Origin of the sequence: Nostoc sp. DedQUE09, from assembly GCF_034530915.1 — a bacterium.
Taxonomy (GTDB): Bacteria; Cyanobacteriota; Cyanobacteriia; order Cyanobacteriales; family Nostocaceae; genus Nostoc.
This window is the reverse complement of sequence record NZ_JAVRCE010000027.1, coordinates 1-57,671: the sequence shown is the minus strand read 5'-3', so window position 1 is coordinate 57,671 and position 57,671 is coordinate 1. Positions and strand designations below refer to the sequence as shown.

The 57,671-nt window shown below is 41.7% G+C and carries 53 protein-coding genes and 1 pseudogene (1 of these 54 running past the window's edge); 20 read left to right on the top strand and 34 right to left on the bottom strand.

What is annotated here, in order from left to right; translation table 11 throughout:
* Together RMY27_RS18280 and RMY27_RS18275 are read right to left on the bottom strand one after the other, a co-directional pair.
* Nucleotides 1–927, bottom strand: partial view of a protein kinase domain-containing protein gene (locus RMY27_RS18280; RefSeq protein WP_322665563.1) — the start only. 930 nt of this gene lie to the left of the window's left edge; 927 of the gene's 1,857 nt are visible here — the first part of the coding sequence; its start codon is at nucleotides 925–927; the stop codon falls past the left edge of the window.
* Between the two features lie 370 nt (nucleotides 928–1,297).
* A complete protein-coding gene (locus RMY27_RS18275; RefSeq protein ID WP_322665561.1) occupies nucleotides 1,298–2,347 on the bottom strand; it encodes a hypothetical protein in 1,050 nt (349 codons plus the stop codon).
* 478 nt (nucleotides 2,348–2,825) lie between these two features.
* Between RMY27_RS18275 and RMY27_RS18270 the strand changes: the two genes are divergently transcribed.
* From RMY27_RS18270 to RMY27_RS18235, 8 genes are all read left to right on the top strand, one after another.
* Nucleotides 2,826–4,754 carry an alpha-amylase family glycosyl hydrolase gene (locus RMY27_RS18270; RefSeq protein ID WP_322665559.1) on the top strand — a complete coding sequence of 643 codons (1,929 nt, stop codon included), beginning with the start codon at nucleotides 2,826–2,828 and terminating at the stop codon, nucleotides 4,752–4,754.
* A 158-nt stretch (nucleotides 4,755–4,912) separates the two neighbouring features.
* The gene (locus RMY27_RS18265) at nucleotides 4,913–5,599 is read left to right on the top strand and encodes a hypothetical protein (protein WP_322665558.1); all 687 of its coding nucleotides are present in this window, start codon (nucleotides 4,913–4,915) and stop codon (nucleotides 5,597–5,599) included.
* Nucleotides 5,600–5,749: 150 nt separating this feature from the next.
* Complete coding sequence (locus RMY27_RS18260) at nucleotides 5,750–6,193, top strand: DUF29 domain-containing protein (RefSeq protein ID WP_322665556.1); 444 nt, start codon at nucleotides 5,750–5,752, stop codon at nucleotides 6,191–6,193.
* 265 nt (nucleotides 6,194–6,458) lie between these two features.
* A complete protein-coding gene (locus RMY27_RS18255) occupies nucleotides 6,459–8,033 on the top strand; it encodes a type II CAAX endopeptidase family protein (RefSeq protein WP_322665554.1) in 1,575 nt (524 codons plus the stop codon).
* Nucleotides 8,034–8,809: 776 nt separating this feature from the next.
* On the top strand, nucleotides 8,810–9,085 hold the full coding sequence (locus RMY27_RS18250; RefSeq protein ID WP_322665552.1) for a TM2 domain-containing protein: 276 nt from the start codon (nucleotides 8,810–8,812) through the stop codon (nucleotides 9,083–9,085).
* 181 nt (nucleotides 9,086–9,266) lie between these two features.
* Complete coding sequence (locus RMY27_RS18245) at nucleotides 9,267–9,476, top strand: hypothetical protein (protein ID WP_322665550.1); 210 nt, start codon at nucleotides 9,267–9,269, stop codon at nucleotides 9,474–9,476.
* 203 nt (nucleotides 9,477–9,679) lie between these two features.
* Nucleotides 9,680–12,274, top strand: a complete 2,595-nt coding sequence (locus tag RMY27_RS18240; protein WP_322665548.1) for a heavy metal translocating P-type ATPase — start codon at nucleotides 9,680–9,682, stop codon at nucleotides 12,272–12,274.
* 197 nt (nucleotides 12,275–12,471) lie between these two features.
* The gene (locus RMY27_RS18235; protein ID WP_322665546.1) at nucleotides 12,472–12,960 is read left to right on the top strand and encodes an FHA domain-containing protein; all 489 of its coding nucleotides are present in this window, start codon (nucleotides 12,472–12,474) and stop codon (nucleotides 12,958–12,960) included.
* A gap of 80 nt (nucleotides 12,961–13,040) precedes the next feature.
* Here the strand turns inward: RMY27_RS18235 and RMY27_RS18230 are convergent, their stop codons facing one another.
* Complete coding sequence (locus RMY27_RS18230) at nucleotides 13,041–13,388, bottom strand: hypothetical protein (protein WP_322665545.1); 348 nt, start codon at nucleotides 13,386–13,388, stop codon at nucleotides 13,041–13,043.
* A 250-nt stretch (nucleotides 13,389–13,638) separates the two neighbouring features.
* On the opposite strand from RMY27_RS18230, the gene RMY27_RS18225 reads away from it, so the two are divergent.
* The gene (locus RMY27_RS18225) at nucleotides 13,639–14,559 is read left to right on the top strand and encodes a TIGR01777 family oxidoreductase (protein WP_322665544.1); all 921 of its coding nucleotides are present in this window, start codon (nucleotides 13,639–13,641) and stop codon (nucleotides 14,557–14,559) included.
* A 99-nt stretch (nucleotides 14,560–14,658) separates the two neighbouring features.
* On the opposite strand, the gene RMY27_RS18220 is transcribed toward RMY27_RS18225, so the two are convergent.
* The 3 genes from RMY27_RS18220 to RMY27_RS18210 form a co-directional block, all read right to left on the bottom strand.
* Entirely contained in the window at nucleotides 14,659–14,904 is a 246-nt protein-coding gene (locus RMY27_RS18220; RefSeq protein WP_322665542.1) for a hypothetical protein, read from the bottom strand.
* A 156-nt stretch (nucleotides 14,905–15,060) separates the two neighbouring features.
* Nucleotides 15,061–15,483 carry a tetratricopeptide repeat protein gene (locus RMY27_RS18215; protein ID WP_194045447.1) on the bottom strand — a complete coding sequence of 141 codons (423 nt, stop codon included), beginning with the start codon at nucleotides 15,481–15,483 and terminating at the stop codon, nucleotides 15,061–15,063.
* Between the two features lie 99 nt (nucleotides 15,484–15,582).
* On the bottom strand, nucleotides 15,583–15,939 hold the full coding sequence (locus RMY27_RS18210; RefSeq protein WP_322665540.1) for an iron-sulfur cluster assembly accessory protein: 357 nt from the start codon (nucleotides 15,937–15,939) through the stop codon (nucleotides 15,583–15,585).
* A gap of 318 nt (nucleotides 15,940–16,257) precedes the next feature.
* Between RMY27_RS18210 and RMY27_RS18205 the strand changes: the two genes are divergently transcribed.
* The 4 genes from RMY27_RS18205 to RMY27_RS18190 all read left to right on the top strand — a co-directional run bounded on the left by RMY27_RS18205 (nucleotide 16,258) and on the right by RMY27_RS18190 (nucleotide 22,353).
* Nucleotides 16,258–17,889: a DUF6930 domain-containing protein gene (locus RMY27_RS18205; RefSeq protein WP_322665539.1), complete on the top strand. Its 1,632-nt coding sequence runs from the start codon at nucleotides 16,258–16,260 to the stop codon at nucleotides 17,887–17,889.
* A 2,036-nt stretch (nucleotides 17,890–19,925) separates the two neighbouring features.
* A complete protein-coding gene (locus RMY27_RS18200) occupies nucleotides 19,926–20,105 on the top strand; it encodes a CopG family transcriptional regulator (protein WP_322665538.1) in 180 nt (59 codons plus the stop codon).
* A 276-nt stretch (nucleotides 20,106–20,381) separates the two neighbouring features.
* Nucleotides 20,382–21,821, top strand: coding sequence for a 9,9'-di-cis-zeta-carotene desaturase (zds, locus tag RMY27_RS18195; RefSeq protein ID WP_322665537.1), 1,440 nt, complete (start codon nucleotides 20,382–20,384; stop codon nucleotides 21,819–21,821).
* 88 nt (nucleotides 21,822–21,909) lie between these two features.
* Nucleotides 21,910–22,353 (top strand): SRPBCC family protein, encoded by a 444-nt coding sequence (locus RMY27_RS18190; protein WP_322665535.1) that lies wholly within the window; start codon nucleotides 21,910–21,912, stop codon nucleotides 22,351–22,353.
* A 130-nt stretch (nucleotides 22,354–22,483) separates the two neighbouring features.
* On the opposite strand, the gene RMY27_RS18185 is transcribed toward RMY27_RS18190, so the two are convergent.
* The 5 genes from RMY27_RS18185 to RMY27_RS18165 all read right to left on the bottom strand — a co-directional run bounded on the left by RMY27_RS18185 (nucleotide 22,484) and on the right by RMY27_RS18165 (nucleotide 25,948).
* Nucleotides 22,484–22,846 (bottom strand): hypothetical protein, encoded by a 363-nt coding sequence (locus RMY27_RS18185; protein WP_322665533.1) that lies wholly within the window; start codon nucleotides 22,844–22,846, stop codon nucleotides 22,484–22,486.
* A gap of 85 nt (nucleotides 22,847–22,931) precedes the next feature.
* The gene (locus RMY27_RS18180; RefSeq protein ID WP_322665531.1) at nucleotides 22,932–23,141 is read right to left on the bottom strand and encodes a hypothetical protein; all 210 of its coding nucleotides are present in this window, start codon (nucleotides 23,139–23,141) and stop codon (nucleotides 22,932–22,934) included.
* 244 nt (nucleotides 23,142–23,385) lie between these two features.
* Nucleotides 23,386–23,622: a 2Fe-2S iron-sulfur cluster-binding protein gene (locus tag RMY27_RS18175; RefSeq protein ID WP_322665529.1), complete on the bottom strand. Its 237-nt coding sequence runs from the start codon at nucleotides 23,620–23,622 to the stop codon at nucleotides 23,386–23,388.
* Between the two features lie 107 nt (nucleotides 23,623–23,729).
* Nucleotides 23,730–25,214 (bottom strand): cobyric acid synthase CobQ, encoded by a 1,485-nt coding sequence (gene cobQ, locus RMY27_RS18170; protein WP_322665527.1) that lies wholly within the window; start codon nucleotides 25,212–25,214, stop codon nucleotides 23,730–23,732.
* A 329-nt stretch (nucleotides 25,215–25,543) separates the two neighbouring features.
* On the bottom strand, nucleotides 25,544–25,948 hold the full coding sequence (locus RMY27_RS18165; RefSeq protein WP_322665525.1) for an Npun_F0494 family protein: 405 nt from the start codon (nucleotides 25,946–25,948) through the stop codon (nucleotides 25,544–25,546).
* 193 nt (nucleotides 25,949–26,141) lie between these two features.
* Here RMY27_RS18165 and RMY27_RS18160 point away from each other — a divergent pair, with 193 nt between their 5' ends.
* Nucleotides 26,142–26,579: a peroxiredoxin gene (locus RMY27_RS18160; RefSeq protein WP_289798885.1), complete on the top strand. Its 438-nt coding sequence runs from the start codon at nucleotides 26,142–26,144 to the stop codon at nucleotides 26,577–26,579.
* 77 nt (nucleotides 26,580–26,656) lie between these two features.
* Here the strand turns inward: RMY27_RS18160 and RMY27_RS18155 are convergent, their stop codons facing one another.
* The 9 genes from RMY27_RS18155 to RMY27_RS18115 all read right to left on the bottom strand — a co-directional run bounded on the left by RMY27_RS18155 (nucleotide 26,657) and on the right by RMY27_RS18115 (nucleotide 37,899).
* The gene (locus RMY27_RS18155) at nucleotides 26,657–27,052 is read right to left on the bottom strand and encodes a hypothetical protein (RefSeq protein ID WP_322665523.1); all 396 of its coding nucleotides are present in this window, start codon (nucleotides 27,050–27,052) and stop codon (nucleotides 26,657–26,659) included.
* Nucleotides 27,053–27,091: 39 nt separating this feature from the next.
* Nucleotides 27,092–27,979 (bottom strand): ABC transporter permease, encoded by an 888-nt coding sequence (locus tag RMY27_RS18150; protein ID WP_322665521.1) that lies wholly within the window; start codon nucleotides 27,977–27,979, stop codon nucleotides 27,092–27,094.
* Nucleotides 27,980–28,089: 110 nt separating this feature from the next.
* A complete protein-coding gene (locus RMY27_RS18145) occupies nucleotides 28,090–29,109 on the bottom strand; it encodes an ABC transporter ATP-binding protein (protein WP_322665519.1) in 1,020 nt (339 codons plus the stop codon).
* 153 nt (nucleotides 29,110–29,262) lie between these two features.
* Nucleotides 29,263–30,228, bottom strand: a complete 966-nt coding sequence (locus tag RMY27_RS18140; protein ID WP_322665517.1) for a choice-of-anchor A family protein — start codon at nucleotides 30,226–30,228, stop codon at nucleotides 29,263–29,265.
* A 545-nt stretch (nucleotides 30,229–30,773) separates the two neighbouring features.
* Nucleotides 30,774–31,277, bottom strand: coding sequence for a DUF2059 domain-containing protein (locus RMY27_RS18135; protein WP_322665515.1), 504 nt, complete (start codon nucleotides 31,275–31,277; stop codon nucleotides 30,774–30,776).
* 106 nt (nucleotides 31,278–31,383) lie between these two features.
* Nucleotides 31,384–32,865, bottom strand: coding sequence for an aminotransferase class I/II-fold pyridoxal phosphate-dependent enzyme (locus tag RMY27_RS18130; RefSeq protein ID WP_322665513.1), 1,482 nt, complete (start codon nucleotides 32,863–32,865; stop codon nucleotides 31,384–31,386).
* Nucleotides 32,866–32,927: 62 nt separating this feature from the next.
* On the bottom strand, nucleotides 32,928–35,906 hold the full coding sequence (locus RMY27_RS18125; RefSeq protein ID WP_322665511.1) for an AAA family ATPase: 2,979 nt from the start codon (nucleotides 35,904–35,906) through the stop codon (nucleotides 32,928–32,930).
* A gap of 37 nt (nucleotides 35,907–35,943) precedes the next feature.
* Nucleotides 35,944–37,527, bottom strand: coding sequence for a trypsin-like peptidase domain-containing protein (locus RMY27_RS18120; RefSeq protein WP_322665510.1), 1,584 nt, complete (start codon nucleotides 37,525–37,527; stop codon nucleotides 35,944–35,946).
* Nucleotides 37,528–37,587: 60 nt separating this feature from the next.
* The gene (locus RMY27_RS18115) at nucleotides 37,588–37,899 is read right to left on the bottom strand and encodes a CU044_2847 family protein (RefSeq protein ID WP_322665508.1); all 312 of its coding nucleotides are present in this window, start codon (nucleotides 37,897–37,899) and stop codon (nucleotides 37,588–37,590) included.
* 599 nt (nucleotides 37,900–38,498) lie between these two features.
* Between RMY27_RS18115 and RMY27_RS18110 the strand changes: the two genes are divergently transcribed.
* The gene (locus RMY27_RS18110; protein WP_322665507.1) at nucleotides 38,499–39,206 is read left to right on the top strand and encodes a M15 family metallopeptidase; all 708 of its coding nucleotides are present in this window, start codon (nucleotides 38,499–38,501) and stop codon (nucleotides 39,204–39,206) included.
* Nucleotides 39,207–39,211: 5 nt separating this feature from the next.
* Here RMY27_RS18110 and RMY27_RS18105 read toward each other — a convergent pair whose 3' ends face one another.
* Both RMY27_RS18105 and RMY27_RS18100 read right to left on the bottom strand, forming a co-directional pair.
* Complete coding sequence (locus RMY27_RS18105; RefSeq protein ID WP_322665505.1) at nucleotides 39,212–39,685, bottom strand: TspO/MBR family protein; 474 nt, start codon at nucleotides 39,683–39,685, stop codon at nucleotides 39,212–39,214.
* An 89-nt stretch (nucleotides 39,686–39,774) separates the two neighbouring features.
* Nucleotides 39,775–40,248: a TspO/MBR family protein gene (locus RMY27_RS18100; protein WP_322665503.1), complete on the bottom strand. Its 474-nt coding sequence runs from the start codon at nucleotides 40,246–40,248 to the stop codon at nucleotides 39,775–39,777.
* Nucleotides 40,249–40,516: 268 nt separating this feature from the next.
* Between RMY27_RS18100 and RMY27_RS18095 the strand changes: the two genes are divergently transcribed.
* Entirely contained in the window at nucleotides 40,517–40,720 is a 204-nt protein-coding gene (locus tag RMY27_RS18095) for a hypothetical protein (protein ID WP_322665501.1), read from the top strand.
* A gap of 85 nt (nucleotides 40,721–40,805) precedes the next feature.
* Here RMY27_RS18095 and RMY27_RS18090 read toward each other — a convergent pair whose 3' ends face one another.
* Both RMY27_RS18090 and RMY27_RS18085 read right to left on the bottom strand, forming a co-directional pair.
* Entirely contained in the window at nucleotides 40,806–41,171 is a 366-nt protein-coding gene (locus RMY27_RS18090) for a type II toxin-antitoxin system PemK/MazF family toxin (RefSeq protein WP_322665499.1), read from the bottom strand.
* Complete coding sequence (locus tag RMY27_RS18085; protein WP_322665497.1) at nucleotides 41,152–41,337, bottom strand: hypothetical protein; 186 nt, start codon at nucleotides 41,335–41,337, stop codon at nucleotides 41,152–41,154. The genes RMY27_RS18090 and RMY27_RS18085 overlap by 20 nt, the downstream gene beginning before the upstream one ends.
* 264 nt (nucleotides 41,338–41,601) lie before the next feature.
* Here RMY27_RS18085 and RMY27_RS18080 point away from each other — a divergent pair, with 264 nt between their 5' ends.
* Nucleotides 41,602–41,739: a DUF433 domain-containing protein gene (locus RMY27_RS18080; protein WP_322665495.1), complete on the top strand. Its 138-nt coding sequence runs from the start codon at nucleotides 41,602–41,604 to the stop codon at nucleotides 41,737–41,739.
* Here RMY27_RS18080 and crtR read toward each other — a convergent pair.
* Nucleotides 41,714–42,604: a beta-carotene hydroxylase gene (gene crtR / locus RMY27_RS18075; RefSeq protein WP_322665611.1), complete on the bottom strand. Its 891-nt coding sequence runs from the start codon at nucleotides 42,602–42,604 to the stop codon at nucleotides 41,714–41,716. The two genes, RMY27_RS18080 and crtR, sit on opposite strands and share 26 nt — an antisense overlap.
* 381 nt (nucleotides 42,605–42,985) lie before the next feature.
* On the opposite strand from crtR, the gene pyk reads away from it, so the two are divergent.
* Entirely contained in the window at nucleotides 42,986–44,755 is a 1,770-nt protein-coding gene (gene pyk, locus RMY27_RS18070; RefSeq protein WP_322665494.1) for a pyruvate kinase, read from the top strand.
* An 88-nt stretch (nucleotides 44,756–44,843) separates the two neighbouring features.
* Here pyk and RMY27_RS18065 read toward each other — a convergent pair whose 3' ends face one another.
* The 6 genes and pseudogenes from RMY27_RS18065 to RMY27_RS18040 form a co-directional block, all read right to left on the bottom strand.
* Nucleotides 44,844–46,625, bottom strand: coding sequence for a M61 family metallopeptidase (locus RMY27_RS18065; RefSeq protein WP_322665492.1), 1,782 nt, complete (start codon nucleotides 46,623–46,625; stop codon nucleotides 44,844–44,846).
* A 145-nt stretch (nucleotides 46,626–46,770) separates the two neighbouring features.
* Complete coding sequence (locus RMY27_RS18060; protein ID WP_099101639.1) at nucleotides 46,771–47,454, bottom strand: Crp/Fnr family transcriptional regulator; 684 nt, start codon at nucleotides 47,452–47,454, stop codon at nucleotides 46,771–46,773.
* Between the two features lie 188 nt (nucleotides 47,455–47,642).
* Nucleotides 47,643–48,203, bottom strand: a pseudogene (locus RMY27_RS35530) (pilus assembly protein PilB); the annotation flags it as partial.
* Nucleotides 48,204–49,430: 1,227 nt separating this feature from the next.
* Nucleotides 49,431–50,618: a HetZ-related protein 2 gene (locus RMY27_RS18050; RefSeq protein WP_322665487.1), complete on the bottom strand. Its 1,188-nt coding sequence runs from the start codon at nucleotides 50,616–50,618 to the stop codon at nucleotides 49,431–49,433.
* Nucleotides 50,619–51,915: 1,297 nt separating this feature from the next.
* Nucleotides 51,916–52,263: a carbon dioxide-concentrating mechanism protein CcmK gene (locus RMY27_RS18045; RefSeq protein WP_012409276.1), complete on the bottom strand. Its 348-nt coding sequence runs from the start codon at nucleotides 52,261–52,263 to the stop codon at nucleotides 51,916–51,918.
* Between the two features lie 81 nt (nucleotides 52,264–52,344).
* Entirely contained in the window at nucleotides 52,345–52,656 is a 312-nt protein-coding gene (locus tag RMY27_RS18040; RefSeq protein WP_322665486.1) for a BMC domain-containing protein, read from the bottom strand.
* 302 nt (nucleotides 52,657–52,958) lie between these two features.
* Between RMY27_RS18040 and RMY27_RS18035 the strand changes: the two genes are divergently transcribed.
* Nucleotides 52,959–53,852 carry an alpha/beta hydrolase gene (locus tag RMY27_RS18035; protein WP_322665485.1) on the top strand — a complete coding sequence of 298 codons (894 nt, stop codon included), beginning with the start codon at nucleotides 52,959–52,961 and terminating at the stop codon, nucleotides 53,850–53,852.
* A 261-nt stretch (nucleotides 53,853–54,113) separates the two neighbouring features.
* Here the strand turns inward: RMY27_RS18035 and RMY27_RS18030 are convergent, their stop codons facing one another.
* From RMY27_RS18030 to RMY27_RS18020, 3 genes are read right to left on the bottom strand one after another with little or no spacing between them, the layout of a single operon-like run.
* Entirely contained in the window at nucleotides 54,114–54,497 is a 384-nt protein-coding gene (locus tag RMY27_RS18030) for a tautomerase family protein (protein ID WP_322665484.1), read from the bottom strand.
* Between the two features lie 16 nt (nucleotides 54,498–54,513).
* The gene (locus RMY27_RS18025; RefSeq protein WP_322665482.1) at nucleotides 54,514–55,143 is read right to left on the bottom strand and encodes a hypothetical protein; all 630 of its coding nucleotides are present in this window, start codon (nucleotides 55,141–55,143) and stop codon (nucleotides 54,514–54,516) included.
* Nucleotides 55,144–55,145: 2 nt separating this feature from the next.
* Nucleotides 55,146–55,778, bottom strand: coding sequence for a ParA family protein (locus tag RMY27_RS18020; protein ID WP_099102086.1), 633 nt, complete (start codon nucleotides 55,776–55,778; stop codon nucleotides 55,146–55,148).
* Between the two features lie 235 nt (nucleotides 55,779–56,013).
* Between RMY27_RS18020 and RMY27_RS18015 the strand changes: the two genes are divergently transcribed.
* A complete protein-coding gene (locus RMY27_RS18015; protein WP_322665479.1) occupies nucleotides 56,014–57,396 on the top strand; it encodes a cytochrome P450 in 1,383 nt (460 codons plus the stop codon).
* Nucleotides 57,397–57,671: the final 275 nt, after the last annotated feature.

Sequence of the window (57,671 nt, the reverse complement as noted above, 5' to 3'; positions counted from 1 at the left end):
ATTGTTTTGCGGAGAATATAATGGCTGAGTTTGTCGAGTCGATGCATTGGGAGAAAAACTAACTGTGGGAGTATTTGTAGTTAACTCAGTAGGTATATTACTAGCAGACTGCAAGGCATATAGCATTTTACTGGCAGTACTGTAGCGATCGCCAGCATGAGGCTTAATTGCCTGATTGAGTACTGCCGCCAATTGCGAAGAAACATTAGGGGCGTGCTGCTGCCAAAGTATTTCCCCAGTTTTTAGATCGGTTACTAGTTCTTGCGGGTGTTTCCCAGTCAGCAGATAAATTGCCGTTAAACCTAAGCTGTAGATATCAGTGGCGTAAACTGGGCGGCCAACGGCTTGTTCGCTAGGCATATATCCCGGCGTACCAATAACAAGCGATCGCGTGGGGTATCCTGGAGAATTCACTACTGAACGGATTGTTTCTTTGACTGCACCAAAATCAATCAAAACTGGCTCGTTATCAACAGAACGCAGAATAATGTTATCTGGCTTGATATCCCGGTGAATAATTCCCTTACTGTGAACATAATCTAAAACTGAAAGCAGACTCAAAAGAATTTGCCGAACAGCAGTTTCACTCTCAAATCCTTTAGCTTCGACAATTTTCGTCAGGGTTTGGCCGTAAATCCATTCTTGGACGAGGTAAAACTGCCCGTTCTCAGAAAAGTAGGCGTAGAGTTTGGGAATTTGGTGACTGCTTTCACCCAAATACTCCAAGGTTGCGGCTTCCCGTTCAAACCGTTGTTGGATAAGTTGGTAGGTTTGCGGGTCATTATTGGTTATTGGTTTTAGTTGCTTGATTACACAGCGACGGCGAGAAGGCATGTGGACATCTTCTGCTAGAAAGGTTTCGCCAAACCCACCAGCGCCGATTACCTGGATAATTTGATAGCGATTGTTTAGCAGGGTTATTGTCATGAAAAATTATAAGCGTAGACACCCAGTGCAGAGCCGGAGACTTTTTGTCTTCTCCCAACTTGTCGTCAGACTTCGCCCTTTCCAAATGTACATCACATGAGCGAAGCCAGGGCGAATATACTCTGGTGAAATTAAATATGTGTTATCCAGAACCCTTGTAGAGACGTAGCAGTGCTACGTCTCTTCATTCTTTTTCAGCACATACAGCGGATTTCAAGTTAATGAAGTACACAAACTAAGTCTCAAAGCCAGGTACAAAGCCTGTTTGACTTCTGAATTCTGAGTTCTGCTGTATCTAATGCAAGCCGATGCATTGGTATCGCAGAATCATTGCCAAATTTAATTCGTTACGAATGAATAAAATACTGTACTAAGTGAACTCTATAGTCTCAACAAACTCTAAAATACTTTCCTTGATGTCTTCAGCCTCTTCTTCAACAGAATCAGGAATTTCACCGTTAATAAAGCTGTGCTGACTGCTAACTATATACAAAAATTCCCCACTGATAAACGTGAGCAATCCCCGGTACGCATCTAATCTGATCGCCGTTCCATTATTTTCTTGCTTAGAAATTGTGGAACCTTTGGGCATATCGATTAACACGTAGTAAGCGCCTCGCAAAGTATTTTCTAGATATTCAGTATATTCGACAGAAGCATCTGGTACATTAGCGAAAATCGCTTGGGGTACATACTTATCCACTAAAATTGTTTGTAAATATTCTTCTTGTCCAACAGACTCCAATTCCTCTAACTGTTCTAAAGGGAAAGGATAATAATCGATTCTCAGCAAAGTACCGATGTCATCAGAAAAGCCAACTACTCCTTCCTGACTCTGAATTCTACCGCCCTGCTGCGGATCAACCGGAATTGGCACGGTAAAATTACCTAAAGGAGATTGATAGGTCTGTTCGCTAAAATCTTCGATGACTACTGTCTCATCTTCATCGTCTGTATATTCTTCATCTTCTGCTTCTTTAAAGGCTGCGATTACCTCCTTGATGATTTCCTCTGCTTCTTCATCTTCAAGTTCTAAAGCTGCTTGTAGCTTTTTGAGGTAGGCTTGTTTCGGTTTGGGGATGGCGAGGTCATCGTCTAAAAGCACTATTACCCCAGCGGCAAAACCATCTAGCACTAATTCATCTGAGAGAGATACTTTGGCGGCATTAAACAGGGGCCCAATTCCCTCTTCTTCTGCAATGGAGATGAGTCTATCAACTATTTCTGCAATTTCATCTTCTGAGTATTCTTCGAAAACCTCGAATTCCCAAAGGATACCCGCTAAACTTTCTGCATCTACCTCTTCAATAAATGAATCTGCGATCGCAGTCACAGTTGCGATCGCCGCCACCGCTTCCTCTGGACTTAGTGATTCCTCTGATGTCTTTGGTGAGTTAAAAACCTTGTCATATTTGGTCATAATTGCTACCTAAATTAATTCCTTGATAGTAATAACAGATTGAAAGTGACAATGGTCAGTTTACCAATGGAGCGAATCTTCTAGAGAAAAAGTTGGCTTATACGTGGTTGGCTCAGTATTGCTCAGGTGTAACAAAACCTTCTTGACAACCGATCTCCAACGAGTTGAAGTATTCTCATATCTATTGTCGAATATACACTTAAACCCCAACTATGCTCAGTATTTACCACAAGTTAACTTAATAAAATATTGTAAATTTTTGTGACCGAGCAATTATCGTTAATAACTGCTATATTCCTTTGTTTTTATCCTCTAGCAAATGAATTATATCTATCGATAGAATTATAAACTAGCTAGCGATAGATACCTACACCGTAGGCAGGATGTCACAATACCGAAGTTTGTAGTGACACACAATACTCGAAACGTTGTACTGTTGGTTCTGCAAGTGTGAATTAGATGAAATTTTGAGTTTTTTATGGTACAAACCCCACCATCCCAGTTTTCACCAGATCAATATAAAGTAGATCCTGCAAAGGAAAATGTAGAAGCTCTTATACAAGAACCGCAATTAGATATTGAGATTGCTCTAGAGTTCCTTTACACCAGAGATATTGAATTTCGTCAGGAAACAATTTATTTTCTTGTAGTCGATCGCTTTTATGATGGCGATCCAGATAACAGCGAAGGTGCAAACTCAGAACTGTACGATCCAACTAGACAGGATTGGGGTAAGTACTGGGGTGGCGACTTGCAAGGTGTCATCGATAAATTAGATTATCTCAAAAATATGGGAGTTACCGCTCTTTGGTTAACTCCCCTGTTCGAGCAGGTTGAAGAGTTATTTGTTGGCAATGCAGCAATACATGGCTATTGGACAAAAGACTTTAAACGGCTTAATCCTCGATACATTGCTAACGGGGAGAACCCTTCTTTAAACGCAACTCAAGAAGAAAAAAATACAACCTTTGATCGGTTAATTACAGAAATGCACAAGCGCAATATGAAGCTAGTGCTGGATATTGTCTGCAACCATAGCACACCTGATACTAGCGGTAGTAAAGGTGAATTGTATGATGATGGTGTCAAAATTGCTGATTTCAATAATGATGTCAATCATTGGTATCACCACTATGGCGAAGTGCAAGATTGGGAAGACGATTGGCAAGTACAAAACTGTGAACTATCTGGTCTAGCAACCTTCAATGAAAATAATACGGAATATCGGGAGTATATTAAGTCAGCAATTAAACAATGGCTAGACCGGGGTGTGGATGCACTGCGGGTGGATACTGTCAAGCATATGCCGATCTGGTTTTGGCAAGAATTCACTGGCGAGATGACGAATCACAAACCAGATGTATTCATTTTTGGTGAATGGATTTATAGTAATCCAACTGACGATCGCTCAGTGGAATTTGCCAATCACTCAGGCATGACACTTCTAGACTTTGGCTTGTGTGTGGCAATTCGCGCCGCACTAGGGCAAGGTTCAGAAATGGGATTTGAAACAATTCAATACATTTTTGACCAAGATTATCGCTATAAAGGGGCAACAGAGCTAGTTACCTTCATCGATAACCATGATATGTCCCGTTTCCAATCGCTGAATCCCGATCCAGCGATGCTGAAGGTTGCGATCGCCTTAATTATGACCTGTCGCGGCATTCCCTGCATATATTACGGCACAGAACAGTATTTGCATAATGACACTGATGGCGGCAACGACCCGTACAACCGCCCAATGATGGAAAATTGGGATACTGAGAGTGAGATTTATCGTTGCATCAGGCTACTGTCTGGCTTACGACGACTGAATCCAGCCGTGTCAATGGGTAGCCACTGGCAAAAATACTTAACACCGGATGTTTACTGCTATGTACGCCGCTATCGCGACTCCCTGTGTTTTGTAGCTTTAAACCGGGGAGGAGAAGTTACTTTACCAGAAGTAGAAACAGAATTGCCCGATGGCGAACATACCTGCGTGGTGACTCGCAACAAGTATGAGGTGAAAGATGGCAAGATTTATGACCTAGTACTAGAAGAAAGGGGAGTGCTGGTTTTCAGCCACGTTGGCGAACGGGTAAAAGCACAAACAATTATCCGCGTTCAACTCAATGGCGTAGAGACCCAACCTGGTGAAATCATTGTGGTGACAGGAGATTGCCCAGAGTTAGGTAACTGGGATATTGCCAAAGCGTATCCTTTAGAGTACATCAACACCAATACTTGGTTTGCTGAAATTCCCTTTAATGAGAGTGCCGGAAATCTCATAGCTTACAAATATGCCATGTGGCGGGAAGGGCGATCGCCTCTACGCGAAAATCTCGTAAATCGCCGCTGGGTGATTGCGAAAGAAGGTACTGTCAAATGGCGTGATACCTGGGCATCGGGAAGAGAATCTTAGAAATATAGAAGGAGTTATGAAGAGTGAAGGATTCAAATCTTGATTCTTCACTCTTCATTATTTATGAATTTTAAGTAACAAAAAATACACAAATATGCGTATTTAATCGCAGTGTACGCCATAGTGTAGTAGTTATACACTTTAGTAATTTTGTACTCATGAGACTCTTCTCCTACTGCCTAACTTGTGATAGTGGTGCTGCTCCTAACCCATTCTGGGAACTTTGCACTCTTGCAATTTGCAAGCCTGTAATCCGACGAGTAGCAAACATTGGAGATTGGGTTTTAGGATTTGGTTCTACACAGTCACCAATTGGAGATAGAGATATCGGCGACTGCGTTGTATATGCGATGAAGGTAACGGATAAGATGACATTGCAAGAATACGACAAGTTTTGCCGAGTTCATTGTCTTCATAAAATTCCAAAGTGGGACAGCGAAATATTCAAGTATCGTGTTGGTGATTGCATCTACGATTACAGTCAAGGAGAACAACCTGTATTGCGACCAAGTGTTCATGACAACACGAATCGAAAAGGAGATTTAAGCGGTGTGAGTGTTTTGATGTCACGGCACTTTTACTACTTCGGTGACAAACCGATTGATTTACCTGCTGAACTCGATGGACTTAAACTATCGTCATCACGAAATGGACAAAAATCGACAGCAAATGACCCATATAAAGATACATTTGTAAATTGGCTCGATAATTTAGGTTACACGCCTAACCAATTACATGGTGAACCCCAAGACAAAAAGAAATTTACCTTAGAACGAGATATCAGCAGTTGCCGTCCCCCATGCAAACGACAAAATAAAAAAATTAATAAAAGGAGTAATTGCTAGATTCCTTTTGAAAGATTAAAGAGGACAGCATAAATAATTAAAGGTTTGTAGTCAGCGCTTTCGCCCTACTTTGTTTGTAAAATGTCTAGTAAAGCACTACATTGAGCAAAAATAGGCAAAATGTTGCTGAAAACAAAGGGGTAACTGTTGATGAGTAAAACGACACTCTACAATCAGGACTTTCTAGTGTGGACACAGCAACAAGCTGAATGCCTGAAGAAAGGACGCTGGGCTGAATTAGATGTGGAACATTTGGTAGAGGAACTAGAGGCTTTGGGTCGGAGCGAACAAAAAGAACTTGGAAGTTATTTACAAGTGCTTTTAATGCACTTACTCAAATGCCAATATCAACCAGAGCGAAAAACTAAAAGTTGGATTAACACAATCTCAAACTGCCGAAACCAAATTCAAGATTGCTTGGAAGATACTCCCAGTTTGCAGCGCTTTCTAGAAGACAGGGAGTGGATACAGAAATATTATCGCCGCGCTCGTCGAGATGCCGCAAATGAGACTCAAAAACCAATAGAAACTTTTCCCCTTGAGTGTCCTTTTACTATGGAACAACTTCTCGATCCTGAAATTCCTCTAAGTTAGACTACTGAGATTCAGTAAGTAGGCATAATTAAACATAAAATAAAACTCTAGTTCGTAGTGAGTGATTCATCGCTCAAAACAAAGATTATCGGCTTCCTCAAGGTGGGGGAATACTACTGTAATTTAACATCGTGGGTGCACAGGCTAGCAAAAACCACAGGCATCGCAAACTTATAATATTGATGATATCTATCCACCTCTGACTTTTTATTGCGATAATTCCCAAGGGGGACGCGCTCTCCACTGGTCAGTTAAAGGGGGATAGATGACACTCAAGCGGTTAGTTTTATTTTTTGTGATGACGCCGATAGCAGTTCTGTTAGCAGTTTCGGCTTTATTCGGTAGTTGGCAAGAACCTCAATTTCAAAGTCGTTTGGAACTATACCAAACAAATATTGCTTTACAAGCTCAAGCTTGGCAATCAGAAGATAGCGGTGATGATAAACTCCAGACGATTCGAGAAGCAATACTTGGTGAGCAACCCCTAGAAAGCGCTACAAAGCAGTACCAGGAGGCGCGTCAATCAGTTCAAGCTAATTTAGACAAAGTTAACAATAAACTTGCACAATTACGCTCTCAAGCTGAAATAACTCCCACACCTCCGAAACCTCTACCGGACGCTCCTCCTACTATTAAAACCCCTAAACAGGGACAGCAACAGTTACAACAGTCTTTTAAACAATTACAAAAATTACTGGCTGAATTAGACCTGCGCTTGGGAATCTTACAGGCACAGCAAGGACAGACAGATACAGCCTTCAAGACTTGGAGCGAATTACAACAACGCTCAGATATTAATTCAGGGTTTTGGGAAACCGCCGCTGTATTGACTGGACTGTGGAGCAATCCTCCCCGTATCCTCCCAAATGCTCAAGAACCAATTCAAAAGAATTTAGAAGGTTGGTTTCGCTCTACTGCTTTGGTTAAGTTATACCAGCTCCAGCAACGACAAGATGCGTTATTAGCAATAAAAGCGGCACAACAAGAATATTCTGCTCAAGCAGTGGCGAAATTGGCAGTTATTGGCACTATTCCCACTTTGGCAGCTTTAATTGGTCTAATACTGCTGATTTTATTATTTGCTCAACGCTTGTTGAAAGGAAAAGCCTCGTTATTAGCTCAAAATGGTGATATTCCTTGGTCAACGCCTTGGGGTGGTGAAACGGTTTTGCAGGTTTTTATCGTCGGCTTTTTCTTCATGGGGCAAATTTTTGTGCCCTTAGTAATATCGTTGCTACCCATACCGCGTCCCATTGTGGATGTACGACTTCAGGCATTTTCTGTATTGGTTAGTTACTTCTTAGTAGCATTAGGTGCGCTGTTAGTACTGTATTTCTCTCTCAAGCGCTTTTTTCCACTACCAGAATTCTGGTTTCGCTTCCGTTTTCAAGATAACTGGTTTTTGTGGGGACTGGGAGGCTATTGCACGGCTTTACCTGTAGTTGTGGTAGTATCTTTGATTAATCAGCAGCTATGGCAAGGACAAGGTGGGAGTAATCCTTTGTTGCAACTAGCCCTAGAAAGCCAAGATGGTATCGCACTTGGTATATTTTTCTCCACTGCTGCGATCGCAGCTCCATTTTTTGAAGAAATCCTATTTCGCGGTTTTTTGCTACCCTCTCTAACTCGTTACTTACCCGTGTGGGGAGCAATTTTTATCAGTAGTTTGTTGTTTGCGATCGCTCATCTCAGCTTATCGGAAATTCTCCCCCTGACCGCATTGGGCATTGTGTTGGGAGTAGTTTACACGCGATCGCGCAATCTCCTCGCTCCTATGCTCCTCCACAGCCTTTGGAATAGTGGTACGCTATTAAGCTTATTTATTTTAGGTAGTAATTAATACTAGTAGACTACGGTTGCCAAAAATGAAAATATCTGATTTTATCACCATAGGTAGAGACAATTTACTAGTAATAATTGGTTACAAGCATAAAAACTAGCTGAAAACCCAATTACGATAATGGCAAAAGTAAATTAAAGAATGCTATTAACATAGACAACAAACTATCTAGTTAAGCATTTATTCTCATTCTGGTAGATTTTAGCCATTCTTCGAGATGTTAATTGTCTTCTTGAACCATTTTTAGCTGTCATGAATTGGAATACAATTCCGGTTTGCGCTCATGGAAGTGGGGATCGGTAACTAAAAAGTGGTTAGAAAGATATAGAAGATGCCTTTTGGGCTTCTAGATTCTCACTAGCCACGCAGTTGTCTTGCCATTGATGCGATGTCTACGAGGGCTACACCTACGTAAAAACATCCGGAAATAATACTGATGGACTTGTAAAAAGTGGTGTATGTAGCAGCTTTTGCTGATTATTTAAAATTTATTCTGCTCAAGATAAACGCCTGAGCTAAAAATCTGCAAAACTGCTGCACCAGGGTTTGCGATCATCAAATCCAGCAAAAGTCATCAAGGAGGGCCAGTTCGGCCTAAACTGCAAGGCATCTTGGCGTCTCCTCTAGAATAAAAGCGCGCTGATTTTAATTATTCATCTTGAGACTTACTCGGACTGAAAAAATTAAAAATCTATTTATTAAGCAAGTAAATGTATTTGCTTCCCTTACAATAAAGACTTTATTTTTATACTCACTTATCAAGGAGCAGCACTTATATGGCAAATCTCAACCCCAGTCACCCTACCAAACAACTTCTAGCTGGTTACTGTGGCATTATCCTGGGAGCGTTTGGGGTTCATAAGTTTATTCTAGGATACGCTTCGGAAGGCTTTATCATGTTAGTGATTTCTGTAGTTGGGGGTTCTTTTACCTACGGCATTGCTTTGTTAGTTATGCAACTTGTAGGTCTAATTGAAGGCATGATTTACTTAAATAAATCCCCAGAAGGATTTGTAAATACCTATTTTGTAAATAAGCAGGGCTGGTTCTAGTCCAAGAATAGCCTTCTTACTGGAAGCAGAGAATGATACCCGCTCCAAGCTTAGGATTGCAGCAAAAGCGCAGGGATAAAGGGTAGCAACCAAAGAAATATCCTTTTCCCTTTTTGCTTCACCCTTTACCTTTAGCAAAAGTTATATAGCACTTTTACCTTCTACATTTATTTTTATTAATATGCTCATTTTCAAACCTAAACAGCTTAACTGGGCAATGTTCTTCTTACTAGGCTTAGGATATTTCAATGTTATATCTCATTTAGAAATCAACTATTTCTTCAAAAACCTGATTGCGATCGCGCCAATACAGGTGGCAGCTATTATTTATGTCACTTATCGACGTTGGAACTGTCAACCCCCTGTAGGGGAATTAAAAATTAAAAATTAAAAATTAAAAACTCTATAGATAAATCTGGGGACTTGGAACGTTGAATTAAGTACAGCGATAGTCGTTCATGCTCAACGAAGTACGATAAATTAATAATTTTAATATGGTTGACATTGAGTCATAGTTCCATATTTAGCCTACGCTCGAATTAGAGACGCTTTTACTCAGGCGTTGAATTTCTGTAGCGAATCTAAACACAAGCCATGCAACTTGTCCCGAAAACTAAGCCAGCCCTAGAACTTGACCCAATCCTAGAGAAGATTATTCTAGATGTTGGGGGTATGAAGTGTGCTGGGTGTGTGAACGCAGTAGAGCGACAGCTGACCCAACATCCAGGTGTCAAGAATGCCTGTGTGAACCTAGCCACAGAGGTAGCAGTTGTAGAGTCAGAAATTGGTGCAATAGATGCAGATGAACTGGCACAGCGATTAACAGCCGTTGGATTCCCGACTCAACCCCGAAAAGCTAATGGCACACTAGGAGGCGAAATCTCGGCCTCACCAGATCCAGCAGAACGACAACGCCGAGAAATGCGTTCTTCTCTATGGCAGTTGGCGATCGCGGCGGTGTTGCTGATATTGTCAGGAAGTGGACATTTTGGTAATCTTGGTAGCTCAGTGCTGCCAGTTCTAAATAACATCTGGTTTCACTGTGGACTGGCGACAGTAGCGTTGTTAATTCCTGGTCGCCCGATTTTAGTAGATGGCTGGCTGGGCTGGCGGCGAAATGCGCCTAATATGAACACCTTGGTGGGATTGGGAACGCTGACAGCCTACATTGCTAGTTTAGTAGCGTTGCTTTTTCCCCAATTGGGTTGGGAATGCTTCTTTGACGAGCCAGTAATGATGCTGGGCTTTATTCTCTTAGGAAGGACATTAGAGCAACAAGCTAGAGGTCGCGCGGCGGCTGCATTTAGAAAATTACTAGCACTCCAGCCACTCTTAGCGCGATTAATTCCCAACCCAGAGAAAGCCGGAATGGGTTCTTCTAGTGTTGAGATTCCTGCTGAACAGGTGCGTGTCGGTGAATGCTTACAAGTGCTACCAGGCGATAAAATCCCCGTTGATGGTGAAGTGGTAGTTGGTCAAACAACGGTCGATGAGTCAATGCTAACTGGGGAAGCAGTGCCAGTAATCAAAAAACCAGGAGATATGGTGACAGGGGGGACGCTAAACCAGTCAGGAGTGATCGCTATTCGGGCAACCCGGATTGGAAGTGATACAACTCTAGCTCAAATTGTCGCCCTAGTAGAAGCCGCCCAAACCCGGAAAGCACCAGTACAAAAATTAGCAGATACGGTAGCTGGTTACTTTACCTATGGGGTACTGACAGCATCTGTTTTAACATTTGGATTTTGGTACTTTTTCGGTACTCACATTTGGACTGATATCACCATGTCTGGTGGCATGGAAATGATGAGCCACGCTCACCACTCTTCACTTCCAACTCCTCACTCAGCACTCCTAATCAGCTTAAAACTAGCGATCGCAGTTATGGTAGTCGCCTGTCCGTGTGCTTTGGGACTTGCCACACCAACAGCGATTCTGGTTGGAACTGCTATGGGCGCAGAAAGAGGTTTGTTAATTAAAGGTGGCGATGTTTTAGAAAAAGTACACCAGTTAAATACCGTAGTATTTGATAAAACTGGCACTCTCACCACAGGTAATCCCATAGTCACAGATTGTCTGCTAATTGAGGAAATGGGGAATGGTGAGTGGGGAATAGGGAGTAGTCAACCTCACTCACTACTCCCTACTCCCTACTCCTTAATCCAACTAGCAGCAGCTGTAGAAAGCGGTACTCACCATCCCCTAGCAAAAGCGATTCAACAAGAAGCACAGCGGCAACAGTTATCGATTCCAAAGGCTGTAGACTTTCACACGGAACCAGGACTAGGGGTATCTGCTGTGGTAGAGGGCACAGTTGTATTGTTGGGTAACTGGGAATGGTTAAGTTGGCACGGCATTGCCATTAACCAAACCGCACAACAGTTAGCACAGGATTTGGCAACAGATGGTAAAACAGTCGTTTGCGTCGCGATTGGGGGAACTTTAGCCGGACTAATTGGTGTTTCTGATACCCTTAGATCGGATGCTCGATCCACCGTAGATAAGTTGCGTCAGATGGGCTTACGGGTAATGTTGCTCAGTGGCGATCGCAAAGAAGCAGCTAGTGCCATAGCCAAACAACTAGGATTAGATAGCGCTGATGTAATTGCAGGTGTTCCTCCAGCTAAAAAAGCGGCGGCAATACAGTCTCTCCAGTTAGAAGGGACAAGAGGACAAGGGGGACAAAAAGACAAGGGGGCAAAGAAAACTCCCCACTCCCCACTCCCCACTCCCCACTCCCCACTCCCCACTCAGCACTCCCCACTCCCCACTCCCCACTCCCCACTCAGCACTCAGCACTCAGCACTCAGCACTCTCCACTCAGTTGTGGCAATGGTAGGAGATGGAATCAACGATGCTCCAGCTTTATCTCAAGCTGATGTAGGAATTGCTTTACATTCTGGGACAGATGTGGCGATGGAAACTGCTGAAATTATCTTAATGCGCGATCACCTAAACGATGTCGTCGAATCTATTCAGCTTAGTCGTGCCACCTTCAACAAAATCCGCCAAAATTTATTCTGGGCTTTTGCATATAATACACTTGGCATTCCTTTAGCAGCAGGTGTTTTATTTCCTAGTCTGGGTTTTGTGCTTAACCCATCTGGTGCTGCTGCATTAATGGCTTTTAGCTCTGTTAGTGTCGTTACCAACTCAATATTATTACGGCGATTCGCTCATCGCCTGTAAAATACTCCTTTACACGTCCAACTTGCCACCACAAATCTTGGTTATCAAAACACAATTCAGGAGTTAGTCTTCAGATTAAGAGACTTACCAAAGCTATCATAGCTACTGGAGTAGAACGGCCATGTTCTACTCTTTCAAGGTATTATGCAATTTTAAAGCTTATTCAGATTAGCACCACAAACTTATGGTGCGCAAAAATGCCAAGATACGATACTAAACAAAGCTTAATCAATTACAGTTCCACCGATTTGTCAATGGCAGCAGAAACCAATGAAAACCATCTACTGATTATTGAAGACGATCAAGGTCGCAAAGAATTTTCTCTGGAGCACCCCGTCTACTCTATTGGTAGAGACCGCGAATGTAATATCCGTTTGATGTCGCAGTTTGTCTCCCGCCGCCATGCCACATTAGTGAGATTGCCACGAGAGCATAATAGTCATAGCTACTATTACCGAATTGTAGATGGCGATGCCAAAGGTAAGCCTAGTTCCAATGGTTTGATGATTAATGGACGCAAGATACCAGCCCACGATCTCAGAAATGAAGACGAGATCGTTTTTGGACCTCAAGTACGTGCCATTTATTACCTTTTAAGAAACACTCAGCGTTTAGGACAAACGGATTCGAGCGAGTACGACATTACACTAATAAACCCCGGTATGGCCGAGGATTTAGAGGAGTAGGAGAGTGAATTATAACGATCAATTACAGTCTGGTACTCCCACGGTTTGAAGCCGTGGAAGTATCAATTCAATCACCAAAACTATCCTGCAATACTTTCAATCAAATGCCAATGGCGGCTACTTTCAATAGCTTGCTTGATTAACTCAAACATTTGTCGGCAGTAATTATCTAGGTGAATTGGTAGTTCTTCATTTTTAATCACAATACTCATCCGAGTTTCTGTTTCGGTAGATTTTGATTTGTCAATCAGTACTTCTACTGTTATTAATTTAGGAAAAGGAACATTTCCAGGAACCTCACGACCGATAATATATTCGGCTGTGTGATACTGAATATCCAACTGACAGTCCTGTAGAAGTTCTACAAGTAACGGCACCAGATGGTCACTAGGAACAGAAACAATAAATGAACAGGTATAGCGAGCCATAATAGCCCCAAGCCTTGCAACACTCCGTCCATCCTATAATACCGAAGTATCTAAATATAAAGTCATTAAAAAATCAAAGTTTTTGAGAGTAAGTACTACCAGATATACAGTCAGTGAAGAGGCAAAAGGCAGTGTTTCGACTACGCTCAACTGCCGCGTAGTCGAAACACTGCCTCCTGCGCTCTGACTTCTTTGGTAAGCTGAAAGTTTGATCAAAAACTTTACAATAAAGGTTTGGCTGAGGTAGAAAATGAAAGTCGCAATTACTGGGGCAACAGGATTTGTCGGTAGTCGTTTGGTACAACGATTACATGGGGAAGGTCATAAAATAGTAGTATTAACTCGGAATACCACTTTTGCTCAAAAGGTTTTTCCCTCTGAGGCTTTCCCTAATGTAGAAATTGTTGCCTATACACCAAATGCATCTGGTTCTTGGCAAAGTGTCATCGCTAGTTGTGATGGCGTAGTTAATTTGGCAGGAGAACCTATTGGTGAAGGGCGCTGGACACCAGAACGGAAACAAGAAATCCTCAATAGCCGAAAGTTAGGTACAGAAAAAATAGTTGAAGCAATAGCCAAGGCTAACCCTAAACCATCTGTGTTAATTAACGCTTCGGCTATTGGCTACTACGGCACCAGTGAAACGGCTACCTTTGATGAGACTAGTTTATCTGGTAACGATTTTCTTGCCCAAGTCTGCCAAGCCTGGGAAGCTGAGGCGAGAAAAGTAAAAGATGCTGGTGTGCGACTGGTAATTCTGCGTTTTGGGATTGTCTTGGGCAATGGTGGTGCTTTAGGTAAAATGATTCCGCCTTTCAAACTCTTTGCTGGCGGGCCTATTGGCAGTGGTCGGCAGTGGTTCTCATGGATTCACGTAGATGATCTAGTTAACCTGATTTTGCAAGCTTTAACTAAACCGGAAATAGAAGGCGTATATAATGCCACTGCTCCTAACCCAGTCCGAATGGCAGATTTAAGCCAAACTTTGGGACAAGTGATGAATCGACCTTCTTGGTTGCCTGTTCCTGCTTTTGCGATCGAAGCCCTTTTAGGAGACGGGGCGATAGTAGTTTTAAAAGGTCAGCAAGTTATCCCAAAACGCACTGTGCAAACAGGCTTTGAGTACAAATATCCTAATTTGCAACCGGCATTAACACAAATTCTTAATTAAAAGGGAGCAGGGGAGCAGGGGAGCAGGGGAGCAGGGGAGCAGGGGAGCAGGGGAAAGTTGTAGTAAGTTTTCCCCTATGCCCCATGCCTTATTTTTTGACTATTGATTAGAAAGAAATTTTTTGGAAACCCAACTGATAACACCGCTGAGAATTGCACCGCCCATGAGAATGCCAATTGCGGGGTTAAACAAGGGTTGCCACAGTTGGTGCCACAAATCCAAACCCAGGTTTACTCCTGCGGCATCACCGATCGCTGCGATCGCTAACCAGCCAAAGCCAAACAAAACCAAAAAAACATCTGCGACTAAAACCATGTTTAGCCAATTTAACAATTTATCTTTCATGATTGGAGTGGGTACTGGGCATTGGGCATGGGGAATGGGGCATGGGACATAGGGAATTGGGCATTGGGAAGAGACACCCTAGAGAGTTATTTCAATAAATTCTCCCTTCTCCTCGTTGTCCCTAACCCCCAGTTCCCAGTTCTCAGTCCCCATTTTTTACTTTTCAAACAGCCAATTTTTGACTTTTGTTAAACTCTGCCAATCTGGTTTTCTACTTAAACCGTCCTCAATACTATTTTTTATTTCATCACTCCATTCTTCGTTGACAAAAATCAACTGTTGTGCTATATCAATATGTTCTCGCAAGCCTTTTTGCTTTGTTTCCAGCATTGCTAAGGCAAGATTGATTCTAGCTTGGGGATCTTGTGGATTTAACTTGACTGCCTTCTGTCCGGCTTTGTAAGCCAAATTGGGTTTGTTATCGAGTAAATACAACCACGCTAAACAAACCCAAGCTGCACTAGTTTTAGGAGCGCGATCGCACACTTCTTTAAATACAGGGATTAAAGATTCTGCTGATTCTCCTGCTTTATAGCGTTCTAAACCTGTATCAAACAGGGATTCAACTGTATTAGTCATTGCTCATTAGTCATTGGTCATTAGTCATTAGTCATTAGTCATTAGCCATTGGTCATTTGCAAAATACAAATGACAAAGGACAAATGACAACTGACAATATTACACCCCAAATGACTTACCGCAACCACAAGTTTGATTAGCATTGGGGTTAGTGAATTGGAAACCACCGCCAATCATGGCATCGCTGTAATCGAGCATTAAACCGTAGAGATATAACAAACTCTTGCGATCGCTGACAATTTTGAAGCCATCATAATCAAAAACTTCATCATGAGGGGTTATTTTGCTGGTATCTTCAAAATCCATCATGTAAGACATCCCAGAACACCCACCCTGACGCACTCCTACCCGTAAGCACAAGTCTGTGCCTTGCTTGTCCCGGAGGGATTTAACCTGGTGCAATGCGGCTTCGCTCAACAGAATTCCACGTTGTTGAGCTTCAATTGCTTGTGTCATCTGCTTTTCAACTCCTTAATTAGTATAAGCGTTACCCTATATCGGCTTGTAATGCTTCTGGGTTGCTCTTGGTGTTTTTGTATTCATTCTAGCGGCTTAGATGTTGCTAGATACCAAATTGTAAACACTCCGTCAAAAGTAGCCAAAGATTTTTATTCTAGAATTGAGAGACTCAATGTGTTTATACATTCGATATTCTTAAAATTCCAGCCTTACGGCAGCAACAGAAGCAACAACCCTTCAGGTGCAGCCATAAAAATTTAATCCGAGGCTAGCTAGCCCCCAAAGTTTACTTCCAAATTGCTTCTTTTGATCTCTATGACAAGTTTTAATCGCTCTACCAGTCGTCGGTTGAAGAAATTAACTCAAATTCCTTCTGTATGGGAGGGCGATCGCCGTCCGTTGTCATCACCAAACCAACTGTCAGACTCAGAGGCAAAGGGAGAATGCATTCTTTGGGTAGATTACTCCCAAGGTGTTGTTCGCGGAATGGACGTGGTAGCTTCTGATACCGGCCCAGAAGCAATAGTTCGCACCTTAATGCAAGCAATGGAACATCCTCAAAGTCCGGCAAGGCCTGCTAGACCCCAAAGAATTGTAGTCAAAGACCGCGAGATCCAATTTTACCTGCGGGGAGTGCTGCAAGATTTGGATATTGCCATTGACTACGCACCAGAACTGCCTTTAATTGACGAACTATTTCGTGGATTTGCCGACATCCTCGATAGTCAAACCCCCGACTTACCCCCGCAGTATGCACAAATCTTGCGAGAGAAAGCATTTGCAATTTGGCAAGCAGCACCTTGGGAATTTTTGCAAGAACAGCAAATTTTGTCAATCGAGATTAATAAGTGGGATGTTGGCACACTCTATGCCTCAGTTATGGGAATGCTGGGAATGGAGTATGGAATTTTGTTTTATCGCTCAGAAGAGTCTTTAAAACAGTTTCGTGCCGCAGTTCTCACAGATGAAGAATCAACGGAGCATCTAGAAGAAGCGTTTCTCAAGCAAGATTGCTTGTTTCTCACTTTTGAGAGCGTTGACGAAACCGATGAAGATGACGATGAAGAAGATGATTTGGCGGATCTGCCATTATCAGAAATTGACCCTACTTTTGGTAATATCCACCCCTTAGAAGGACTACGGTCTGTTTTGTATGACGAAGAAGCATTGGTAATCTTGGTTGCGATCGAAAGCCTGAGCCGCTTTATTCGCGATCACCGTCGCCAACTTCATGAGGACATCTTCCCTACCCTCAGCCGTCGCTATCGCATTTCTCTACCGCAGTCGGAAGAATCAACTAAATCAGTGCCTGTGACAGTCTCTACCATGCCGCAGTTAGCAGCAGAATTAGAGGAAATGGCAGGCTTTGGTATTGATGACGAGGAGACTGACAACTTTGATTTCCAATCCTTACGAGATGACTTGATACCAGAAGATTCCTTCCTCAGCTTAGGTGTAGTGTCCTGGGAAATGTTGGATTCTCTGCGAAAGGGGGTCAGCTACCACCAGGCTAGTGAAATCAAACCAGTGGGTGATGGTTTGCCGGTGATTCTAATTCAAACTTCCCGGCCCAAGGCGAAGACTGTAATTGAAAGAATTGAAGCAGCAGGCGGATTGAGAGCAATTTGCTTTAATCCAGGTGCCGATCCCTTTGATGGCGATCGCTACGATCTGGGTTTATTGCAAACTCAAAATGGCGAATTGTTCCTATTCGGTGAATTTTTAGATGAAGATCCGATTCATGTCGAAGCCCGAAAAAAATGGAATCAACGCTGTAAAAATACTAAGGGCTACTGTGGCTTAATCATTGCCAAAGGACTAACGGGAGCCTCCCGTGGCAATCCTCAGTTAAAAGATATGATGGCTTTGTTTGAAGGGCGATCGCTTTCACCTAAAGATTTAGGTATTGGCACTCTCCAACTTATGCCCCAACTTAAATTTGAGTAATTGCATGAATAGCCGCAATCCTGAATTTCAAATTATCGGTATGAGAAATTAAGTTGATGTCTATTTGATTGATTAAAACTGCATTTAGAGGAGAAAATGAGAAGGCTTTGCCTTTTAACGTTTACCCCTCTTCTCTTTACCAACGGAGTGTTGATTCACCAGTGCTGAGTACTGTCTTACCCCATAGCGAAACGTGGGGATTGAAGTAAGGGCGCATCATTGACAGCAGATTTTAAGTTGGTGAGTTACACAAGTTAAGTCTGTTACCCAGATATAAAGCGTGTTTTACTCCTGAATTCAGAATTCTGAATTCAGGAGTAACTGTTTCAGGGAAGTAAAAAGGACTCAGAATTTTCACTTTTGTATATACCCCAATACAGTTGAGGATGAGCAACAAAACCCAGATGTATAGGGGTGATTTATCGCGTCTTGAAAGACCAATTGTCTACACCAATAACCTTTAACTAAACCCTACTGCTATATAACCCATCCCTGGTAGGCAGTCTTTTAAGTAGAGGTAGAGTGTTTCCAGTTCCACTCAGTCTTCGCCATCTGCGTACCAATCAGTATGCGGCACTTTTTCATGAATATTCATGTATATGTCAATACGAATACGCGACCAATCTTGAGAAGCTAACTTTACCTAAATTTCATGAAGTACCTATATTTTCATAGTTTTCTAGTTATTTTATCTAACTTTTTTAAGTATAAATAACTACAATAAACTAAAATTTTATCTCCAAAGACTGCTTGAATCAAAACTAACTGATGCGTTGAGATATTGGAATCTTTTTTTTAACAATTTTTTGAGTTTAGCCTCCTGTTATATATCAATATCATTAAGCAAAAGTTCAGATAATATGTTTTTCTTTGTAATTTTTTTATAAAGGCAAAAAAATAGCTTTGCTAGTGTCTAAATGAAGATTATTTAAAGTGCGTAAATAATAGCTATAATAAACACACTACCAAAAAAATTAAAATATACAATTCTTTTTATGGGTATACTTACCAGATAAAAATAGTTGTAACAAAAATTTTCTTGGCAGAAATTTATATCTTGGCTTAGAGATGAGGAAATTTTTTATGTCAAACTTATAACGCCCTACTTGGCTAAAAAGGATTTGTATAATCTCCAGATAGATGAAGACGAAAAATCGTAAAAATATTGCTACTTTCAAAGCAATCTATATCGATAGAAAGAAGATAAACAATATGCAATACTTTATTGCATTTTGACGATAATTTATTGTGAAAATATGAAACAAAACTAAAATATTCTCGGCAACAGTCAAATAACATCACATATATTTTGGACAAGTTAGTCTGTGTGAAATTACAGATGTTGCTGTCAAAAATTACCAAAACAATTGGCAATTTAAACTCAGTAGACTGAGCATTGTCCCTTTTTTTCTGGCTACTATATTGGCAATGAAAAGCAATCAGCTTGATCGAAGTAAACCAAAATTCATAACAGTTAAAGTAGCTCTGAAGTTCTTGGTTACAGTCTGGTTACATATGGGTGTTTCTTTTAAGCGATCGCTTATTTACCTACTTTCTAAGTCACTATTCACGCTCTATACACACCACTCCAACCCTCCTATAAACCAGCATTTCAGCATGATAATGATTCTGAAGCTTTATTTGTTGGTGTTCTAGCAGATATTCTCTCCAACTGGGTTTGACGAACTTAGTTAAGAGAGAAGGTCAAATGCTTTCAATGGAGAATAACTTTGGAAATCTTCATTGGTTCAACAGTAGGTATGTTGAATTCCTTTATAAAATTTCATTGTCAGGGTTTACTCATGCTGTTAGTAGGGTTATTATCTTCAAAAGCAACGATGTGCTATTTATGCTGTCACAATAGTAACAAATAAAGTGTAGTATTTTGATTTTTTTAGAAAATGATCAATCCTTTGACAAAACAAACATTCTTAATATTAATGGTATTACTTGTTTCGTGAGACAAACTCTGATAACCTTATCGGTTCCCTCTTTAATTTAGACTCTTTCGACCATCTAAATATACAGCAGATAGCATGATAATGACAAATAAAAAATGGGCAGTTAAACGCATAACAGTTAATCTCGCAACGCAGGAAGCGGAAAAACTAGAAAAATATTGCCAACAAACAGGTAGACCTGCAACTGATGTGATTCGTGAACTGATTAGAAGTTTGCCTGTCTCCGACGACGACAGTAAAGATGCAAACAACTAAGAAGTGACTTTCACAACTTATCGAGAAAACTGCTTTGCCACCAAAAAAATATCTCTGATACTTTTGAGAGCCCGCTGCTATGGACAAAAGTTTGTCTAGATGATACAGACGCGTTTTTATCGCGTCTGGTCATTTACCGGGACTAAAAGAAGTAATCAAAGAGTTTTTAGTATTGATATTGGCAAGCATTAATATGCTGCTGGAGTTGATATTAAGTAGCAAATTCCGACACCAACCCAGTTACAATCTGTAAAGAAACTGAAAAGGAACGACGGAATGCGTGTTGCAATTGTAGGTGCGGGACTGGCTGGGCTAGCAACCGCAGTAGATCTAGCTGATGCTGGTTGTGAAATAGAGATTTTCGAGTCTCGTCCGTTTGTCGGTGGTAAAGTTGGCAGTTGGGTTGATGGAGATGGCAACCATCTAGAAATGGGGTTGCATGTATTTTTCGGGTGCTACTACCAACTATTTGACTTAATGAAAAAAGTGGGGGTGTTAGAAAACTTACGCCTCAAGGAACATACCCACACTTTTATTAATAAAGGTGGGCGCACTGGTGCTTTAGATTTTCGTTTTATTACAGGTGCGCCTTTCAATGGGTTAAAGGCATTTTTCACTACTTCCCAACTATCGTTGCAGGATAAATTGCAAAATGCGATCGCTTTAGGTACTAGTCCGGTAGTTCGCGGATTGGTAGACTTTAATGGGGCGATGAAAACTATCCGCAATTTAGATAAAGTTAGCTTTGCCGATTGGTTCCGCAGTCATGGTGGAAGTAATGGCAGCATCAAGCGGATGTGGAACCCCATTGCTTACGCATTGGGATTTATTGATTGTGAAAATATGTCTGCCCGTTGTATGTTAACCATATTTCAGCTATTTGCAGCTAGAACTGAAGCTTCAGTTTTGCGAATGCTGGAAGGTTCTCCATCTGAATATTTACACAAACCAATTCTGGAATATCTGGAAGCTAGAGGCACCAAGGTTTATACGCGCCGACAAGTTCGGGAAATTGAGTTTACTGAGTCAGCTGAACAAACCCGTGTCACTGGTATAGTAGTTGCCCAAGGTGATGCAGTAGAAACTATCACCGCTGATGCTTACGTTTTTGCCTGTGATGTTCCAGGAATTCAACGCATCCTACCCCACGAGTGGCGTAAGTGGTCAGAATTTGACAATATTTACAAACTGGATGCAGTGCCAGTGGCTACAGTGCAGTTACGCTTTGATGGTTGGGTAACAGAACTGAACGATGGAGAGCAACGTAAACAGTTAAACCATGCGGCTGGAATCGATAATTTACTTTACACAGCCGATGCTGACTTTTCTTGTTTTGCCGATTTAGCGTTGACTAGCCCTGCTGATTATTATCGCCCAGGACAGGGGTCTTTATTACAGTTAGTGCTGACACCAGGAGATCCGTTTATTGCGCAAAGTAATGAAGCGATCGCACAGCATGTTCTCAAGCAAGTCCATGAACTGTTTCCTTCGTCGCGAGAGCTAAATATGACTTGGTACAGTGTGGTAAAGCTTGCTCAGTCTCTCTACCGAGAAGCGCCAGGGATGGATGCATACCGCCCCAACCAAAAAACACCAGTAGATAACTTCTTCCTTGCCGGGAGTTATACTCAGCAAGACTACATCGACAGCATGGAAGGTGCTACTATTTCTGGACGACGTGCGGCAAAAGTGATTTTGGAGAGTTTAAAGAAATAACGTAGACACGCAGTGGCTTGCCCCAGGCTACTCCAAAGGGTGCAAAGAACGCGATCGCAAAGCATCTCCTAGAGAAGGAAAAAGAGAAATGCCAGACTGGTTAGAGCATACTGTGCAGGTAGAAGTAGAGGCTCCCATAGATTTAGTATGGAGCCTCTGGTCTGATTTAGAGCAAATGCCCCGGTGGATGAAGTGGATTGATTCGGTGAAAATTCCGCCAGATAATCCAGATATATCTCTTTGGAAATTAAAAACTGGCAGTCTAGAATTTTCTTGGCAATCCCGAATTCTCAAAGTTATTCCTAACCAAATTATCCAATGGGAATCTGTTGATGGTTTGCCGAATCAGGGAGCGATTCGCTTTTACGATCGCCACAACAGTAGTATTGTGAAAATGACTATTTCCTATGCTATCCCCGGCATTCTTGGCAAAATTATGGATAACTTATTTTTGGGGCGGGTGGTTGAATCGACAATTCAAGCTGATTTGGAAAGGTTTAAAGAATACGCGCTGAATGTTAAAGCTAATTGATATAGATAGCAAAACCAGACAGTAGGAAACAAGGTGTAAAAGTTTCTTGCTGTCTGATGAGAACATTTGGATTTTTTAAGTGTTAGAGGAGGTGCAATAGCGCTATTTCTTAATGGAGCTTTTTTTATATTTATACGTAATCACCACCCTCTTCGCTAATAATTTCCCAATCGCTATCATTAGTTTCTATCCGACAAGCTGTTATGTAAAGTAACTCTAGATGGCCCCATTCATATAAGGGTTCCTTTGTTTTTATATTATCTTCTGACTTTTTTACAGCTTCTGTTAGTCTTTTGTTTGCTATATGTATTGCTATCTCATTAGCTTTTTCACTTAAAGACTCTTGAAAGTTTTCCGAATCTTGTATAGTAAATTCATCTTCATTTTTATCTATACCAAAATCGGTTGGATTATGTTCATTTTCGTTTAGCTGAACTTCAATTTCAACTTCAACTTCGATTATTTTTTTAATTGTTAATTTCTTTGTGAGCATAAATTTTTATTCCTTTATAAAATATTTTCAGTGAATTGACGACAAATTAAGTAAGCATTATTATGATTTGGAATATAAATATCTGTTAATCGGGTTTCAGACTCTTTGATGTCCAGCTAATTTCTAAAACTTTTAAAGCGGCATCTAATCTTGCTACTTTTTCCGGTGAATCTACTGTTTCAGATGAATTTATTACGTTATTCACGAAAATTGCAGCATCATTAGCTAGCTTAAGAAAGGCTAATTTTGCCTCAAGGTCGCCTTCGATTACTTTTTGTCTTTGCTCTGATGTCATGTAAATTACCTAGTTAACTAGATTTTTCATCACTTGGAATAAATGTGATGGCACATCATCATGATAGTAGGCGGTTACGCCATAGCCTAGTCACGTACTTGCAAATAAATATACAAATTATTTAGCAGCAAAAAACCAGTAAAAATACTTAACAATATATATTCAACTAAAATAACCTGCGAGCGCGCAAAGTGTGCAGCATTAGTTACCACCTACTAAAGTGCTTAAGCATAGCAGGGCGATATTACCAAGTTGGGTCGCTAAACAAATTAATCGTCAATTCATTGCGTGGTGGTACTCCGGTAATACAAGCGCGGATGATCTCTCCATCCTCTAATTCGACGGTGCAAGCGTGACAAGATCCCATGAGACAACCGGTGGGAATAAATACCCCAGCCCGGTCTGCTACATCTAAGAGGGCTTCTCCCACTTCGGCATCTACTGTGACATCATCTGGTAAAAAACGGACACGAACAATCATTAATATTACGCATTTAATAGAGTTGTCATTTGTCAGTTGTCCTTTGTCCTTTGTCCTTTGCAAATGACCAATTACCAATGACTAATGACATTTCAACGCATTTTAGCTTAAGACAAAAACAGACTTAAGTCTAAATGGCTTTCAACTTCTATGGCTAGAGAGTCCAAAATCTGCTCTCGCTGTTCCCGATAGTTAGCAACACCGGTAGGCAAAGATTTTAAACCCCGCTGTTGACGGAGGCGATTTAACCAAGCCCGTCGCCAAGGGCCATTGTCAAAAAGTCCGTGGAGGTAACTTCCCCATACTGATTGACAACTATCTACTAACCCTAAATTAATATCGTCAAATAGGGCATGGTAGGATTGGGGATCTATACCTTGCTGTTCAATGCGCGATCGCCCTTGGTGGATTTCAAAGCCATTTACTGGTAAACCTTGTTGGGGATAATTTGAGCTAACTTGGCGCTGGCGGGCGATTTTTTGTCCTGTAATAACAGTTCTGATTGGTAAAAGATTTAACCCTTGAAATCTGCCAGCTTGTCCCTCTATCCCCTCTGGATCGGCGATGATTTGACCGAGCATTTGATAGCCACCGCAGATACCTAAAACCGTTCCCCCAGAAGCAGCGTAGTTTTGGATAGCTTCTGCCATACCGCTTTTTTGCAACAGTAGCAAGTCAGCAATTGTGGTCTTTGTACCTGGGATAATCACGGCATCAGGATGTCCTAAATCTTGCTTAGGACTTAAGTATTTAATTGAAACTGTACTTTCTGATTCCAGTGGGTCAAAGTCGGTGAAATTGGCAATTCTTGGTAAGCGGATGACAGCAATGTTGAGGTCAGTTTGGGCTTTATTTGACGACGATTGACGTTCTAGCAAGTCAAGTGAATCCTCGGCTGGAAACATCTGTTGCAAGTAGGGTATAACACCGATAACGGGGATACCTGTGCGTTCTTCTAACCATTTTATCCCCGGATCTAAGAGCGATCGCTGCCCTCGAAACTTGTTAATTACTATACCTTTAATTAAGGCGCGTTCATCTGGTTCCAATAACTCTAAGGTTCCAACAACATGAGCAAAAGCACCACCCCGGTCAATGTCAACTACTAATATGGTTGGTGCATTTAAATGTTTTGCTACCCGCATATTAGTTAAGTCGCGGTGCTTGAGGTTAATTTCCGCTGGACTACCGGCACCTTCACAAACCAGCATGTCAAATTCTGTTCCTAAATGCTGTAGCGATTCTTCAATTGTCCGCCACCCCAGTTCAAAATATTGCTCGTAGTAATCTGAGGCACTCACTTTACCAACAGACCTACCTTTAATAATTACTTGGGAAGTCATATCTCCTTGGGGTTTGAGTAAAATGGGATTCATTTCTACCCAAGGCACGACTCCCGCAGCCCAAGCTTGCACTGCTTGAGCATAGCCAATTTCTCCACCACTGGCAGTAACATAAGCATTTAAAGCCATATTTTGACCTTTAAAGGGAGCCACTCGCCAACCACGCCGCGATAAAATGCGACAAATAGCTGTAGTTAAAAGTGATTTCCCTGCATGGGATGTTGTCCCCACTACCATAATTGATTTCATAGTTGCTATCACTTAGTTTTTCAAGATACAGATTTAATTTTTAGGAGCGAACAACAAGGGAGCAGCACTTCTCTACGAGACGCTGCGCAAACGGCTACGCAGTTTGACTGCGCTCACCGTAAACTCAGTGACCGAGGAGCAGAGGAGCAGTAAGTTTTTCCCCTCTGCCCCTTTGCTCCTCTGCACCTCTGCCTCTTGTACCCAATGCCCACTATAACCATCACAAATTGCAGTTGAATGGTTATGGTAAAGACTTCATGAATAGATGTGATGTTTCCGTGTATATTGTTCCCTTTGATTCCCTAATCCTAACTCTTGGATTTTTTATTCTAAAAAGGTATCCGTAACCAACGAATCACTGCATCATAGAAACGATCGCGCCATGAAGGAGTACGCCAATTTTTTTCCTGATACTGCTCCACTAACTGGCGTCCCAAGGGAGTGAGGCGAAAACTATCTGTAATTCCCTGACCATCGACCTCTCGGCGCAATACACCTACTTGAATCAACCAGCCCAAAGCGTCATCACAGGCTAATTCTGATAAAGGGCGTTTAGTATAGCCTTGCTTGAGTCCATTTTCCAGAGCGATCGCAGTTACTGATACACTCTGATCACCCATCACTTCAAATAAAGATACATTAAAAGGCGAACATACTAGCGATCGCTCGGCTCTTTCTACTGTGCTTTGAGGATAGACAAAAATATTTGGGTTTTGGGAATCAACAGCAGGCATCGTGTGTAGGTATAATTTTTTTTCTAATAAAGATTAATTTAATAATATATTTTTTCTTGTACCAAATACCTGATTTAACCAAAATTAGTTACCTAAAGTATAGTTATCCTATTTTTTAGTAATTATATTTAAACATTATAAATTAATGTAAAATTTCAAGTGCATCAACAATCTGAAACAGGAAAGGTTAATTATGCCTCTAGCAGTTGGTACGGATGCACCTGCATTTACCGCCAAAGATACAAACGGCAACACAGTCTCGCTATCTGATTTTGCCGGAAAGACGGTTGTTTTGTATTTTTACCCCAAAGATGACACGCCAGGCTGCACCAAACAAGCCTGTAGTTTTCGAGATGCCCAGTCTCAGTATCAAGGTAAAGATATTGTCATCTTGGGAGTCAGTGCAGATGATGAAGTCTCGCATCAAGCATTCACCCAAAAATATAATTTGAATTTTCCCCTACTGGCTGACAGCGACAAATCCCTCATCAAGGCTTTCGATGTGGATGGCGGCGGTTATGCCAAGCGCGTCACCTACGTAATTGACCCCAGCGGCAAAATTACTCATGTTGACGCTAATGTAAATACCAGCAACCATGCTAGCGATATTTTAGCTGCACTTGGGCTGTAGTTTTTTACCTGATAATTCAGGATTTTTTAAATAGTCTTAGCCCCAAGCTTCTAGAGGCTTGGGGTTTTTTGTTTGATTCAGTTACCTGATGGTGGTGTCACCAATGGCGGCGTAACTGATGGTTGTGTAACCGTTGGCAAACTGAGGGTTGGTTGCTGTTGTTGACCTTGAATTAGTTTTTGTTGCCTTGCTTTAAAGGCTGCTGCTGCTGAGTTTAGTTCTTCGTTCTGTTGGTTAGAATCCCAGTTGAGAGTCCCGAAATTTGCCCGATGAATCAGATCAAACATATTGAAATTGTCTGAGTTGGAACGGGCGAAAGGATCGGTGTTTTGATCTGTTGTACTATTACTGGGGAAAGTATCCGCTGGGCTGACTTGAGCGGAACTTGGTTGAGCCATGAGTAAGGAAGCAAAGCTAATTCCTGCTGCCGTAGCTACACAGAGTCTAGTAATTTGTAAAAATGGTTTTTTCATCGGTTTTGACCCTAAATAAAATTGATCTATTTTATCTTTTTAAGCAAGAGTCCGCCGCAGTTGGGGTTGAATACTCAGCAAGGCGACTAGGGCAAAGCCAAACAACACCAGTAATGCTCCCCCAAAGGTAACATTGCCCCAAGGAGCCTGCATCACTACACTATTTAGTTCCCAATTACTGTGGAAATAGAGATACCGAATTGGTTCGATCGCATAACTGAGAGGATTTAAGGTAGCTACAACCTGCAACCACTGAGGCATGAAGGATAGAGGTGCTAAAGCAGTACTAGCAAACAATAATGGTAGGTTAGTGACGAAAATCACTGCAATCAATTCAATGTGTCCGGGTAGAGCGAAAGCTAAACCGAGGGAGATGGCTGTTACACCCAAAGCTAAAAGTAAGACAATTAGAGCGATCGCACTTAAACCCGCTAAATCTGGAATTCCAGCCCCTAAGAATGCAGCTGCTGCAACAATTACGGCAGCTTGCAGCAAACTTTGGCTAATGATGAAGATTGCTGAGGCAAAGACAATGGAAAACCGCGATGCTAACGGTGCCACCAGCAAACGATTCAAAAAGCCGAACTCGCGATCAAACATCACTGGTAAACCAGCATTCAGCGCCCCAGCAAAAGCTGTGAACACAATGATCCCAGCAGCTAAAAATTGACCGTAATTTGTTGTATTGCCAAATATACCCTTAGGAGCATTTTGGAACAAAGCGCCAAATAGCACTAACCACATTACTGGCTGAATAATTCCAGCAATTAAGGATGAGGGACGGCGTTGCAACTGAATAAACAAGCGACGAGTTAAAGCCAACGTCTCTTGTACCAATTCACCGAAAAAGTTAGGTGCAGTATTAGCATCTGCTTGCGGCGATGCTAGCGGCTGCCAATTGATATCAGATTTAGGAGTAACACTCATAGCAATTTTGGATTTTGGATTTTGGATTTTAGATTGGGCACAAGAGGCAGTATGGAGGGGAAAGACTTACTGCTACTTCTCCCCTGCTTCCCTGCTCCCCTGCTCCCTACCTATCTCATATTCTGCTTCTTTTCAGCTTTGGGATCGCGGGTTGCGATGGCTGCGAGTTCTGCATCCAGTAAGGTGCGTCCTGTGGCAGCGAGATAAACGTCATCGAGACTGGGGCGAGATTGGGCGATGCCAAATATGGGCAAGCCAGCGGTATTCAGCGCTTGCTGTATGTTAATGAGAACATCATTCTGAGGTGTCACTACCAAGTTGAGTGAATTACCTTGAGCGCTGTTGATGATGACTTCTTGGACAAAGGGTAAAGGTTTCAGGAGGTTTTTAGCTTTTTCAGCTTCCTCAACGGGGGAAAACTCGCGGATTCGCAAGGTGATGCGATCGCCCCCTACTTGATCTTTCAATTGCGAAGGTGTACCACTTGCAATTACAACGCCGCGATCTATAATTGCCACGCGATCGGCTAAAGCGTCAATTTCTTCTAAGTAATGGCTGGTAATTACTACCGTCGTCCCAGAGGCGCGTAATTTTCTGAGAAAATCCCACACCACAAAACGGGTTTCTATATCAAGTCCTACAGTTGGCTCGTCCAACACCAAAACATCCGGTGCATGGAGCAATCCAGCAGCTAAGTCTAGACGCTTGCGTAAACCGCCAGAGTAGGTTCCTGTCTTTTTATTGGCGTATTCTTGCAAACCAAGTAAATCTAATACTGTCTCAATTCGCTGTTTAGCTGCTGCGCCTGGGAGGTGATAAAGTGCTGCTTGCAATTGCAACAATTCTCGTCCAGTTAGCACTTTATCTGGAGCGACTTCCTGAGCTACATAGCCTAGCTTTTGTCTTGCCACTCTCGGATTATCTAACACAGAGATGCCAGATACTTCGATTTTGCCAGCATCCGGTGTGGTCAGCGTACACAAAGCACGTAAGGTTGTAGTTTTCCCAGCACCATTAGGGCCAAGTAAACCAAAAATTTCTCCTGGTTCTACCTGAAAGGAAACATCCTGGACGGCAACCACTGTACCGTAACGTTTTTGCAGATTTTGAATTAAAACGGCGGGAGCCATGACAGCCGATCCCCAACTATACAAATCTCAATAAAGTCTATCCTTATTGTAGAAGGTAGAGAGTAAGGAAATAGCGCATGAGCGAAAATCTATAAATAAGTTCGCTTCATGCGCTATGCTGCCAAAAATTTTTAATTATTCTAAACAAGTTGCTTAATTGCGTTTGTAGCGAAACAAACCAAATACTACAGCAACTAATCCTAAACCTGAAAGATTTGCAGGCTCTGGAACCTGAATACGAGTGGGACGCTTAGGCGGATTGTAGTACTTTATTGGGACATCTGGCAGATCGCCATTAAATAGATAGTTGTGAGACTCGCCATTTCCTGTCAAAGAAGCTACTACTACATTGCCGTTAACTTGACCGTTATTGAAATTGAAATTAGCCAAAGGCGCAAGAATACTACCTTGGATGCCAATTCCACTAGCAGTTAGGTTAGTTGCTTCATAAAAGTTGTAGATTACTTTTTGTTTATCTGCGCCAATGATATTAAACCCAAAGTTTTGTAGTGACACATCCTTACCGCTGATATTGACAACGATAGTTGAATTTGCGTCCCCTTTAATTTCAAAATAGTTTGTCTTAGAGACAGATGAGCCTGCAAGATTAAAAACATTAAAAGCAGTACCACTGCCACTAAGGTTAATAGCACCCCAAGGTTGAACGGTTGTGTTACCAGTAGGAGTTAAGGTTGCCAAATATTCAGATAGCCCTCGCAGTTGTTTCCCTGCTTCATTGAAGTTGATGGGATTACCCTGGCTGAGAGTTCCTTGGGGAAATCCCACATTGCTGGATACATCGGCACTGCCGCCATAGACAGCATTACCGTGGTAGACTTGACCGTTGCTTAAAGTTAAATTCTGTCCAGCGACTACTACGTTGCCGCTATTACCAGAAAGTCTGCTTCCAAGTCCGCCGACGAAATTTATGTTACCGCCAGCAGCAACTTTTCCTTCGATATCTGTATATTTTTGAGATATATCTCCCAAAACAAATACATTGTAATTAGAGGCAGCGCCTAACTCAATTGCATTCGCTCTTGCTGAGAAACCCAGCGCTAGAGTGACTACAATTGGAACTGTTACTAACCCCCAAATATAATAGGTTTTTGATTTCATCTTCTAGTTTAGGAATCATCAAAACGATCCTATGGGTATAAATTAAAGATTGCACTAGTTTACTAGCTATTTTTATTGAAGTTTCACATTAGTATAACTACTGTATACTTTTCTCCAAATTATCTGCTTAACCGCATATTTACTGTTTACCGCATGAATTAAATTTTTATCAACAATAATTATAGGAGTTAGGAGTTAGGACGTTATTTCAAAACTTTCAAAGTTTTCAGGCTAGTGTGATTGTAACCACTGATAAATACCCCCATTACCTGGATGTGTTGCAGGTAATTAAGAATGGATTTCGTGATGACTTCTCCCGGCATTAACAAGGGAATTCATGGAGGATAGGAACCTTGATTGTAGAAGGTGGAGAGCAGAGTTGATTTGAGTTTAAAGTTGCTCGCTCGAGGAAGTAAACAATAGGCAGAGGGAGAATAGGGGAGCAAAAAGAATCTTTTTCCTTTGCTGCTTTTTAGCAGGATTGGTAATTGAGCAAAACCTAAAAATTACCCATTTCTAAATTCCAGTTAACATCATAGACCGCTTTATCGACTAGGGCGGATATATCCTTCTGCTTCCAATTTTTTTAAGGCTCTTTCGACTGCTACTTTTCCATATCTTATACCAATAGCAGTAGATTCCTGAGTGATTTGGGGAATAACGGTAATTGTTTTTTGTCCTAAAGGTGTCTGATAAAATGCAATAATTTGTTTGATTTCCTCATTAGTAAAGTATTTATTATAAATAGGAATAATCTCATTGACAATATCATCTATCTTGAGTTCAGCAGCAAAAGTATCCCAAAATTTTTGAGGAACTTGAGGGTATTCGGACTTGAAATTATTTAATAGTTGAGTGATGATCTGTGTAGAAAGATTTTTCGTACCAGTTATCTCTAACAATTTCTTGATATTATTAGTTTTTTCTATTTCTTGAGCATTACTACTTGGTGCAATAGTAATAGTTGGACTTTGAGCAAAAGCAGCTTTATTGAAGGTCGTTACTAAGGAAAGTACAATTGCTGCTGCGAACAAAAAATTTATCTTCATTGATTTAAATTTATTTTTAAGAGAGGATTATTTAGGTAAGTTTGACAAACGATGAACCATTGTGAGTAATGGTCTGAAATTATTATCCTTAAATTTACCATATAAGTCATTCTTTTACTACCTTTAGGGTGCGGAAACTACTATCAGCACAACCACCGATCGATCCTCCCATCGCCTGGATTTGTTGCAGATAGTCAAGGACGGGTTTGGTGATGACTTCTCCCGGCATTAACACAGGAATTCCTGGGGGATAGGGACAGACGATTTCGGCACAGATGCGTTTATTGATCTTTGTCAAAGGTAGTATTTCACTAATAGCAAAAAAGGCTTCACGGGGAGAAAGTTGTAAAGCATAATCTAGGGTTCTGTCTAGATTTAGCCAAACTTGGTTTTTAACAGTCAAGTTGCTTCGGCAATATTCTTTGGCGAGGGTGGTGAAACCTTGGACTAATTGTTCAATATCGGCTGGGGTGTTGCCCAAACTAATGATAAAGGTGAGATGTTGCAGTGAGGCGAATTCAGCAGTGACACCTAATTTTTCATCGAGAATTTCATCTGCTTCAAATCCGGTTAAACCTAAACCAGAAACAGTGACAGTTAGTCGCGTTTTGTCTAAAGTTACAAAGCCGGAAGATCCCCCCAACCCCCCTTTTAAAGGGGGGCTTAAAACTGATAATCCAGGAATTTGACTGATTTTTGTTCTAGCTTCATCAGCAAGTTGCAAAGTGCGAGACATCAGCATTTTTCCGTGGAGTGCCATTTGCTGACGCGCTGCATCTAAAGAAGCTAAAAGTAAATAACTAGGACTGGTAGATTGTAAGAGTTGTAAAGCCTTACTGATGCGATCGCAATCTATCCTATTACCTTGGACGTGCAGCATCGATGCCTGTGTCATTGCACCGAGTACTTTGTGAATGGATTGTACAGTTAAATCTGCACCTGCGGCTAAAGCTGGAGTGGGTAATTCGGGATGAAAGCCAAAGTGTGCGCCGTGTGCCTCATCTACGAGTAGAGGGATATTATATTGATGTGTAATATTGGCGATCGCACTTAAATCTCCGCAAACGCCGTAATATGTTGGGTAAACTGTCAACACTGCTTTGGCGTCTGGATGCTGTTGGAGTGCAGATTCTACAGCATTGGGCGTGATGCTGTAGGCAATATCTAAAACTGGATCGTATTCAGGATTGAGAAAAACAGGTATTGCACCGGAGAGAATTAAACCAGCGATCGCCGAAGAATGCACATTGCGAGGCAAAATAATTTTATCGCCTGTACCACAGGTAGCGAGAATTGCCGCTTCAATCCCACAGGTAGAACCATTGACAAGGAACCATGTTTGCGAAGCACCATAAGCCTCAGCCGCCAGTTGTTGGGCTTCTTGAATAACGCCTTGCGGTGCAAAGAGATTATCTAAATCTGCTAATTCGGTTAAATCAGCGCGAAAGACAGCTTTACCAAGTAAATCAGCCAAGGGTTGAGGAATTCCCTCACCTTGTTTATGTCCTGGAGTGTAAAAAGGCGCATGAGGTCTTGCTGAATTGGCTTTTAAGGCATCTAATAAGGGTATTTGATTTTGATTGAGCATTTAAATAAAACAAAGCGTTAATAATAAAAGTTGAAATCTGTTAAGGCATATTCATAAAATAATTAGCTTCTTACTGCACGCTCTCTCACCCATTGTTTTAACAGAGGAATTTCAAAATCATATCCTCCATTGATTTTGTGTAAAATATGATAACGCAACAAGCGGGTTAATACCTTTTCAGCAATTTCAGTAGTTATAGGTAATAAAATATCTGTCTTGGCAACTTGTAATAATAATTCTTGACCAATTACCATTTCTTCTGGTGTAGTTCCTGTAAATTCTGTCCAAATATTTGTAAAATAAGGCTGACCGGAAATAAATGCGTCATTAATAGAAGCTTGCAAGAGTTTAGTAGAAATAAAATTAGTATGGTTCAAGTTAGCTTGATTGACCATTGATGCACCCAATAATTGTAGGCAGTAAGGGTGACAATTGGTAAGCATTAATACTTCCTCTACAATCCCTGGAGCGTAAAGCAGTGCAAAAGCTGGATCTGGATTAAGCAATAATTCCTCGGCTTCGTTATGTTCAAGATAAAGCATTTCTATCGGGATAACGCTGATAAAATAGTTACTCCAATTTGGGCCTAATTCCTCTAAAGTTTGTACCCCAGAAAAGAGAAAACCGAGTTGTTCATAATGTTGAATTAAATGGCGCAGTTCGTCAAATAAACGTAAAGTTATCTGTCCCTTTTGGATAGCAGTACCGATTTTTTCAAATTCATCAAGGTTGAGAAGGATTCGCCGTTCTCCGATTTGGGCAAGTGCTTCATCCAACCAATCTTCTAAGGTGGTATGGGAACTAGCTTGAAAATCGGTGCGTTTAGGAATGTTTGGTAATTTAACGCCTTGACTTTTGCAGTCTTTATGAATTGCACGGACTAAGCCAAAGCAAAAGTCAGATTCGCTGGTGGTAATGGCGGAACTTTGCATATCCACAAATACGGGGAGGATATCACTGGGAAGTAGGCGGGGAAAGTTATACAAAAAGGAAGTTTTACCACAGCGACGGGGGCCATGCAGCACAAGGGTAGGTCGGTCACGGTCTAAAACTCGACGGACAATTTCATTGGCAAATCTCTGACGACCTTTAAATAAGTTTTTTTGGTCAAGTCGCACCGGATTTCCATATTGGAACGGGTTGATTAGTTCGCCTTGAGAGAGTTTACGTTGTTCATTTTGTTCCAGTTCAATAACCCTTTGCCAATGTTCCAGTACAGGTGTCCAGCGTTTGATGGCTTCGTCTTTAAGTCCAAGAGAGGGTAATTGGAGTTGTAATCTAACAAGCTTATTATTAATTTTTTCTAATCCTCGTTCTCGTAGGTGTATATTTTTATTTTCAAGTGCAGATTGAATATCTTGAATAATAGTTTTCAAGCGAGGAAGAAGGATAGAAAGTTCGGGTTTAACCTTTGGTAAAGGTATTTCTGGAGTAGGGGTGTCGCTGTCAGAATCGAGGTGATAGAAGGGGAAAATCAGGAAGGGTAATATAGGATGGTCGGAGTTGGCAGTAAATATTAGTTCTGAAATACTTTGAATTTGCTGGAGTTGGTCGGCGACGATTTGTGGTAAAGCGTTTTTCAGGGTTATTTGAAATCCTGGTAAGGAGAAAGTTTGGGTGTATTGAAAGATTGTTAAGGCTTGTTGAGGTCTTTCACAAAATTCAGAAACAAGAAGTTGAGCGTGATTCGGTAAAGGTATCCAGAGCAGTTCGCTAGTGTAAGGAGGTAATTGAGGTAATTGAAAAAATATTTTTGCTGTTTGGGCACGTAACCGCCTAATTGTTGAATCTGAAAATCTGAAAAATTTTAGTAAATAATGAGGAAATATATAATAACTACCTAAAGAGATAAAGTAATAATCAGGAAATATTCTGTAATAGCTGACTAATGTTACAGGGATAATTAATGCTGAACGCCATCCTAAATTTTGGGCAGAAAGAGTTATTAAAATCACTGTAATGGTGATAAAAACTCTGTGGTCTTTTGCTGGTGCAAGAGCAAAAGCGATTAAACTTGCAACAATCGAAAACCAAATAAGCGGTAAAGTAGCAACTCCCGCGACGACGACCGCGACGACGACCGCGACGACGACCGCGACGACGACCGCGATGACGACCACCACTCCGACCGCCACTCCGACTGCGACTCCGACCGCCACTCCTTCCGCCACTCCGACCGCGACGACGACCGCCACTCTGACCGCCACTCTGACCGCCATTCTGACCGTCATTCTGACCGCGACGACGAACGCCACGACGAACGCCACAACAAACGCTGCTCCGACCGCGACAACTTCCGCGACAACTCCCGCCACTCCTTCCGCGACGACGACCGCGACGGCGAACGCCACTCCTCCCGCCACTCCTCCCGCTACTCCGACCGCATTATCACTCTTTGTTATAATACTTTCTCTTAATACAAATAGGAGAAAGCCTGTCATTCCACTTACTAACAATAGAAACAACCAGTTTTGACTTGCTAACAACGCTCCTAACATTACACTGATTGTTCCTCCCACCACCATCACATTACGAGCAAAGGAAAGATGTTCTTTTTTTAACAGTTGCAATATTAACCAAATAGTTAATGATATAGATACTCCAAAAACTGCAAAACCTATCCCTATTTGAGGTAAAGGAGGTAAAACTTTAATAGCTTTTATTAGGCCCTTTAACCAGCTATCAGGCTGATTTAATACAACTATCAACCACAATAAAGGGATAAATAGTCCTAAATGCAAAAATAAAACTCCTGTCGTATAAGCAATTAACATTACACAAGGTAACTGTAACCAATCTAATAATTGATTACACTCAATCAATCTTAAAATAAGAGGGATATTAGAAATAAATAATAGTAATAGATACTGACTACGAAATCGCAAATTTTCAAAAAATAAAATCTCCAAAAGACTTGTGTCTTGTCTGCGTCCATCTTTTTCTTCTTGAGGCAACCATTCATTCATTCGTTGCTGAAGTCTTGAAGGACAAAACATTGCCCACCAAAATAGTTCCCAAGTTTCTCGCAAAAACAGCAACATTATTTATATTTAATATTTGAATCTTTGGCTTCTTGTTTTATCTTTGACCTTTCACAACCTCTGCAAAAAAACTGCTAAATAAACCTCCATTCTTTCGTAATAACCCATGACGCTGAAGCCTATCTACAATTGCCGGATCAGCAATAGGCAAATTCCTCTCTCCCAACTCATAACGCAATGCTAAACGTTCACCTTTAGTTAAATCTTTCCAAAGTTCTTCAAAACGAGGCTTTGCTTGAAAATTAAACTCATTTTTAGCTATTTCTTGATTCTTATTTTGCCACAACATCGCCCCCGCCATCTGCACATAATAGGGCAACCCTCCTGTTAACTCATCCACCCATTGTAATACCGCAGAATTAGGCAGAAATTCTTTCTGTCCTTTCTGGATGATACTTCGCCAAGCTTCCTCCTCTAATGCCCCTATAATAGTCATACTGAAAATATTGGCAAAGGGAGAACCCAGACTCAAAGTTTCGTAAACTTCATTAAGAGGGCGTTTGCTGGCAATTACCATTGTTAATAAACCCGCAGAAGCCTTAGAACGCCAATCTTCTCCCCAATCCTGAAACAATTCCAATCTATCTTTTTTACTAGCAATGGCTTCAAACTCATCCAATAAAATAATTAAACGATACCCTTCATCTACTAAGACCTGTAAGCCATCTTCTACTGCAAAGCCATCTTCATTATCTTCCTTTGACCAAGGAAAATTCCCTGTTAGTTTGTGAATCCCTCGCCTTAAGCCTTCAATAATCCCCTCTGGAGTATGAAAATTCTTACTCGTTAAATCTAAGAAAACAACTAAAGGCTTTTGTTCTGGCGAGCAAAATTCGCTGATTCTTTCTCTGATATATCGCAATAGAGAGGTTTTTCCATTGCGCCGCAAGCCTACCAAATTGACACATTGAGGGCTAATAGCGCCAATGCGGTTTTTAATTTCTAAAATCTCTTTTCTCCGTCCGTAAAAACGTTCTGGAGGAACAGGAAGACCATATTCAAATGGATTATCACCTTTGGGCTTTGACTGATGAAATTGTTTATTAAGTGAGCCAATTTCGGGAAACTGTTGCACAATAACTTTAGCCGAAACTGCCCGCCCACCTAAATCGTTACTCTCATCACGGGAAAGATGTACAATTCCACAAACTTTACCTGTTAGTAAATTTAGCAAAGGCGAGCCACTAAAGCCTGAGATAACTTGCCCTTGCTTTAACTTATAGAGAATAATATCCTGTTTAAAACCTATTCCTTCATATTTAAAGCTTGCTGAATCTCCCTGCGAATAATCAACTTCGCTATTCTTGGGATAACCGAAAATATATAAATCATCGTTGAGATTGGGTTCTGTGTCATCCAATTCAACACAGGGATGATCTAAACAATCCTCGTCCAGTTGTAAAAGCGCTAAATCAAGGGGATATTTGTATAATTGCGTAACTTTAGCTGTGTAATTCTGGTTTCCTGCTTTCCAGAATACTTGCACAGGGTTATCTTTTGCAGATTCGACTACATGGGCGCAGGTGAGAATCCAATTCGGTGCAACAAAAAAACCTGTTCCCTGACTACTGGCAACATTTAAACGCACTGTACAGCGTTGTAAATCGTCTTCGTTACCCATTAATTGCTCTTACCTAGCATCTTTGTAAAAAGATTACCACAACTGTAAAACAATCAACTGTTATTTATTCCATTCCATCGTAATTTCTAGGTTAGCTGTGCCTGTTCCTTTCACAATTAAAGCGGTTAGTTGTCCTGACTTAACTCCAATTTGTAAACCAAGTTTGACACTAAATTTATCTGGTTTAACTGTCTCGCTAATATCTTTTAATGTAACTGCGACATTTTCAGCAATGGATTTAATAATTTCTGTCGCTTGTTTAAAGACTCTGGTTTCAGCAGAAACAGGTTGTTCCCCTATAGGCGTAACCTCTACTTTAATTATTTTGCCGTCAGAAAGTTCAAAGGAAATAATTTTGGTTTTATCTGCCATACTTTATTTTTTATGTTAATTTTTAGTGCAAGGATATTCCTAAATAATGGAAAGAAAGTATATGGTATTGTTACATTTTTCGGACGCGATTAATTTGAGTATAATAACGATTATTAATATACTACACGTTACTTTGATCGTTTCATTTTTTGAAATGTTTCAGAACTTTATAAGCAGTAATTACAGCCTAAGTATTTTATATAGCGGTTCTCGGTTGAGTTAGGTACAATAACCCCCACCCCCAACTCCTCTCGAAAGGCAAAGCTGTTTCATTCGCTCAAAGGCTCAAAAAATACTTGTGTTCTGAACAAAAGTCCTTGTGTTCTGAACGAAAGTCTTTGTGTTCTGAACAAAAGTCCTTGTGTTATGAACGAAAGTCCTTGTGTTATGAACGAAAGTCCTCGTGTTCTGGACGAAAGTCCTCGTGTTCTGGACGAAAGTCCTCGTGTTCTGAACGAAAGTCCTCGTGTTCTGGACGAAAGTCCTCGTGTTCTGAACGAAAGTCCTCGTGTGTACACCATAGACCAGAGAAAGAAGAGACTCGTTACGCAGAATGCTATGCCTGCGTTAAAATCCGTAAGTCCTGCATGGCTGACTAGATGAGGCCCTATCATCAAATCCCAATTTTCGAGTGTGGTGAACCGATAATAGCGATTCCTTTAGAATTGTTTGCGGTGGAATCTCCCCATCCTTATGAAAAATTAGGTGCGCCTTATGGCGATCGCTCCCCCTATTATCTCCGTCAAAGCGTTATCAAAAATTTGATCCAAGCGCAAAATTATCTTAATGTTCTGCATCCTAACTGGCGTATCCAAATTTTTGATGCCTATCGCCCGATCGCAGTTCAGCAGTTTATGGTAGATTACAGCTTCGCCCAAGCAGTGCGGGATAGAGGACTGACTGAGGTGGAGTTATCACCAAACCAACGCCAAGAAGTTTGGGAAGCAGTTTATGCAATATGGGCTGCACCAAGTTTGGATGAAAAAACTCCGCCTCCTCATAGTACTGGTGGGGCGGTAGATGTAACGCTGGTAGATGATGCAGGGCAAATAGTGAATATGGGTTCGCCGATTGATGAAATGTCAGAGCGATCGCATCCCGATTATTATGCCAATAGCGATCGCTCAGAAACGCAAAAGTATCATGTTCATCGTCAACTATTGCGAGATGTAATGTTAAAAGCCGGCTTTCAACGCAATCCTAGAGAATGGTGGCATTTTTCTGTTGGCGATCAAATGTGGGCTTGGCTGAATAATCAATCTAATCCAGCCAATCCTGTCACAGCACGTTATGGGCGTCTTCCATAGATTCATTATGCATCTAGAGGATTCAACTCTTTTAACTCGTCGGTAGTGTAAGTACCAATGGGAGTCCAAACTAGATAAGGAAGGAGTAACAGCGCCGCCATGAGAGAAATCGGTAAAACGCAGATTGCCAAGACAACGCCTGAAATCAAACCGATTAGCCCAAGAACTTCCCCAACTTTGAGACTGCGAAACCTCAACATTGTAGGGATGTAGGCAACGGTGATAATTTCCACCAAGAGGTACAAAGCCATTAGTAGCCAAGTAATTAGGCTTCCGGGATTTTTTTCCCAGACAACATAAGCTGAAGCTGCACCGCAAATAAAAATCACAGTCCAAATAATTGGAATCAACGGCTCAAAAACTAGCCAACGAGGGCGACTTAAGTTTGCAAACCATTTAACATCACGTGGCGTGATGAAGAAACTACCAAGGGCGACGAAAAAAGTTACAGCCCCGATTATTATCCAAGATGGAATCATAATGCACTCCTGGTTGTGTATTTTGTCAAGTCATACACTGCAAGTTTGACAATTTAGGCTAGATGTTTAATCATTCCCTGGTGCGAATCTTAGGCATCTTGAGGATTGAGACGGATCATCTGCCAAGTGGTATAAGTACCAATGGGACTCCACAGCAAATAAGGAACTAATAGCAATGCTGCCCAACCAGAAATACTTAAAACTGCAAGTATCAATAAAGCACTAATTATAAAACCTGTGCCACCAAGAATTGTGCCCACTTTTAGACTACGAAGCTTAAACATTACAGGCGTATAGGCAATAGTAACTATTTCTAATAGCAGATATAAACCCATAATTAACCAGGTTGAGGTGCTTCCTGGGTCTTTTTCCCAGACAATATAAGCTGACCAAGCACCGCAAATAAATATTACAGTCCAAATAATCGGAATTGCGCCCTCAAAAGTTAGCCATCTCGGTCGTTGTAAACGCTTGAACCATTGGCGATCGCTAGGTGTAATCACGTTCGCGGCTAAAGCAACCAAGAAAGCCACGCCCCCAATCACCATCCAAGATTTAATCATGCCCGTTAGTCCTTTATAAGCGCTATTTATCGCTTAATATCACTCTTTATAGTGTGATTTTGTCAATTTAATTGCTAATTACTCATCATCCCTGAGTTTGAAACCTTCACATCGTTTGGCAGGATTTTCAATTATGGGAATTGGGCATCGCTATCGCTTTGGAGGCGTTGGCGTAGCCCGCCGTAGGCATCGCTTTATGTAAAAACTCTATTTTTTTTGGTGAGAATCAATTCCAGCCGACGGACATGATTAGTGTGATCTTATGTGAATGGCAGAGCCTTTATCAACCATTGCAACAGGAGTAGTAGTAGCATTTGGAACAGCAGCAGCTACAGCAGCAGGTCAAAAAGTTGGTGAGTATGGAGCTGAAAAAGCAATTGAAGCTTGGGAAGAAGGTTGGGAAAGACACGATGAGGCTGTCGGCGCTATGTTTTGTTCATCCAACTATGAGCTAGAAGAGGCAGAAGGGTAAAACTCTTTAAACCTATGTAATTGTTAGTGAACGGAGTTATAGATGTATCTATACTCCGTTTTATTCTTGAGTAATTGGTAGCCTACTATAAAGTGTTATCCACATCTCTTGAATCCTCATGCTGTTCCTCAATTTCCAAATCCAGAGCAAACATCAAAGCTTGTTTGATTTTGAGTAATGTTTCATCTGGCAGTTCGCCCAGTTTACGCTCCAGTCTTGCAGCAGGAATTGAACCTAGACCTTGAAGATTAGCAACAGAGCCTTGTCGTAAAAAATGCAATGCAGGCAGTTCAACTTCGTATGCGCTACCCCGATTTTGCGTAGTTACTGGTACATAGAGAACTAAAGCGCGGGGTGGAGTGGGATCATAGCGAGACACAACGACCACAGGACGCGTCTTGGCTGCAAGTCCTAAATCGACCAGCCAGACTTCACCAGGTTTCAGGTTCATCAATCAAATCCAATACTTCTTGTTCAACCACTCTGGAACGAAGAATATCTAGAGCATCCTGGTCTGCCAGTTCAATAATCTCTACAAGGCATTGCCGCACTTGTCGAGCAATGTCAGGTTGCCATTGACGTAGTTTTGTGTCGAGTTCTTGGACTAAAGCATCCATTTCAAGTTTCCATAATTAAGATATCGTATTTGCTTCTATGTTAAGGTATCTGCCAGCAGGCTAGCGTTGGTCATGATGCAGTTTTGTCAGTTAGCGATCGCACTTTGCAAGGGGACAATGGCATATATGCTGAGATTTCCAAGACAACCAGAGCTAGGTTCAGAAGGTAGTCTGTCGCAGACAAGCTTATATGACATTCAGATCGCGTGTTGTTCATAGCGACCCCGATATATTGGGGGAACTCCTATTTTTATAGATACTCGTGTGCCGATAAAAACCTTGCTCAATTATCTGAAAGCAGGTGACTCACTGGATGAGTTTCTAGATCACTTTCCTAGTGTCAGCCGTAAGCAAGCGATCGCTCTATGCAATAACTCTATTCTTTTTGATGATGAAATCTAATTCCTAAAAAGATGTCGTAAACAAACTCAAAAAAGTCCTTTTTTTGCAACAATCCTGAAGTTTGATAACATCCTTTTTCATCTAACAAGGGCTTCATCACATAATACGCAGGCTGGTAATTATACCAAGGAATAGAAGGCCACAAATGATGAATTAAGTGATAATTCTGCCCCATAATCAGGATATTGAGAATCGGGTTAGGATAGACGCGAGCATTTTTCCAGCGATCGCGCTCGGCAAAAGGACGATGGGGCAAATAGTCAAAAAATAGTCCTAGTGCTATGCCCACCACAAAAGCTGGTATAAACCAAAAATTGAGAATGTAACCCAAAAAGTGGTATTGCACTGAGATATAAACAATTACCCCGATAATTAAGCGGCTGATGAACCATTCTAATAGCTCATATTTACGCCACAGTCGCCGTTGAAAGAAAAACACCTCGTGGTACAAAAACCGCACTGCAATCAGCCACAGTGGCCCACCCGTAGAGACATAATGATCTGGGTCGTCTTTAGGATGATTAACATGTCCATGATGCTGTAAATGCACCCGCGTAAATACCGGAAACGCAAAAGCTAGCATCAACGCACTGCCATGCCCTAACATCGCATTCATCACCCGGTTGCGATGGGCAGATTGGTGACAGGCATCATGAATTACTGTTCCGGCACAATGCAAGGCAATCGTGTTAACGCAAAAACATAGCCAGTGAGGCCATTCCCAAAGCCAGTAACCAAAGTTGGATAACACCAGCATGGATACAGCTACAGAAAACAACAGCAGCGTCGGATTAAAATCACCAGGAGGCGCTAAAAATTCCTTGGGTGGGATTGTCAGTGGCTTTTGTGCCTCCGATGCGATCATCTCTAACATTGACTCCTTCTTGAGCAGACATTACGAATATACGATAAATATTAGTGAATAATAAAGTTTTGCAAAGTTTTGTATAGCAATATTTATCCACAGCTTTGCATATCAGCAGATGAATAACGCTATGATTCCAGACGAAGCCTAGTCTTTACTGATAAGTGGGGTATGACAATCGGCAAGAAGTTGATGGAATAAACTCCTTCGTTGGGGGGATGGATACAAGATTGATGTACTATATCTAGTCTATCCCACAGCCCCCACTCTCCCATAAACCCTCATCTAACTGCTTATATCTTATTGATATAGCAGTGACTGAAAAGGAGATGCCACTTAAGTTACGATGACTTCCCAGATAGCTCCCTAACTTCAGCCCCTATGCAATTACGAGATTCTCTGCGCCGGACAAAAATTGTCGCTACTATTGGCCCCGCCACTAGCAGTCCTGAAATGCTCAAGGCGATTATTGAAGCGGGAGCCACGACGCTGCGGCTAAACTTCTCCCACGGAACTCATGCCGACCATCAGCGTAGTATTCGCTTAATTCGGCAAACCGCTTTTGAATTAAATCAGCCAGTGGCTATTCTCCAAGACTTGCAGGGCCCAAAAATTCGCTTGGGGAAGTTTGACAACGGGTCTATAGTTTTAGCAAAAGGCGATCGCTTCACCTTGACAAATCGTCCGGTGGTAGGTACGCAAGAAATTAGCTGCGTCACTTACGATTATTTAGCCGAAGAAGTCCCGGTTGGGGCAAAAATCCTCCTCGATGATGGACGAGTAGAAATGCTCGTAGAGGAGATTAATCGGGATAAAGGTGATTTGCATTGTCGTGTCACCGTGCCTGGAAAACTTTCCAACAACAAAGGCGTAAACTTTCCCGGCGTTTACCTGTCAATTAAGGCAATGACCGACAAAGACCGAGAGGATCTAATGTTTGGTCTAGATCAAGGTGTCGATTGGGTGGCACTCTCCTTTGTCCGCAATCCGCAGGACATGATCGAAATTAAAGAACTAATTTCTAGTACAGGCAAGCAAGTGCCAGTGGTTGCCAAAATTGAAAAGCACGAAGCCATTGAACAAATGGAAGCGGTTCTGGCTTTGTGTGATGGCGTGATGGTTGCCAGAGGCGACTTAGGGGTGGAATTGCCAGCAGAAGATGTTCCGGTACTCCAAAAGCGGCTAATTGCGACAGCAAATCGCTTGGGGATTCCCATCATCACCGCTACTCAGATGTTAGACAGCATGGTGAGCAATCCCCGTCCCACTCGTGCTGAAGTATCGGATGTGGCAAATGCGATTTTAGACGGCACAGACGCGGTGATGCTCTCCAACGAAACCGCCGTGGGTAGCTTCCCTGTAGAAGCAGTGGCGACGATGGCGCGAATTGCCGAACGTATGGAGCAGGAAGAAGCCCAACACCTAAACCTACGTTCTGTGAGAGATGCTCGACGCTCCATTCCCAATGCGATTAGTCAAGCTGTCGGTCAAATTGCCGAACAATTAGGTGCAGCAGCAATTATGACCCTAACGCAAACGGGGGCAACAGCCCGCAATGTCTCTAAGTTTCGTCCTCACACACCAATTTTGGCAGTGACACCCCATGTAAATGTGGCGCGGCAGCTACAAATGGTGTGGGGAGTAAAACCGCTGTTGGTGCTAGGATTACCTTCCACTGGTCAGACATTTCAAGCTGCAATTAACGTGGCTCAAGAACTTAAGTTACTGTCCCAGGGAGATTTAGTAGTGATGACGGCTGGTACACTCCAGGGTATTTCTGGCTCTACAGATTTGATTAAGGTAGAGGTGGTGACGGCAGTACTAGGTCACGGAATTGGGCTGGGACAAGGTTCAGTGAGTGGTCGCGCACGCGTGGCTAATACTGGCATGGATGTGAGTAACTTTAATCCCGGAGATATTTTGGTTGCACCCCGCACTAGTGCCGATTTTGTAGAAGCAATTCGGAAAGCTGCCGGGATTATTACTGAAGATGAAAGTCTCACAAGTCATGCAGCAGTAATTGGGTTGCGTCTCGGTGTGCCAGTGATTGTCGGCGTGAAGCAGGCAACGCAGGCGATTCGGGATGGAGCGATTATAACGCTGGATCTGCAACGGGGTTTGATTTACTCTGGGGCGGTGAGAACGGCTTAGAAGCAAGGGAGCAGGGGAGCAGGGGAGCAGAGGAGTTGTAGTAAGTTTTATCCCCTCTGCCTCTTGTGCCCAATGCCCAATCCCTTTATCAAACTGTTGCGATCGCAGCCCCAAGCCATCCAGCAAAGTTTTGCTGCTGTATGGAGTTAGGATGTTCAACAGGTTTTACCTGATATCTAGTTGGACGTGGTGATGCAAGGGTGATGGAATAAGTACGCAGTTCATCTTGGTGGAAAACCGCGACTTGGATGGTATCGTTGGGTTGGTAATCTTTCAGGCGATCGCTTAAGCCACCTGCCGTTACCTTAATCCCATCAATTGCTAACAACTCATCACCTGCATCAATTCCTGCTACTTGTGCAGGTGAACCAGTCTCCACAAACTTAACGATCTCCCGCCCATTTTCTGTATTTATTCTCACACCCAGGTAAGGTTCTTCTTGCTGTTCAGCTACCAACTGCAAGCCAAAGGGTTCTAAATACTGATTAAAAGGCAAATCATCAGTACTATCAATGTAGCGTTTAAAGAAATCAGTCAAATCGATTCCGGCAACAGATTCGATAACTTCCTGTAACTGTTCTGGGGTATAGCCGATTTCATCTTGCCCAAATTGCTGCCACATTTTCAGCATCACGTCATCAAGGGAGCGCTGATTGTTGTGAGTAGAGCGAATCAGCAAATCCAGTAACAACGATACCATTTCTCCTTTTAAATAGTAGGAAATTTGGGAATTACCGCTATTGGCATCCGGGCGATAAAGTTTTATCCAGGCATCAAAACTCGACTCAGAAACGGGTTGTACCTTACGCCCCGGTGTAGTTTCATATCTGGTAATTTCCTTACTCAAGTTATTCAAATATGATTTAACATCATAAATTCCCGCCCGCAAAGGAATTAACAAGTCGTAGTAACTAGTAGTACCTTCACAAAACCACAATGATGGTGTGTAGTTTTCTTGATCGTAATCAAAAACTTCTAATGCTTTTGGGCGAATTCGCTTGACATTCCACAAGTGAAAGAACTCGTGTGCAACTAATTGCAGAAAGCGATCATATTTTTCCTGAGCGCGAAATCCAAAACGCTGGTAAATTAAGGAGCAAGAGTCTTTATGCTCCAAACCGCCAAAAGCTTGGCTAAATAAATGTAGCAGAAACACATATCGTTGATATGGCAAACCGCCGAACATCTGTGCTTCTACCTGAATAATTTTTTGGATATCAGCAATCATCTGCTGGGCTTGGAAATTTCCCTGTCCCCAGATTGCCAATTCATGGGGTTTTCCTAACACCTCAAATTTATACAATTGGTGGCTACCAATCTCAAAGGGAGTATCCACTAGAGTATCAAAATCGCCAGCTAAGAAAGTATTCGTTTCTTCACCAACGGGTGGTAAAGCAGTAGTTACTTGCCATTCCGGCTGTGGTGGTACGATGGTGACGCGAATAGGTTGCTTATCCCAGCCAGGTATTCTAAAAAATAGTGCCGCACCATTAAAATAACCGTGGCTGCTATCTAAGTGATTTGTTCGTACCGATAGCTCATTGGCAAAAATGCGGTAACGTACAGTTAATTCTGAAACATCTATTTTGTCTATCTGCCAGTGATTTTTACCGATCTTCCGCCAAGTTAAAGGCTTATTCTCTGCAAAAGCCTCAAAATCCTGTAAATTCTTGGCATATTCCCGGACTAAATAGGAACCGGGTGTCCACACTGGCAGTTTTAAATCGAGAATCGGTGAGGAATAATCGGCAAGGTGTAAAGTAACCTCAAACAGATGGGTTTCTGGTTGGGACATTGCCACCAGGTAATGAATCGTTGGCTCAGTTTCTTGGGCGTAGGCGTTGGGGCGAGTTGCTGTTGCTTCAGTCATTTTGCGTGCTGAGTTAATAATCAATGGGTAATTTTCCCATCATGACAAATTTGTTTTTAACATCGCACACAAACCGTCTTTCGTTCGTCATCATCCAAAAGAAGCAAGCTACGTGGAGCGTCTCATAGAGAATCGGATAAAAAAATCACACTTTGCCAGCCAAGTTCATCAACTGTTTGAAGTTCACAAGATAAGTAATATTGTTGGCGCTATCAATTTTTATCCACCCTTTTTCATGCAGCTTTTCCATGATTTTGGTGGTTTCTTCAACACCGATTTCTGTCACCTCTGCTAAATCTTTAAAGGGAATGTTAAAAATTTCTCTTCCTAAGTCTGATTCCTGACCATAGCTTTCACCTAAAGTCACTAGCGTATGAGCGAGTTTTACTGCTGGTGGTGAAGACCGCATTTGCAAGCGCACGTTAATTTGCCGCAATCGCCGCACCATCAGTTGCAACATGCGGTGATGTAACTGCGGATCTTTAAATAATATTTGAATAAATCGCTCTCTGGAGATACTAAGCAACTTCACGGGTGAAAGGGCAATGACATCAGTTGAGCGTGGAGATTCATCCAAAATTGCCATTTCTCCAAAAAAATCGCCACGCCCAAAAATTGCCAAAGCTACTGAATCTTCCCCGACGGTACGCCGGACTTTGACCCAACCAGAAACCACGAAGTAAACGGCGTTACCCCAGGCATCTTCCATCACAACGGCTCGCCCAGATGGGTATTCATGTTCAATTGCAACGTTGAGTAGCCATTCCAAAGTCTGTGGATTGGCTGTACTCATTAAGGGGAAAAGTTCACTAAAAACCTCAGTTAACATGAAATATTTGCAACAATAGGATTTAAGAGGGGAAACTAACTTTGCTACTATTAAGTTTGTTTAAACCGTAATCTTACTCAGAAGACGATCGCAAAATTTGTATTTATTTGGAGATGAATCTCTAAGCTTTATCAGTCTAGAATTCCATTACAACATAACAATTATGTATGCTAACGAAATCAGCGTTTTCACCTACTGACGGATGATTTACTCTTTGTTGGTGGATTGTTATCTAGTGCCAGTATTTTGATCTGTTGGTCTAAATTTTTCACTAATTGATTCAGGGTAACTAAAGCCTCTAATTGCTGAGAATCAAGGCTAGGATTTAGTAAAAGTTGTTCTTGTAGTTCATGTAACTTTATACTTAGTTGCTGAGAAATTCCTAAAGCATCGCGGCTTATACGCGTCAATTGTTGTTGTTGATAGAATTTTAATGCTGCTCCCCGCAATACTTGGAGTGTTGCCTCTTCGCCGTAGATTCCCGGCATGACTCGTAAGCGTAATAATAAGCGATTTTTTTGATACACGTATTCCTTTTCTACCTGTTTTGGCTCTGCAAGCGTGGCTACAGGCAGGGAAGCAAACCGCTTTAATTCATTCAGTACTCCTTGAAAAACTGAGAGCGGCAGTTTATCTAATACAGATTGCAAAACTCCATTGTCACTCCACAGTATTCTGCCTTCGTAAGCTTGTCTTTCTAAGTACAGCCGACCAATTCCCCCAGCCAAGATTCGCCCTAGTAATTCTTCTAGTAATTTTTTTGGTGGGAGTGTCGTTAGCAACTCAATCGGACTCAGTAGTTCGGAAGCTTGTGTGGGAAAAATAGGTAAATTGTTTGATGATGTGGTTTCAGAATTCTCTTCCGCTTGAGTTCTGGAAATAGGGGTGAAGAACGTCGTAGATTGAGATGATTGCTCTAGCTCTGGGATAAGAGGCAAGTCTACCCGCTGTCCAGAATTTTGACGCTTTTGTGTCTGAAACACCATTAATATCGGTTGTTGATTAGATTCCGAGTCGGCATTTAGGGAAGGGCTAGGTGTGTCAGCAATCATAGCTGGACTATTTGTTGGGGGAAAGTCCACTGTTGACTGATGCACTTGTTGGGCATCGAGCTGAGATGTATTCTTATGGTTGAGGTAGGCTGATAGTATTCTGCGGTGGGCATCGGCTGCGATCGCCTCAATCACCATTGTGCAATTGATAGAAGATAAAATACGACCAACGTAATCTAGGGCTTCGCTCTCTTGTGGATGAACCATGCCTAGCAAGAGGTTTTTATCTTCTAATCCAAAGGGCAAAATTTGGTGGTAGAGGCAAGCTTCAAAGGACAAAAGATGATCGATGAGGTGGAATATTTGTTCGCGATCGCCTTTTTCCTCCCACTTAGCTTGAGCGGCAGTTAGCATTTGCTGTCCATTTGCTGCTGTATCATTTAGTTCGCCCTTTGAAGACAACATAGATTTGATTCGTTGGTGTTTACTTATATTCTGCCTCTAATTCAATAGGTAGTTAATAAAGATACTTTGTTAAATTGTTAAAATTTCAATTATATATACTTAAGTAAATGTAAGTAGAAGATGAATTTTAGATTAGAGACTGGGGATAATACTGAGAATTGGGCAAAAGAGTGCTGTTAGCGGATAGCTAGGGTTGAGCCAGTGCTGAGTTTTGTTTATCTCCTTGTGCCCTTGTATCCCCTGCTGCTCGGCCACTGAGCGACTTGCCTTGACTTGTACCGAGCATCTCGACTTACTTCGACTATGCCCTTCTCTACGAGACGTTGCGCGTAGCTTGCTTCCACGTTCGCACAGGGTGCCGTAGGCAAGTGGTACGACTACGCTCTGTTACCACGCCAACGCCTACGCTCAGGACAAGCTCAGTACAAGTCACTTGATGGAAGCGGAGCCGAGGTAGCGAAGTCGAAAAGAGCCGAAGTGCTGCTCCCCACTCCCCCATGCTGAATTTCCCACTACAGGCTACTCTTGGGTTCTTAAAGCTTGGGCTGCAAGATAGACTTTGGTCCATTCGCCTAGTACTTGATGGGTTTTGAGTTTTAACTGTTGAGCTATGGCTTCTATTGAATTACCCGCTCTCCGCAAATTTAGGATCTGCCGCCCTAGAGGAGTTAATTTATCATCCAGTTGCTCCCATTGGTTTTGCGTTAATCCCAAGTTATGTTCTTGCAAGGAAATTGAGAGCCAGCTATCTACGAGTTCTGGTTTACCTTTGAGGGCAAAAACACGTACAGCATGGTAACTAATTTTTTCTCGCAGACGGTAGACTTCTTTAGTTTGCTTATTCAGCCTTTTGGCGATCTCTTCCTGGGATTTACCTTGCAGATACAGCTGTAGCCATTCCACTGCTTCTGCGCCGAGATTTTCTTGTAAATAATTTTCAAATTCTTTTTGTACTGTCTGGCGCAGCACCTGTTGTTCCTCTATTTGTTGTGCTTCTTGATATTCTGCGATCGCCTGACTATCGACTAAGTTAACTCGATTGTCACTGTCGTCTGTGAGAACTTCTTCTGACACTAGTCGAACCAAATCACGCCCTGGCACTTGGGTTAAACCACCGCGCTGAGTGCGACGCAAATAATTCACAAATCGGTAAGCTAATAGGGGCTGATTGCGTACTGGTCGCAGACAATATTCTTCTAAACTGGCAAATAGCAGAGCATCTCCCAATCTTCTATCGGTTGTATATTTGGCAATATCAGCCATTTGCTGTTGCATCTGGCTGTCGTTTTGGAGTAATTCTTGGAGTACTTCTTGTAATACATCCATCACACTGCGCTGGCGATCGCGGCTGAGGGAAACCCAAGTTTGAATCTTATTCCGTAATGTTACTAAACTCCCCAATCGGGTTATCAAGTTGCGATAAGCACGTTCTCGCCCCAGCCCCAAGTAGCGTTGACGTAAAATCCTCCAGCGATATTCCATCGCTTGCTTGGCGATATCAAATTCTTTAGGATTATACAGATCGAACCGTTTTGAGTCAGATCCCAACAGCCAGAGAATAATGCTTTGCCTCGCGGCTTCATTTTGGTCTGGACATTCCCCAGCCAAGCGCTTTTGCCAATCTAGAGCCAGTTTTTCCACATTTATTGTCATAGTGAGATTGCATTCCTCGAAACTCAATTTTGAAGTTTGCATCACAACCCCCATTCGTCCCACCTAATTGTTTAACTGGCAGCTGCCCCAGATTTCACGAATTTCATGAATTTCATGAAAATAGCTCAGTGATTCTACTTTTATTACGTCTGAATTCATTAAAATTATGCAGAAATTTCTACATTGATGCTTTGCTTTTACTTCAAAAAGTCAAAAACCAATGTATATCAGGCATTTGGGGCATTATGCCAATTTAAATTTTTTGTAAAGTTATGTTTTTTAGTTGAGAACAGAACTCTGCTTAAAGTGTGGAGGATACACCTTTCACAAAATGGATTAGGTAAATCTGACATTTTGTAACAGATCCGAGGAACGAATCTAATTTAACTCAAAGTTGGACGTTATTTCACTAGTATAAGTTTCAACTCTGTACAAACCCTTACGTAGTAAAATATTTAGTTGAATCTCAATATACCTAGTGTTCATGAAATTTGGATCTAAAGATTTCCTAACTCCTCTGATAAATTGGCTTAATTCTCTGTTTTTCAAGGAGGATTGGGCTTTAACTGAATCGTGTTCAGTCCATCTTTGTAATCTTTTATGATTTTGCTTAAGCGTATACAGCGGTTCTCAGTTGAGTGAGGTACAAGAACCCCACCCCAACCCCCTCCCCGCAAGCGAGGAGGGGAATATGATGTACCTCATGTGATTAGTAAACGCTATATACGTAAAACAGCCTGTAAAAGGTTGTTTAATAAGTCGTTGTATAAAATTTTAGATAAATACTATCGGCATAGCGTGGAATTAGTCTCACTATTCTATTTAACGTGAGTTCGACGGCGATCGCAAAAGCAAAAAGCTTGCCATGAAAAGAATAAGAGCAATTGACTTGGTAGAGAAGACAAAGAATTATTGAGAATAGGGAAAAAGAGTACAAAAAAAGCTGAGACTAAAAATATCTAACAAAAACAAGGGTCTCAGCCATGTCTATCATTGTATCCCGCCTCAACATCACACAAATATTCTGCGATCGCTATTGTTGATAGTAGGGATTGATAGGCAAATTTATTTTTTTAAATTAGCTTCTGTCACAACTATACATTTCGTATTAGGAAGTTATTCTTAAAACTTTTATATTCCGAAAAATCAATAGTCAACAGTCAATATTGGTTTTGACTATTGACTCTGACTCTTGCTTTGCCTCTGCTTCAAAATTCAACTTATGCCAAATCTAAAAACAGGAGGAATGCATTTCTCTAAAGTTTTGATAGTCAGAAGCCTGACAATAAACTTCTCTTTAAATTCATCTATGGGAAGTTTTTGTTTTGAATTCCCCCGCAGGGGGTTAAATCTATCGATTGTTCGATCTAACAATGGGATTTTCTACAGATTCTCGATAACCTTGGACTTGTTCTGTATAAGCAATTGGTAGAACAGCTTCAACGTTTTCATGGGGACGAGGAATAATCACCCAAGATTCAAGTGTACCGCCATAAACATTTTCTGCGGCTTCAACACCGGCAGCCATAGCGGCTTTTACTTCAGAAACATCGCCACGAATATTAACTGTAAAACGAGCGCTACCTACTCTGATATAACCAACAAGGGTAACTCGACCAGCTTTTACCATAGCATCTGCTGCTGCTAGCACCGCAGGAAAACCTTTAGTTTCAAGTGCTCCAACTGCCTGTAATGACATTATTAATCTCCTGTATGAACAAACTGGGGGCTACAAGTTAATTGTACGAAGCTTCGCTACAGATTTTGATAGCAAAATTGCTTAGAAGATGCGGAAAGGTTCTGATTCTTCAGTGAAATGGATTGGTAATATGGTTTCGACATTTTCTGGAGGATTGGGAACGATGTAGTGGGTAATTACTGTACCAACCTTTACTTCCTCTCCAGCCGCGATTCCGGCTTCAACAGCTCTATTTACTTCAGAAACCTGTCCCCGGACGGCGACTAACAAGCGAGCGCTTTCCGCTTGACCATAATACACAATTGTAACTGCGGCAGCTTTTACCATTGCATCTGCTGCTGCTAAGACACTCGGAAAACCTAAAGTTTCAATTACGCCAACCGCCATTGGCATGGCATTAGCTCCTGGATTAAGGGATAAGCGATTTTAATTGTACGTGGCTTTAGTCCCAATTTTGACATTTTGGAAAACTTTCTTTGATGCCATATTTTTTTTGGAGAGTAGAGATGCGATTAATTGTGTCTGTCCTGTAAGCGATTAGTCGCGTCTGTGGGAGTTAGAATATTTTAATATTCCCTAGCTTATATTTTATATATATATTACAAATAATACTTGAGCATTTTAGGTTGTATAACTTTATCGTTTAACAAAATCAGTTATGGGTGAAAGCAAGCTAGTACGATAAACTGAAATTTATGTTTCCGAATTTTCTTCCTACGGCAGTTGAGCAACTCACAGAACTTACTTCGATCGCACTAGCTCGGAGTATTCAAACAACTGCGATCGCTACTCCTTTAACTAATCAACCAGTTACTACAACATTTGTCAAGCAAGGGTGTGGTGGAACTCCCATTTTATTAATTCACGGCTTTGACAGTTCTGTATTAGAATTTCGGCGGCTTTTGCCACTACTTTCTGAAGATAATGAAACTTGGGCAGTGGATTTATTAGGTTTTGGGTTTACAGATAGACTTTCTGGAATTGCCTATAGCCCAACAGCGATTAAAACCCATCTTTATTATTTCTGGAAAAGCCTAATTAACCAACCTGTAATTTTAGTGGGCGCTTCGATGGGGGGTGCGACGGCGATTGATTTTACACTGGCTTATCCAGAAGCAGTCAAAAAGCTGGTGTTAATTGATAGTGCGGGGTTAGCGGGTGGTTCGCCATTGAGCAAATTCATGTTTCCCCCATTAGATTATTTAGCAACTCAGTTTTTGAGTAATATGAAGGTGCGCGATCGCGTTTCTCGCATTGGATATAAAAATCAAACTCTTGCCTCTATTGATGCGTTATGTTGTGGAGCATTACATTTACAAATGCCGAGTTGGCATCAAGCTGTAATTTCATTCACTAAAAGTGGTGGTTACAGTGCTTTTAGATTCACAGCCATATCAAAAATTGTGCAACAAACGCTAATTTTGTGGGGCGATTCTGATAGAATTTTGGGTACTAAGGATGCTATGAGATTTAAAAGGGCAATTCCACATAGTACTCTCACGTGGATTCAAAATTGTGGTCATCTCCCACACTTGGAACAACCACAAATCACTGCAAAGCATATTTTAGACTTTCGAGTTGAAAGATAGCTCAACTCTCAATAATTTTTCTGTAACGGGGATCTGGAAAGTTTTTCAACTGTTGCTAATGGCTTCTGTCATAGCTACTATTTTTTCTTTAATCATGTTTCACCTAATTTTAGGGAATGTAGCTAGAGCGATACCTCCGGTGAGCTTCTCTACGAGACGCTTCTCTTCGAGAGGCTTCGCCAACGCGAACGCTAACGCAAAACTGTCTTGCATTAAAGTGGGCATTATAATGCCCACCCTACAAGCTCCAAAAATTTACACTTACACTTGGTAATTTAGGTTTAATTCATCTCCTGTTGTTCCCCGGATACCCCAGTTGTGTTTTGGGGTTTCTGTAATCGTGATTTCTATATCTATAGGTGCAATTGCAACTTGTTCAGATAAGCGGGAAATCAACAACCTAATTAATTTCTTTTTCGTTTCAATAGTGCGTCCCTCAAACATACTAATCTCAATGATGATGTATTTCTCTGAACGTCCTGAAGGGTAGATGAAATCATCGGGTTCGAGAGGAAAGAACCGATGGAAACGCTTGTCTTGAGGATATACTAAAGCTTCAACAACACAAGAATGAATTGTGTCAGAAATGGCACTGCGAGAATGACAGATAAATGAAGCAGTGCCATAGATTTTGATTTGTACCATTAACCTTTAACTGACTCTAGTCAAGTAACCACATCTCATTAGAACTTTCAGGATACTCATTTGGTTGATTTTGTGGTTGATTTTGAGCTAGTGTTTCCGATGACCGATGTGATTTTTTGTAGTTAAGTGGATTGTAGTGGTCTTTTACTGGTTTGATCGCACTCGTTTCTTTGACAACAAGTTTAGATTTCTCTTCTGTTTTTTGTGCTGCTTTTTGTTTTAAAGAATTAATTTCTTCTATAAGCTGGGAATTTGCTTCTGCAAGTTGCAGTGCTGTTTTTTTGGTTTCATCAAGTTCTTTTGTTAGCTGTTCTAGTAATGATTTTTGTTCGGATACAAAAGTTTTTTGTTTAGATAATTTTGATTGCAAATCAGTAATTTCTTGTTCAAGAGATGCTTCTTTTTTGTGGCTTGTTTCTAGATTACTTGTCAACTCTTTGACAGTTGCTTCTAAATCAGCTTTCGTGGGACTTGTGCGCTTAGTAGAAGTTGGCTCAAGTGGTTGTCCTAACGATTCCTCATCATCTGAAGCTTGTTCTTCGACAATTTTTTCTGCTGTAACTTCGATCGCAGATTCACCTTCTGGGGGTGTAAATTTTTGCGCCTCTTCTTGTAGTAAGTCAGAGAGACTTTGTTTCCTAGCCATTATTATTTTCTCCAATCACGCTGTAATTCATCAGCTGCACGGCGGTAGTCTAATTCCGCCTCCCGTGCGTTTCCACCTCGCCATTGAGTAATCGCTACACCTTCGAGTGCCGCTCGTTCATGAGCTTTATAGGCACGGATGAAGGTATTACAAGTAGGAATACCTAAGCGAGTAAGAGTATTTTTTGCTTCTTGCGCTTCCCCCAGACTGCGCGTATCGACTTTGGTGAGCAATACCCGATGGGGGGTTCCCAAGGGGATGACGGCTTCCTTGACTGTTTCCACGAGGATTGCTAAATCCATTGCAGATGGGGGTGTAGGCAAAACTAGATAATCTGCGATCGCAACTACCGCCACTAATGCTTCAGAGCGCAGGGCGGGAGGTGTATCCACCACTACTAAATCGTAACCTGTTATCTTTGCTAAATCACTTAAAAGTGCGGGATCGGTTTCTTGAGATAAATCAAATCCCATTCCCTGCTGACTGCGCCCAAACCACCAACTGGCAGAACCTTGAATATCTGCATCAATCAGCAGCACCTTTTTTTTCTTCGCAAAGTTTGCAGCCAGATTGACTGCGGTAGTCGTTTTACCGACTCCTCCTTTACCGTTGAGAATAGCGATGATTTTTGGCACTGCTTACTTCCGATGCTGCCTCTTGAGTGCTGAGTTAGGAGTGCTGAGTGCTGAGTTAGGAGAGACGCGATTAATCGCGTCTGTACAAGAGTTATTATTATCCTCTTTATCTTCTTTTCAGTTCCCAGTTTCCAGTCTCTAGTCCCCAATCATGAATATACCGCTTTCTGTAACCTTAAGTAACATGAAAAGTCGTAACAATAAAATTCAGAAGCCATCAACTCCACAAAATTCTATGACAACTACTTACAATTTGCCCGATGGGCCTCAAATGCCGCGCTGGCTGCGGATGATCAAGTTTATTACTCAGCCAGTGAAATATGTGGATGATTTTGCCCAAATCTACGGTGACACTTTCACGATCAGGAGTAGTCGCTCTGATAACCATCTAGTATATTTTAGTCAACCCCAAGCGCTTGAGCAGATTTTTACTGCTGATTCCAGTCACTTTGAGGTTGGGAGGGGGAACACAGGACTAACATTTTTACTCGGCGATCGCTCCTTTATGTTAGCGGATGGCGCTCGCCACCAGCGCCAACGCCAACTCTTAGCTCCTCCTTTTCATGGTGAAAGGATGCGGGCTTACGGCGAGGAAATTCGGGAAATAACCCGACAGGTGACTAATGAATGGCAAATTGGTAAGCCTTTTAAGATCCGTGAGTCGATGCAAGAAATTACCTTGCGTGTTATTCTGCGGGTTGTATTTGGTTTGAATGATGGACAGCTGTTTGAAGAACTGAGGCGATCGCTAAGTGACTTATTAGACTTTATCACTTCGCCCATAATGTCCAGCGCCTTCTTTTTCCAGTTCATGCAAAAAGATTTCGGTGCGTGGAGTCCGTGGGGTTGGGTTCTGCAACAACGGCAAAAAATCGATCGACTGATTTATGCTTTACTGCGAGAACGTCGGGCTGAACTCGATCAAAATCGCCAAGATATCCTAAGTTTGATGATGGCGGCTCGTTACGACGATGGTCAAGGGATGTCAGATGAAGAATTACACGACGAGTTAATGACATTGCTAGTTGCGGGACATGAAACTACCGCTTCAGCATTGACGTGGGCTTTTTACTGGATTGATCGTTTACCAGAGGTGCGTGAGAAGTTGCTAAAGGAACTCAACACCATTGGAGTTAAGCACGATTTGAGTAGTGTAGGTAAATTGCCCTATTTGACAGCAGTTTGCCAAGAGACATTGCGACTTTACCCAATTGTCATGACTGCTTTCCCGCGGATAGTAAAGACCCCAATTACAATTATGGGCTACGAACTGCGAGAGGGAACAGCAATAGTCCCTAGCATTTATTTAGCGCATCATCGGGAAGAAGTTTACCCACAATCCAAACAGTTCAAACCAGAACGCTTTTTAGAAAGACAATATTCACCTTATGAATATTTACCCTTTGGTGGCGGTAATCGTCGCTGTATAGGGATGGCATTTGCCCAGTATGAAATGAAAATCGTCTTGGCAACTGTTTTGTCAGAATTTCAAGTATCGCGAATGAATAAACGTCCTGTGCGTCCTGTGCGCCGTGGGTTAACTTTAGCCGCACCCGCCGGAATGAGGATGGTTGCAACACCTCAAGTTAAGCGTGTGAATACACCGGCGCTAGTTTAGGTAAGTAGGGTGGGCATTTTAATCCCCACCCTAACTTCGCAATTGGCTAATATAATCTCGTGTTCGATCAATAAACACTCACATAAAAAAATACTATGTACTAAAAATTTATGCACATTATCAGTCGTGCAAGACTTGTTGAGTTCTGGAAAAAGCACTCTAATGCACAAACTAGTCTGCTCAGATATATGGCAAGACCCCTGGAACACTTATTACTAAAACGTATAGCCGTAGTCACATAGATTAGGACAGTGTTGATTGCTCAAAGGCTTGAA

Bases quoted from the DNA above. Each gene is read 5' to 3' on its own strand.
- RMY27_RS18090 (WP_322665499.1), bottom strand. From the start codon at position 41,171: ATGAACCTGAAACCTGGTGAAGTCTGGCTGGTCGATTTAGGACTTGCA.
- RMY27_RS18095 (WP_322665501.1), top strand. From the start codon at position 40,517: ATGGCAGAGCCTTTATCAACCATTGCAACAGGAGTAGTAGTAGCATTT.
- zds (WP_322665537.1), top strand. From the start codon at position 20,382: ATGCGTGTTGCAATTGTAGGTGCGGGACTGGCTGGGCTAGCAACCGCA.
- RMY27_RS18110 (WP_322665507.1), top strand. From the start codon at position 38,499: ATGAGGCCCTATCATCAAATCCCAATTTTCGAGTGTGGTGAACCGATA.
- RMY27_RS18175 (WP_322665529.1), bottom strand. From the start codon at position 23,622: ATGATTGTTCGTGTCCGTTTTTTACCAGATGATGTCACAGTAGATGCC.
- RMY27_RS18115 (WP_322665508.1), bottom strand. From the start codon at position 37,899: ATGGCAGATAAAACCAAAATTATTTCCTTTGAACTTTCTGACGGCAAA.
- RMY27_RS18185 (WP_322665533.1), bottom strand. From the start codon at position 22,846: ATGCTCACAAAGAAATTAACAATTAAAAAAATAATCGAAGTTGAAGTT.
- RMY27_RS18025 (WP_322665482.1), bottom strand. From the start codon at position 55,143: ATGGCTAGGAAACAAAGTCTCTCTGACTTACTACAAGAAGAGGCGCAA.
- RMY27_RS18100 (WP_322665503.1), bottom strand. From the start codon at position 40,248: ATGATTAAATCTTGGATGGTGATTGGGGGCGTGGCTTTCTTGGTTGCT.
- RMY27_RS18235 (WP_322665546.1), top strand. From the start codon at position 12,472: ATGCCAAGATACGATACTAAACAAAGCTTAATCAATTACAGTTCCACC.
- RMY27_RS18050 (WP_322665487.1), bottom strand. From the start codon at position 50,618: ATGGGGGTTGTGATGCAAACTTCAAAATTGAGTTTCGAGGAATGCAAT.
- RMY27_RS18270 (WP_322665559.1), top strand. From the start codon at position 2,826: ATGGTACAAACCCCACCATCCCAGTTTTCACCAGATCAATATAAAGTA.
- RMY27_RS18275 (WP_322665561.1), bottom strand. From the start codon at position 2,347: ATGACCAAATATGACAAGGTTTTTAACTCACCAAAGACATCAGAGGAA.
- RMY27_RS18145 (WP_322665519.1), bottom strand. From the start codon at position 29,109: ATGGCTCCCGCCGTTTTAATTCAAAATCTGCAAAAACGTTACGGTACA.
- RMY27_RS18250 (WP_322665552.1), top strand. From the start codon at position 8,810: ATGGCAAATCTCAACCCCAGTCACCCTACCAAACAACTTCTAGCTGGT.
- RMY27_RS18200 (WP_322665538.1), top strand. From the start codon at position 19,926: ATGATAATGACAAATAAAAAATGGGCAGTTAAACGCATAACAGTTAAT.
- RMY27_RS18045 (WP_012409276.1), bottom strand. From the start codon at position 52,263: ATGTCATTACAGGCAGTTGGAGCACTTGAAACTAAAGGTTTTCCTGCG.
- RMY27_RS18260 (WP_322665556.1), top strand. From the start codon at position 5,750: ATGAGTAAAACGACACTCTACAATCAGGACTTTCTAGTGTGGACACAG.
- RMY27_RS18140 (WP_322665517.1), bottom strand. From the start codon at position 30,228: ATGAAATCAAAAACCTATTATATTTGGGGGTTAGTAACAGTTCCAATT.
- RMY27_RS18190 (WP_322665535.1), top strand. From the start codon at position 21,910: ATGCCAGACTGGTTAGAGCATACTGTGCAGGTAGAAGTAGAGGCTCCC.
- RMY27_RS18245 (WP_322665550.1), top strand. From the start codon at position 9,267: ATGCTCATTTTCAAACCTAAACAGCTTAACTGGGCAATGTTCTTCTTA.
- RMY27_RS18030 (WP_322665484.1), bottom strand. From the start codon at position 54,497: ATGGTACAAATCAAAATCTATGGCACTGCTTCATTTATCTGTCATTCT.
- RMY27_RS18040 (WP_322665486.1), bottom strand. From the start codon at position 52,656: ATGCCAATGGCGGTTGGCGTAATTGAAACTTTAGGTTTTCCGAGTGTC.
- pyk (WP_322665494.1), top strand. From the start codon at position 42,986: ATGCAATTACGAGATTCTCTGCGCCGGACAAAAATTGTCGCTACTATT.
- RMY27_RS18155 (WP_322665523.1), bottom strand. From the start codon at position 27,052: ATGAAAAAACCATTTTTACAAATTACTAGACTCTGTGTAGCTACGGCA.
- RMY27_RS18060 (WP_099101639.1), bottom strand. From the start codon at position 47,454: ATGTTAACTGAGGTTTTTAGTGAACTTTTCCCCTTAATGAGTACAGCC.
- RMY27_RS18085 (WP_322665497.1), bottom strand. From the start codon at position 41,337: ATGGATGCTTTAGTCCAAGAACTCGACACAAAACTACGTCAATGGCAA.
- cobQ (WP_322665527.1), bottom strand. From the start codon at position 25,214: ATGAAATCAATTATGGTAGTGGGGACAACATCCCATGCAGGGAAATCA.
- RMY27_RS18150 (WP_322665521.1), bottom strand. From the start codon at position 27,979: ATGAGTGTTACTCCTAAATCTGATATCAATTGGCAGCCGCTAGCATCG.
- RMY27_RS18065 (WP_322665492.1), bottom strand. From the start codon at position 46,625: ATGACTGAAGCAACAGCAACTCGCCCCAACGCCTACGCCCAAGAAACT.
- RMY27_RS18035 (WP_322665485.1), top strand. From the start codon at position 52,959: ATGTTTCCGAATTTTCTTCCTACGGCAGTTGAGCAACTCACAGAACTT.
- crtR (WP_322665611.1), bottom strand. From the start codon at position 42,604: ATGATCGCATCGGAGGCACAAAAGCCACTGACAATCCCACCCAAGGAA.
- RMY27_RS18255 (WP_322665554.1), top strand. From the start codon at position 6,459: ATGACACTCAAGCGGTTAGTTTTATTTTTTGTGATGACGCCGATAGCA.
- RMY27_RS18205 (WP_322665539.1), top strand. From the start codon at position 16,258: ATGACAAGTTTTAATCGCTCTACCAGTCGTCGGTTGAAGAAATTAACT.
- RMY27_RS18230 (WP_322665545.1), bottom strand. From the start codon at position 13,388: ATGGCTCGCTATACCTGTTCATTTATTGTTTCTGTTCCTAGTGACCAT.
- RMY27_RS18015 (WP_322665479.1), top strand. From the start codon at position 56,014: ATGACAACTACTTACAATTTGCCCGATGGGCCTCAAATGCCGCGCTGG.
- RMY27_RS18215 (WP_194045447.1), bottom strand. From the start codon at position 15,483: ATGACTAATACAGTTGAATCCCTGTTTGATACAGGTTTAGAACGCTAT.
- RMY27_RS18220 (WP_322665542.1), bottom strand. From the start codon at position 14,904: ATGAAAGATAAATTGTTAAATTGGCTAAACATGGTTTTAGTCGCAGAT.
- RMY27_RS18180 (WP_322665531.1), bottom strand. From the start codon at position 23,141: ATGACATCAGAGCAAAGACAAAAAGTAATCGAAGGCGACCTTGAGGCA.
- RMY27_RS18210 (WP_322665540.1), bottom strand. From the start codon at position 15,939: ATGACACAAGCAATTGAAGCTCAACAACGTGGAATTCTGTTGAGCGAA.
- RMY27_RS18240 (WP_322665548.1), top strand. From the start codon at position 9,680: ATGCAACTTGTCCCGAAAACTAAGCCAGCCCTAGAACTTGACCCAATC.
- RMY27_RS18125 (WP_322665511.1), bottom strand. From the start codon at position 35,906: ATGTTGCTGTTTTTGCGAGAAACTTGGGAACTATTTTGGTGGGCAATG.
- RMY27_RS18120 (WP_322665510.1), bottom strand. From the start codon at position 37,527: ATGGGTAACGAAGACGATTTACAACGCTGTACAGTGCGTTTAAATGTT.
- RMY27_RS18165 (WP_322665525.1), bottom strand. From the start codon at position 25,948: ATGCCTGCTGTTGATTCCCAAAACCCAAATATTTTTGTCTATCCTCAA.
- RMY27_RS18130 (WP_322665513.1), bottom strand. From the start codon at position 32,865: ATGCTCAATCAAAATCAAATACCCTTATTAGATGCCTTAAAAGCCAAT.
- RMY27_RS18265 (WP_322665558.1), top strand. From the start codon at position 4,913: ATGAGACTCTTCTCCTACTGCCTAACTTGTGATAGTGGTGCTGCTCCT.
- RMY27_RS18225 (WP_322665544.1), top strand. From the start codon at position 13,639: ATGAAAGTCGCAATTACTGGGGCAACAGGATTTGTCGGTAGTCGTTTG.
- RMY27_RS18135 (WP_322665515.1), bottom strand. From the start codon at position 31,277: ATGAAGATAAATTTTTTGTTCGCAGCAGCAATTGTACTTTCCTTAGTA.
- RMY27_RS18105 (WP_322665505.1), bottom strand. From the start codon at position 39,685: ATGATTCCATCTTGGATAATAATCGGGGCTGTAACTTTTTTCGTCGCC.
- RMY27_RS18160 (WP_289798885.1), top strand. From the start codon at position 26,142: ATGCCTCTAGCAGTTGGTACGGATGCACCTGCATTTACCGCCAAAGAT.